At 66.2% G+C, this 53,650-nt stretch carries 65 protein-coding genes (1 of these 65 running past the window's edge); 36 read left to right on the top strand and 29 right to left on the bottom strand.

Annotated features, from left to right (window positions below):
- Positions 1 to 334: the 3' portion of an HD domain-containing protein gene (locus AB0I14_RS31280; protein WP_358030592.1), read on the top strand. Its footprint begins 320 nt before the window's first position; the window shows 334 of its 654 coding nt (coding positions 321-654); its start codon lies off the left edge, out of view; it ends in the stop codon at positions 332 to 334.
- A gap of 27 nt (positions 335 to 361) precedes the next feature.
- Here AB0I14_RS31280 and AB0I14_RS31275 read toward each other — a convergent pair whose 3' ends face one another.
- A complete protein-coding gene (locus tag AB0I14_RS31275; RefSeq protein WP_358030589.1) occupies positions 362 to 1,024 on the bottom strand; it encodes an MOSC domain-containing protein in 663 nt (220 codons plus the stop codon).
- Between the two features lie 18 nt (positions 1,025 to 1,042).
- A complete protein-coding gene (locus AB0I14_RS31270; RefSeq protein ID WP_358030586.1) occupies positions 1,043 to 1,297 on the bottom strand; it encodes a hypothetical protein in 255 nt (84 codons plus the stop codon).
- A gap of 102 nt (positions 1,298 to 1,399) precedes the next feature.
- Here AB0I14_RS31270 and AB0I14_RS31265 point away from each other — a divergent pair, with 102 nt between their 5' ends.
- A complete protein-coding gene (locus AB0I14_RS31265; protein WP_358030583.1) occupies positions 1,400 to 2,365 on the top strand; it encodes an o-succinylbenzoate synthase in 966 nt (321 codons plus the stop codon).
- Positions 2,366 to 2,525: 160 nt separating this feature from the next.
- The gene (locus tag AB0I14_RS31260; RefSeq protein WP_358030580.1) at positions 2,526 to 2,849 is read left to right on the top strand and encodes a hypothetical protein; all 324 of its coding nucleotides are present in this window, start codon (positions 2,526 to 2,528) and stop codon (positions 2,847 to 2,849) included.
- 4 nt (positions 2,850 to 2,853) lie between these two features.
- On the opposite strand, the gene AB0I14_RS31255 is transcribed toward AB0I14_RS31260, so the two are convergent.
- Positions 2,854 to 3,747, bottom strand: a complete 894-nt coding sequence (locus AB0I14_RS31255; RefSeq protein ID WP_358030622.1) for an aminoglycoside phosphotransferase family protein — start codon at positions 3,745 to 3,747, stop codon at positions 2,854 to 2,856.
- A 61-nt stretch (positions 3,748 to 3,808) separates the two neighbouring features.
- Here AB0I14_RS31255 and tpx point away from each other — a divergent pair, with 61 nt between their 5' ends.
- The gene (gene tpx / locus AB0I14_RS31250; protein WP_358030577.1) at positions 3,809 to 4,303 is read left to right on the top strand and encodes a thiol peroxidase; all 495 of its coding nucleotides are present in this window, start codon (positions 3,809 to 3,811) and stop codon (positions 4,301 to 4,303) included.
- A gap of 51 nt (positions 4,304 to 4,354) precedes the next feature.
- On the opposite strand, the gene tenA is transcribed toward tpx, so the two are convergent.
- Positions 4,355 to 5,038 carry a thiaminase II gene (gene tenA, locus AB0I14_RS31245; protein WP_358030574.1) on the bottom strand — a complete coding sequence of 228 codons (684 nt, stop codon included), beginning with the start codon at positions 5,036 to 5,038 and terminating at the stop codon, positions 4,355 to 4,357.
- Between the two features lie 346 nt (positions 5,039 to 5,384).
- On the opposite strand from tenA, the gene ripD reads away from it, so the two are divergent.
- From ripD to AB0I14_RS31230, 3 genes are all read left to right on the top strand, one after another.
- Positions 5,385 to 6,011: an NlpC/P60 family peptidoglycan-binding protein RipD gene (gene ripD, locus AB0I14_RS31240; RefSeq protein WP_358030571.1), complete on the top strand. Its 627-nt coding sequence runs from the start codon at positions 5,385 to 5,387 to the stop codon at positions 6,009 to 6,011.
- Positions 6,012 to 6,090: 79 nt separating this feature from the next.
- A complete protein-coding gene (locus tag AB0I14_RS31235) occupies positions 6,091 to 7,149 on the top strand; it encodes a M48 family metallopeptidase (protein ID WP_358030568.1) in 1,059 nt (352 codons plus the stop codon).
- A gap of 55 nt (positions 7,150 to 7,204) precedes the next feature.
- On the top strand, positions 7,205 to 7,987 hold the full coding sequence (locus AB0I14_RS31230; RefSeq protein WP_358030565.1) for a hypothetical protein: 783 nt from the start codon (positions 7,205 to 7,207) through the stop codon (positions 7,985 to 7,987).
- Positions 7,988 to 7,991: 4 nt separating this feature from the next.
- Here the strand turns inward: AB0I14_RS31230 and AB0I14_RS31225 are convergent, their stop codons facing one another.
- From AB0I14_RS31225 to AB0I14_RS31210, 4 genes are read right to left on the bottom strand one after another with little or no spacing between them, the layout of a single operon-like run.
- Positions 7,992 to 8,678, bottom strand: a complete 687-nt coding sequence (locus AB0I14_RS31225) for a type II CAAX endopeptidase family protein (RefSeq protein WP_358030561.1) — start codon at positions 8,676 to 8,678, stop codon at positions 7,992 to 7,994.
- The gene (gene upp / locus AB0I14_RS31220) at positions 8,675 to 9,304 is read right to left on the bottom strand and encodes a uracil phosphoribosyltransferase (RefSeq protein ID WP_358030558.1); all 630 of its coding nucleotides are present in this window, start codon (positions 9,302 to 9,304) and stop codon (positions 8,675 to 8,677) included. The genes AB0I14_RS31225 and upp overlap by 4 nt, the downstream gene beginning before the upstream one ends.
- Before the next feature lie 11 nt (positions 9,305 to 9,315).
- Positions 9,316 to 10,533, bottom strand: coding sequence for a URC4/urg3 family protein (locus tag AB0I14_RS31215; RefSeq protein ID WP_358030555.1), 1,218 nt, complete (start codon positions 10,531 to 10,533; stop codon positions 9,316 to 9,318).
- Positions 10,530 to 11,804, bottom strand: a complete 1,275-nt coding sequence (locus AB0I14_RS31210; protein ID WP_358030552.1) for a GTP cyclohydrolase II — start codon at positions 11,802 to 11,804, stop codon at positions 10,530 to 10,532. The genes AB0I14_RS31215 and AB0I14_RS31210 overlap by 4 nt, the downstream gene beginning before the upstream one ends.
- Before the next feature lie 97 nt (positions 11,805 to 11,901).
- Between AB0I14_RS31210 and AB0I14_RS31205 the strand changes: the two genes are divergently transcribed.
- Positions 11,902 to 12,276, top strand: coding sequence for an NYN domain-containing protein (locus AB0I14_RS31205; protein WP_358030549.1), 375 nt, complete (start codon positions 11,902 to 11,904; stop codon positions 12,274 to 12,276).
- Positions 12,277 to 12,310: 34 nt separating this feature from the next.
- Positions 12,311 to 13,525, top strand: coding sequence for a cytochrome P450 (locus AB0I14_RS31200; protein ID WP_358030542.1), 1,215 nt, complete (start codon positions 12,311 to 12,313; stop codon positions 13,523 to 13,525).
- On the opposite strand, the gene AB0I14_RS31195 is transcribed toward AB0I14_RS31200, so the two are convergent.
- Positions 13,526 to 15,097, bottom strand: coding sequence for a class I adenylate-forming enzyme family protein (locus AB0I14_RS31195; protein WP_358030539.1), 1,572 nt, complete (start codon positions 15,095 to 15,097; stop codon positions 13,526 to 13,528). It abuts the gene before it with no gap.
- 45 nt (positions 15,098 to 15,142) lie between these two features.
- Positions 15,143 to 15,913 carry a DUF899 domain-containing protein gene (locus tag AB0I14_RS31190; protein ID WP_358030536.1) on the bottom strand — a complete coding sequence of 257 codons (771 nt, stop codon included), beginning with the start codon at positions 15,911 to 15,913 and terminating at the stop codon, positions 15,143 to 15,145.
- Positions 15,914 to 16,017: 104 nt separating this feature from the next.
- On the opposite strand from AB0I14_RS31190, the gene AB0I14_RS31185 reads away from it, so the two are divergent.
- The 10 genes from AB0I14_RS31185 (at position 16,018) to AB0I14_RS31140 (ending at position 25,664) form a co-directional block, all read left to right on the top strand.
- Positions 16,018 to 16,350 carry a metalloregulator ArsR/SmtB family transcription factor gene (locus tag AB0I14_RS31185; protein ID WP_358030533.1) on the top strand — a complete coding sequence of 111 codons (333 nt, stop codon included), beginning with the start codon at positions 16,018 to 16,020 and terminating at the stop codon, positions 16,348 to 16,350.
- A complete protein-coding gene (locus AB0I14_RS31180; protein WP_358030530.1) occupies positions 16,347 to 16,796 on the top strand; it encodes an SRPBCC domain-containing protein in 450 nt (149 codons plus the stop codon). Before AB0I14_RS31185 ends, AB0I14_RS31180 begins: the two co-directional genes overlap by 4 nt.
- Before the next feature lie 4 nt (positions 16,797 to 16,800).
- Positions 16,801 to 18,657, top strand: a complete 1,857-nt coding sequence (locus AB0I14_RS31175; protein ID WP_358030527.1) for a fatty acyl-AMP ligase — start codon at positions 16,801 to 16,803, stop codon at positions 18,655 to 18,657.
- A gap of 15 nt (positions 18,658 to 18,672) precedes the next feature.
- The gene (cynS, locus tag AB0I14_RS31170; RefSeq protein ID WP_358030524.1) at positions 18,673 to 19,152 is read left to right on the top strand and encodes a cyanase; all 480 of its coding nucleotides are present in this window, start codon (positions 18,673 to 18,675) and stop codon (positions 19,150 to 19,152) included.
- An 11-nt stretch (positions 19,153 to 19,163) separates the two neighbouring features.
- Positions 19,164 to 19,820 (top strand): maleylpyruvate isomerase N-terminal domain-containing protein, encoded by a 657-nt coding sequence (locus tag AB0I14_RS31165; protein ID WP_358030521.1) that lies wholly within the window; start codon positions 19,164 to 19,166, stop codon positions 19,818 to 19,820.
- Positions 19,821 to 19,895: 75 nt separating this feature from the next.
- Positions 19,896 to 20,909: an alcohol dehydrogenase catalytic domain-containing protein gene (locus tag AB0I14_RS31160; RefSeq protein WP_358030518.1), complete on the top strand. Its 1,014-nt coding sequence runs from the start codon at positions 19,896 to 19,898 to the stop codon at positions 20,907 to 20,909.
- A gap of 203 nt (positions 20,910 to 21,112) precedes the next feature.
- Positions 21,113 to 22,030 carry a PHB depolymerase family esterase gene (locus tag AB0I14_RS31155; protein ID WP_358030515.1) on the top strand — a complete coding sequence of 306 codons (918 nt, stop codon included), beginning with the start codon at positions 21,113 to 21,115 and terminating at the stop codon, positions 22,028 to 22,030.
- A 120-nt stretch (positions 22,031 to 22,150) separates the two neighbouring features.
- Positions 22,151 to 23,182 (top strand): DUF2278 family protein, encoded by a 1,032-nt coding sequence (locus AB0I14_RS31150; protein WP_358030513.1) that lies wholly within the window; start codon positions 22,151 to 22,153, stop codon positions 23,180 to 23,182.
- Positions 23,183 to 23,370: 188 nt separating this feature from the next.
- Positions 23,371 to 24,039, top strand: coding sequence for a class I SAM-dependent methyltransferase family protein (locus tag AB0I14_RS31145; RefSeq protein WP_358030511.1), 669 nt, complete (start codon positions 23,371 to 23,373; stop codon positions 24,037 to 24,039).
- A 65-nt stretch (positions 24,040 to 24,104) separates the two neighbouring features.
- On the top strand, positions 24,105 to 25,664 hold the full coding sequence (locus AB0I14_RS31140) for a threonine/serine exporter family protein (protein WP_358030509.1): 1,560 nt from the start codon (positions 24,105 to 24,107) through the stop codon (positions 25,662 to 25,664).
- A 9-nt stretch (positions 25,665 to 25,673) separates the two neighbouring features.
- Here AB0I14_RS31140 and AB0I14_RS31135 read toward each other — a convergent pair whose 3' ends face one another.
- Complete coding sequence (locus AB0I14_RS31135; RefSeq protein ID WP_358030507.1) at positions 25,674 to 26,522, bottom strand: SMP-30/gluconolactonase/LRE family protein; 849 nt, start codon at positions 26,520 to 26,522, stop codon at positions 25,674 to 25,676.
- A 24-nt stretch (positions 26,523 to 26,546) separates the two neighbouring features.
- A complete protein-coding gene (locus tag AB0I14_RS31130; RefSeq protein ID WP_358030505.1) occupies positions 26,547 to 26,783 on the bottom strand; it encodes a hypothetical protein in 237 nt (78 codons plus the stop codon).
- 234 nt (positions 26,784 to 27,017) lie between these two features.
- Here AB0I14_RS31130 and AB0I14_RS31125 point away from each other — a divergent pair, with 234 nt between their 5' ends.
- The 4 genes from AB0I14_RS31125 to AB0I14_RS31110 all read left to right on the top strand — a co-directional run bounded on the left by AB0I14_RS31125 (position 27,018) and on the right by AB0I14_RS31110 (position 30,533).
- Positions 27,018 to 27,425 carry a YciI family protein gene (locus tag AB0I14_RS31125; protein WP_358030502.1) on the top strand — a complete coding sequence of 136 codons (408 nt, stop codon included), beginning with the start codon at positions 27,018 to 27,020 and terminating at the stop codon, positions 27,423 to 27,425.
- Positions 27,425 to 28,546 carry a DUF6596 domain-containing protein gene (locus tag AB0I14_RS31120; RefSeq protein ID WP_358030500.1) on the top strand — a complete coding sequence of 374 codons (1,122 nt, stop codon included), beginning with the start codon at positions 27,425 to 27,427 and terminating at the stop codon, positions 28,544 to 28,546. The genes AB0I14_RS31125 and AB0I14_RS31120 overlap by 1 nt, the downstream gene beginning before the upstream one ends.
- 25 nt (positions 28,547 to 28,571) lie before the next feature.
- On the top strand, positions 28,572 to 29,924 hold the full coding sequence (locus AB0I14_RS31115; protein ID WP_358030619.1) for an NAD(P)/FAD-dependent oxidoreductase: 1,353 nt from the start codon (positions 28,572 to 28,574) through the stop codon (positions 29,922 to 29,924).
- Between the two features lie 129 nt (positions 29,925 to 30,053).
- A complete protein-coding gene (locus tag AB0I14_RS31110) occupies positions 30,054 to 30,533 on the top strand; it encodes a peptidoglycan-binding domain-containing protein (RefSeq protein ID WP_358030497.1) in 480 nt (159 codons plus the stop codon).
- A 26-nt stretch (positions 30,534 to 30,559) separates the two neighbouring features.
- Here AB0I14_RS31110 and AB0I14_RS31105 read toward each other — a convergent pair whose 3' ends face one another.
- Positions 30,560 to 31,777: an NAD(P)/FAD-dependent oxidoreductase gene (locus AB0I14_RS31105; RefSeq protein WP_358030617.1), complete on the bottom strand. Its 1,218-nt coding sequence runs from the start codon at positions 31,775 to 31,777 to the stop codon at positions 30,560 to 30,562.
- Positions 31,778 to 31,977: 200 nt separating this feature from the next.
- Between AB0I14_RS31105 and AB0I14_RS31100 the strand changes: the two genes are divergently transcribed.
- Positions 31,978 to 32,538 (top strand): hypothetical protein, encoded by a 561-nt coding sequence (locus AB0I14_RS31100; protein ID WP_358030495.1) that lies wholly within the window; start codon positions 31,978 to 31,980, stop codon positions 32,536 to 32,538.
- On the opposite strand, the gene AB0I14_RS31095 is transcribed toward AB0I14_RS31100, so the two are convergent.
- Positions 32,528 to 33,889, bottom strand: a complete 1,362-nt coding sequence (locus AB0I14_RS31095) for a TIGR01777 family oxidoreductase (RefSeq protein WP_358030492.1) — start codon at positions 33,887 to 33,889, stop codon at positions 32,528 to 32,530. The genes AB0I14_RS31100 and AB0I14_RS31095 overlap by 11 nt on opposite strands.
- 40 nt (positions 33,890 to 33,929) lie before the next feature.
- On the bottom strand, positions 33,930 to 34,346 hold the full coding sequence (locus AB0I14_RS31090) for a hypothetical protein (protein WP_358030490.1): 417 nt from the start codon (positions 34,344 to 34,346) through the stop codon (positions 33,930 to 33,932).
- A 184-nt stretch (positions 34,347 to 34,530) separates the two neighbouring features.
- On the opposite strand from AB0I14_RS31090, the gene AB0I14_RS31085 reads away from it, so the two are divergent.
- A complete protein-coding gene (locus AB0I14_RS31085; protein ID WP_358030614.1) occupies positions 34,531 to 35,325 on the top strand; it encodes a thioesterase family protein in 795 nt (264 codons plus the stop codon).
- Here AB0I14_RS31085 and AB0I14_RS31080 read toward each other — a convergent pair.
- Together AB0I14_RS31080 and AB0I14_RS31075 are read right to left on the bottom strand one after the other, a co-directional pair.
- Complete coding sequence (locus tag AB0I14_RS31080; RefSeq protein WP_358030488.1) at positions 35,322 to 35,927, bottom strand: class I SAM-dependent methyltransferase; 606 nt, start codon at positions 35,925 to 35,927, stop codon at positions 35,322 to 35,324. The two genes, AB0I14_RS31085 and AB0I14_RS31080, sit on opposite strands and share 4 nt — an antisense overlap.
- A 47-nt stretch (positions 35,928 to 35,974) precedes the next feature.
- Positions 35,975 to 36,613, bottom strand: a complete 639-nt coding sequence (locus AB0I14_RS31075; RefSeq protein ID WP_358030485.1) for an FKBP-type peptidyl-prolyl cis-trans isomerase — start codon at positions 36,611 to 36,613, stop codon at positions 35,975 to 35,977.
- Positions 36,614 to 36,828: 215 nt separating this feature from the next.
- Here AB0I14_RS31075 and AB0I14_RS31070 point away from each other — a divergent pair, with 215 nt between their 5' ends.
- Genes AB0I14_RS31070 through AB0I14_RS31055 form a run of 4 tightly spaced genes read left to right on the top strand, consistent with a single transcriptional unit; the run spans position 36,829 to position 39,459 of the window.
- A complete protein-coding gene (locus tag AB0I14_RS31070) occupies positions 36,829 to 37,653 on the top strand; it encodes an SH3-like domain-containing protein (RefSeq protein WP_358030481.1) in 825 nt (274 codons plus the stop codon).
- 33 nt (positions 37,654 to 37,686) lie between these two features.
- The gene (gene scnC, locus AB0I14_RS31065; RefSeq protein ID WP_358030478.1) at positions 37,687 to 38,412 is read left to right on the top strand and encodes a thiocyanate hydrolase subunit gamma; all 726 of its coding nucleotides are present in this window, start codon (positions 37,687 to 37,689) and stop codon (positions 38,410 to 38,412) included.
- Positions 38,413 to 38,422: 10 nt separating this feature from the next.
- Positions 38,423 to 38,779, top strand: coding sequence for a thiocyanate hydrolase (locus tag AB0I14_RS31060; protein WP_358030476.1), 357 nt, complete (start codon positions 38,423 to 38,425; stop codon positions 38,777 to 38,779).
- 35 nt (positions 38,780 to 38,814) lie between these two features.
- Positions 38,815 to 39,459: a histidine phosphatase family protein gene (locus AB0I14_RS31055; protein WP_358030474.1), complete on the top strand. Its 645-nt coding sequence runs from the start codon at positions 38,815 to 38,817 to the stop codon at positions 39,457 to 39,459.
- An 18-nt stretch (positions 39,460 to 39,477) separates the two neighbouring features.
- On the opposite strand, the gene AB0I14_RS31050 is transcribed toward AB0I14_RS31055, so the two are convergent.
- The 4 genes from AB0I14_RS31050 to AB0I14_RS31035 all read right to left on the bottom strand — a co-directional run bounded on the left by AB0I14_RS31050 (position 39,478) and on the right by AB0I14_RS31035 (position 42,026).
- Positions 39,478 to 39,864 carry a hypothetical protein gene (locus AB0I14_RS31050; RefSeq protein WP_358030472.1) on the bottom strand — a complete coding sequence of 129 codons (387 nt, stop codon included), beginning with the start codon at positions 39,862 to 39,864 and terminating at the stop codon, positions 39,478 to 39,480.
- A 71-nt stretch (positions 39,865 to 39,935) separates the two neighbouring features.
- Entirely contained in the window at positions 39,936 to 40,514 is a 579-nt protein-coding gene (locus tag AB0I14_RS31045) for a zeta toxin family protein (RefSeq protein ID WP_358030470.1), read from the bottom strand.
- A gap of 37 nt (positions 40,515 to 40,551) precedes the next feature.
- A complete protein-coding gene (locus AB0I14_RS31040; protein ID WP_358030467.1) occupies positions 40,552 to 40,941 on the bottom strand; it encodes a hypothetical protein in 390 nt (129 codons plus the stop codon).
- Between the two features lie 68 nt (positions 40,942 to 41,009).
- On the bottom strand, positions 41,010 to 42,026 hold the full coding sequence (locus tag AB0I14_RS31035) for a TIGR03617 family F420-dependent LLM class oxidoreductase (RefSeq protein WP_358030464.1): 1,017 nt from the start codon (positions 42,024 to 42,026) through the stop codon (positions 41,010 to 41,012).
- Positions 42,027 to 42,189: 163 nt separating this feature from the next.
- Between AB0I14_RS31035 and AB0I14_RS31030 the strand changes: the two genes are divergently transcribed.
- The 5 genes from AB0I14_RS31030 (at position 42,190) to AB0I14_RS31010 (ending at position 46,937) form a co-directional block, all read left to right on the top strand.
- Positions 42,190 to 43,545, top strand: a complete 1,356-nt coding sequence (locus AB0I14_RS31030) for an alpha/beta hydrolase-fold protein (protein ID WP_358030461.1) — start codon at positions 42,190 to 42,192, stop codon at positions 43,543 to 43,545.
- Positions 43,546 to 43,941: 396 nt separating this feature from the next.
- A complete protein-coding gene (locus AB0I14_RS31025; protein ID WP_358030459.1) occupies positions 43,942 to 44,352 on the top strand; it encodes a transglycosylase family protein in 411 nt (136 codons plus the stop codon).
- Between the two features lie 253 nt (positions 44,353 to 44,605).
- Positions 44,606 to 44,818, top strand: coding sequence for a GNAT family N-acetyltransferase (locus tag AB0I14_RS31020; protein ID WP_358030457.1), 213 nt, complete (start codon positions 44,606 to 44,608; stop codon positions 44,816 to 44,818).
- 375 nt (positions 44,819 to 45,193) lie between these two features.
- Positions 45,194 to 46,408: a trypsin-like peptidase domain-containing protein gene (locus AB0I14_RS31015; protein ID WP_358030612.1), complete on the top strand. Its 1,215-nt coding sequence runs from the start codon at positions 45,194 to 45,196 to the stop codon at positions 46,406 to 46,408.
- Between the two features lie 133 nt (positions 46,409 to 46,541).
- Positions 46,542 to 46,937: a tautomerase family protein gene (locus tag AB0I14_RS31010; RefSeq protein WP_358030455.1), complete on the top strand. Its 396-nt coding sequence runs from the start codon at positions 46,542 to 46,544 to the stop codon at positions 46,935 to 46,937.
- A 20-nt stretch (positions 46,938 to 46,957) separates the two neighbouring features.
- On the opposite strand, the gene AB0I14_RS31005 is transcribed toward AB0I14_RS31010, so the two are convergent.
- The 4 genes from AB0I14_RS31005 to AB0I14_RS30990 are packed head-to-tail and all read right to left on the bottom strand — an operon-like array spanning position 46,958 to position 49,216.
- Entirely contained in the window at positions 46,958 to 47,596 is a 639-nt protein-coding gene (locus AB0I14_RS31005) for a class I SAM-dependent methyltransferase (RefSeq protein ID WP_358030452.1), read from the bottom strand.
- A gap of 13 nt (positions 47,597 to 47,609) precedes the next feature.
- Positions 47,610 to 48,227, bottom strand: coding sequence for an isoprenylcysteine carboxylmethyltransferase family protein (locus tag AB0I14_RS31000; protein WP_358030450.1), 618 nt, complete (start codon positions 48,225 to 48,227; stop codon positions 47,610 to 47,612).
- Between the two features lie 21 nt (positions 48,228 to 48,248).
- Positions 48,249 to 48,887, bottom strand: coding sequence for a cation transporter (locus AB0I14_RS30995; protein ID WP_358030448.1), 639 nt, complete (start codon positions 48,885 to 48,887; stop codon positions 48,249 to 48,251).
- Positions 48,887 to 49,216, bottom strand: coding sequence for a winged helix-turn-helix domain-containing protein (locus tag AB0I14_RS30990; protein WP_358030446.1), 330 nt, complete (start codon positions 49,214 to 49,216; stop codon positions 48,887 to 48,889). The genes AB0I14_RS30995 and AB0I14_RS30990 overlap by 1 nt, the downstream gene beginning before the upstream one ends.
- A 93-nt stretch (positions 49,217 to 49,309) precedes the next feature.
- On the opposite strand from AB0I14_RS30990, the gene AB0I14_RS30985 reads away from it, so the two are divergent.
- Positions 49,310 to 49,447, top strand: coding sequence for a hypothetical protein (locus tag AB0I14_RS30985; RefSeq protein ID WP_358030444.1), 138 nt, complete (start codon positions 49,310 to 49,312; stop codon positions 49,445 to 49,447).
- Between the two features lie 624 nt (positions 49,448 to 50,071).
- Here the strand turns inward: AB0I14_RS30985 and AB0I14_RS30980 are convergent.
- The gene (locus tag AB0I14_RS30980; RefSeq protein WP_358030441.1) at positions 50,072 to 50,983 is read right to left on the bottom strand and encodes an MBL fold metallo-hydrolase; all 912 of its coding nucleotides are present in this window, start codon (positions 50,981 to 50,983) and stop codon (positions 50,072 to 50,074) included.
- 122 nt (positions 50,984 to 51,105) lie between these two features.
- Here AB0I14_RS30980 and AB0I14_RS30975 point away from each other — a divergent pair, with 122 nt between their 5' ends.
- Entirely contained in the window at positions 51,106 to 51,540 is a 435-nt protein-coding gene (locus AB0I14_RS30975) for a VOC family protein (protein ID WP_358030439.1), read from the top strand.
- A gap of 28 nt (positions 51,541 to 51,568) precedes the next feature.
- Here the strand turns inward: AB0I14_RS30975 and AB0I14_RS30970 are convergent, their stop codons facing one another.
- The 3 genes from AB0I14_RS30970 to AB0I14_RS30960 form a co-directional block, all read right to left on the bottom strand.
- Positions 51,569 to 52,495, bottom strand: a complete 927-nt coding sequence (locus AB0I14_RS30970; protein ID WP_358030436.1) for a hypothetical protein — start codon at positions 52,493 to 52,495, stop codon at positions 51,569 to 51,571.
- Between the two features lie 154 nt (positions 52,496 to 52,649).
- On the bottom strand, positions 52,650 to 53,081 hold the full coding sequence (locus AB0I14_RS30965) for a DUF4440 domain-containing protein (protein WP_358030433.1): 432 nt from the start codon (positions 53,079 to 53,081) through the stop codon (positions 52,650 to 52,652).
- 33 nt (positions 53,082 to 53,114) lie between these two features.
- Entirely contained in the window at positions 53,115 to 53,621 is a 507-nt protein-coding gene (locus AB0I14_RS30960; RefSeq protein WP_358030431.1) for a DinB family protein, read from the bottom strand.
- Between the last annotated feature and the right edge of the window lie 29 nt (positions 53,622 to 53,650).

Genomic DNA, 53,650 nt, shown 5'->3' with positions numbered 1-53,650 from the left:
GCGCAGGGTGTGGCTGGGCATCGCATTGCACACCACCCCGGGGGTACCCGAGTTCCTGGACCCCGAGATCGCCTTGGTGACAGCGGGTGTCGAGACCGATGTGCTCGGGATCGGCCGCGATGACCTGGCGCCGGAGGTCCTGAGCGCTGTCACCGCGGCGCATCCGCGGCCAGACTTCAAGAACCGGATCCTGCACGCTTTCGCTGACGGAGTGCGGCAACGTCCCGAGTCGACCTTCGGCACCGTCAACGCCGATGTGCTCGCGCACTTCGATGATTCGTTCGTGCGTGAGGACTTCGTCGACGTCATCCGGAACAACAGCTGGCCGGAATAGGCTGTCCCGCAGGTGGACTTCGGTTGATCAGCCCTGGCTCGAGCGTCGTTCGGCGAGCTCGCGCAGAGGTTCCGGCAGGGCGTCGGCGCGCAGGATCTCGGGCAGAAGTTCCGGTTCCAGGGTCAGGGCCCGGAACACGAGCCCGATGGTGATGTCGTGGTCGGGCCGATCGGTCACCACGATCTCATCGCCCGCCGACACCGAACCGGGCGTGATCAGACGGAGGTAGGCACCCGGGATCGCGGTTCTGGTGAAGGTTTTCACCCACCCGTTGATCTGCAACCAGGTGGCGAACGTCCGGCACGGGATGCGCGGCCGGGACACCTCGAGTGCGAGCCCGTCGGAACCGACCCGCCACCGCTCACCGATGACGGCGTTGGTGACATCGATACCCGCCGTCGTCAGGTTCTCGCCGAACACACCGTTGGCGATCTCGCGGTCCAACTCGGTCTGCCAGTTGTCGAGGTCCTCACGGGCGTAGGCGTACACCGCCTGGTCGTCACCGCCGTGGAACTGCTGGTCGCCGATCGTGTCGCCGACCAGGCCGCTACCCAGCCCGCCGTGCATCGGGCCCGGCGCGCGTACCGCGACCGCCCCGCCGACGGGACGCTTGTCGATGCCGGTGACTGCGCGGCCCTCGGCGGTGTTGGGTCGTGGATGAGCCACGTTGACCGTCAGTACCTGCGCCATACCGCACAGCGTAGTGGCTTAGAAGAGCGGTGTCGCAACGCCATTCGGAGCCGCCGGCAGTGGTGGCACCGGCAGGCACAGCCCGGTCGCGGTGTCGAGCTGCCTGCCCGGTATGCAGAACGGCGAACAACCGTTGGTGACTCCGGTTTCCCCGGGCGGACACGCCGCCGAGCTCGGGGCCGGTGTCACGATCGTGGCCACTGCCATCGACCCGGCCGACAGCACCGCGGCCGACACCACCGTGAATACCCCGCGCCACACTGCGCTCGTCATTGGCCGTCTCCTCATGAGCTGCACCTCTTCGGACCCACGGGCGCAGTCTAAGCCGCGGGTTGCCTGCCGACGACCGGTTCGGTCCGCTAGCGTCACGTGGTTGTGCAGACCCTGATCGACTTTGACCGTGCGCCGGTGTTCGCCATCCCCACCATCGAGCCGGTAGGTGGGCTCACGGTTCGCGAGGGAATGCTCATCGAGGGGCCGCAGGGCTGGGGAGAGTTCAGCCCGCTGCCGCACGAGCGCGCGCTGGGCCGCTGGCTCACGGCGGCCACCGAGCCGGGAACCGTCGGCTGGCCCGATCCGGTGCGTGGGCGGGTACCCATCGCGGTCACCATTCCCGCTGTCGACGCCGCACGGGCACACCAGATCGCCGCTGCGTCGGGTTGTCGGACCGCGACCGTCGAGGTGGGTGTCGGGGGATTGGCCCAGGACGTAGAGCGGGTCCGGGCCGTGCGCGACGGGCTCGGCGCCGATGGAGTCCTCAGGTGTGACGCCAAGGGGCGGTGGGATCCGGATACCGCGGTGACCGCCATCGCTGCTCTCGATCGCGCGGTCGGCGGACTGGAGTTCATCGCGCAGCCGTGCCCCACGATCGATGAGCTGGCGCAGGTGAGGCGCCGGGTCGAGGTGCCCATCGCGGCCGGTGAGTCGATCCGCGAATCCGACGACCCGATCGGCTTGCGCCTCGGCGAGGCGGCGGACATCGCTGTGCTCGCGACCGGACCGTTGGGCGGGGCCCGGCGGGCGTTGCGGGTCGCCGAGTCGTGCGGGTTGCCCTGTGTGGTCACCTCGACGCTGGAGACGACCATCGGACTTGCGGCGGGGCTCGCGCTGGCGGGCGCGTTACCCCAGTTGGCGTTCGCGTGCGAGCTGGGAACCCGGGGATTTCTCGCCGGCGACGTCGTCGCGGATTCGCGTTCCCTGGTCGCGGTGGATGGCTACCTACCCGTCGCGCCGATGCCGCCGGCGCCGCAGCGCGACCGACTCGAGCAGTACGCCGTCACCGACCCGGCCCGGCTGGCCTGGTGGCGCGAGCGCCTGCAGAGTGCCATTTCTGGGTCGTGAACTGCCCCGATGCCGTATCGGGCGAGGTAAGACGGGACCGGGAGCAGCAACCCTCGCCGAACAGATTCAAGTAGCGCACTACGCATGTGTGCGACGTGGCGGCAACTCGAGAATCGACTTCGTCAGCTACCGCTGACGGGAAGATCCAACGGAGGATGCCATGTCGTTGTTCGCGAAGCTGTCGGAACTCCGGGCCGTGAGGACCCAGGACTCCGGTGGAGCCGACGAGCTCAGTATCAGCCGAGCTGATGGGTTTCAGTTCAAGGCTGTCTCGATGTGCCAGGGGGATGTGGTGGATCTGGACCGACTGCTGCCGTTCGACGGCCAGTTGGAGATCGTGTTGAGGGAGGTAGACGTGTGTACCGACGAGATGGAGGACGTCGGCTCGATATTCATCCGCTCCGACGAGTTGGGGCGGGGAGAGCTCACCCAGCAGTTCAGCGGCGCAGGCGCACTGTACGACCTGACGTACAAGGTCATCTGAGGCGTCAGTCCTGTACGGCCTTGGCGATCGCCACACATCGGGTGAGCCAGTCTGCGTCGGGCTCACGCGTTTCGGTCAGCTCCCACATCGCGTTGTGCACCATCCGTACGATGACCCAGGCTCGGGCCCGGTCGGGATCCAGGCCGGCGGCGTCGACCAGAGCAGCCAACCGGCGCCGGACCCCGTCGCGAACGTAACCCGCCAGCTCATCCCATCGGTTCCACAGCATCGGCGCGACCTCGTAGTGCGGGTCGCCGTTCATCGGTTTGGGGTCGATCACCAGCCATGGCTCGCGGTCGGCGGCGAGGACGTTCTCGTAGTGCAGGTCGCCGTGGATCAGAGTGCCGGTGACGCCGGTATCGGTCGCCAGGTCCCCGCCCAGGGTGATCGCCTGTTCCACGAGTCGACGCGGAACCGGGGCGTTGCGGGGGAGTCGCACCAGATCGGCCGTCCACCGTGAGGTGTACTCGGCCAGCGAACGCAGCTGGGGCAGCGGCGGCACGTGGATCCGGCCGTACAGATCGGCGACGATCTCACACGCCTCAATATCCCAGAGCTCGTTGAGATTTCGTTGGTGCAGCCGTTCCAGCAGCATGGTCCGCCGGTGCGGATCGGCCCGCAGCAACCGGACCGCTCCCGCTCCCGCCCAACGTCGCAACGCGAGGTGTTCGTGTTCGGACTCGTCATCGGGGAAGGCTGCCTTGAGCACCGCGGGCACACCCTCTCCGGTGCGTACCGGCAGCACGATCGAGCAATAGCCGTGATCAGCAGGTCCGTCGGCGCTCAGATCCCATTCGTCGAACTGGTCCCGGACCGTGCGTGGCAAGCCGTCGACCCACGACTGCCACTGCGGTCCACGCGTGCCCATCGCGCGCACCGCCTCGGGCAGATCGATCATCGCGCCCATCGTCGCACCCCGGCCCGCCCGCGCGGCACCCACTTTTGACAGACTGTGCCCCATGGCACAGATAACCTTCAAGGGAAACCCCATCAACACGGTCGGCGAGCTGCCGGCAGTCGGTAGCCCGGCCCCCGGCTTCTCGGTCACCGGCACCGATCTCGGCGCCGTCACCAGCGACCAGTTTCAGGGCAAGTCAGTGCTGCTGAACATCTTCCCGTCGGTCGACACCGGGATATGCGCCGCCAGCGTGCGTGCCTTCAACGAACGCGCTGCTGCCGGCGGCACCACGGTCCTGTGCGTGTCGAAGGACCTGCCGTTCGCGCTCAGCCGCTTCTGCGGAGCAGAGGGGATCGAGAACGTCGTGACCGCGTCGGCGTTCCGCGACAGCTTCGGTGAGGATTACGGAATCACCATGGCCGACGGTCCGATGGCCGGTCTGCTGGGCCGCGCCGTCGTCGTCATCGGTGCCGACGGCAACGTGGTCTACACCGAACTGGTGCCTGAAATCGTCCAGGAACCGAACTACGACGCCGCCCTGGCAGCGCTCCAGTAGTCGTCACTGTCCCTCACCGGCGCCACGCGCCGGTGAGGGACCGGCAGGCGGTCAGATCGGCCACTGCTCGCGGCGATGGGCCGCGTCGAAGAACATCCATTCGTATCTCGCCGTGACCTCGAAATGGGCTCGTGCGGCGGCCTCATCCGCCCCGCCCAGTGTCGGTCCCAGCCGATCCGTCAGGTCGAGTACCTCGGCAACGGTGGCCGCGTAGTCGTCACCGCCGTAGCTGTCGATCCAACGCTGATAGCGCCGATCGGGCGAACCGCGTTCCAGCAATGCCGCTCCGACCCGGGCGTAGATCCAGTAGCAGGGCAGGACCGCCGCCAAGCCTTCGGCGAACGTGCCGCTGTATGCGGCGGCGAGCAGATAGCTCGTGTACGCGCGTGTGGTCGGGGCGACCGGCGTCGCGTTCAGCGTCCCGATATCCAGCCCCAATTCTGGGAGCAGTTCGCTGTGCAGACCCAATTCGACATCGAAGACCTCGGCGGCATGCCGGGAGAACATCGCGGTGTCGGCCAGGGTGGGGGCCTTGGCGGCGACGATGGCCAGCGCGCGGGCGTAGTCGCGCAGGTAGTGGACGTCCTGTGCCACGTAATGGGCGAACGCCGCGTCGTCCAGGCTGCCGTCGGTCAGGCCGGTCAGGAACGGGTGCGCGAGGATCGCGGTGAACGTCGGCTCGATCGGCTCCCAGAGCCGGGCCGACCAGGATTGCGGATGCGCGTCGGAATGCATGTCACCATCGTGTCAGGTGGCCCGCAAACGCGGTGCACCCTCCCCGCGCGTCCTGCACCGCAACGATTTTCGCGGCGGCGTGGTCAAATCGGACCTGCCCCGGGCACTTTGCCGACACGGCCGGTATCCACCCCGGCGGAACGATGCCGGTGACGGTATGCCGGCGCCGTCGCAAATGCTGCAAACAGCGTGCGCGGTAACTGTTCGGTCACGGTCCTGCATCTGATCGAGCCTGCGCCCCAAACCAATTGGGCAAACGAACCGCCCGGGGGTACAAATGGTTGACCCGGCTGACAACGACCAGCGGCCGGTGTCGCCTTCCGGTGGTCGAGAGAGTTGATGTTCGATGAGACGTACCTTTGCCCTGTTGTTCGGTCTGGCATTTCTGGTAGCGGCTCCCGGACTGGCCGGCGCCGCACCGATCGAACGCCCCACCGGCAACCAGCGCTATGTCGATCTGGTGATCGCCCGCGCGATGTCACAGCGCGGTGTGCCCTTCAGCTATGGGGGCGGGGACATGAACGGGCCGACCCGTGGTGTGGCCCGCAGCCTGCCTGCTCCGGGCCTGGCTCCCGCGAGCCCGCCGCTCGCGGGCGGAGGTCTGACACCGGGACTGTCGACGCCCACGGTGACTGCTCCGGTTGCTCCGGTACTGACCCCGGGTTTCGGCGTTGCGCCGGATCCCTCGGCGAACGTGGTCGGATTCGATGCCTCCGGGCTGATCGTCTACGCGTTCGGCGGAGCCGGCGTGAAGATGCCGCGGTCGTCCGGTGAGCAGTACAAGGTGGGGCAGAAGGTGCTGCCCGCCCAGGCGCTGCCCGGTGACCTGATCTTCTACGGACCTGAGGGCACCCAGAGTGTGGCGCTCTACCTCGGCAACAACCAGATGATCCAGGGCACCGAGCCCGCGGTCGCGGTCACCCCGGTCCGCGCCGAGGGCATGACGCCCTACCTGGTCCGCATCATCGCCTGACACCGGATATTCGTGCGTCCGAGGCGGCTCAGTAGTCCGTAGGCTCTGAGCTGTCGACGACGAAGGGCGCACAGCACCGATGGAACAGACACCGGCAACCACGCGGACCGTATTTCCCGACATCAGTTCACGGGCTTGGGAACATCCGGCGGACCGCACCGCGCTGACCGCGTTGCGCCGGCTCAAGGGGTTCGATCAGATCCTCAAGGTGCTGTCGGGGATGTTGCGCGAACGCAAGCACCGGTTGCTGTATCTGGCCAGTTCGGCGCGGGTGGGTCCGCGGCAGTTCGCCGACCTCGACGCGCTGCTCGACGAATGCGTGCAGGTGCTCGACGCCCAGGTGCGCCCGGAGTTGTTCATCATCCAGTCGCCGGAAGCCAATGCGTACTGCATCGGCATGGAGGACCCGTTCATCGTCATCACGTCGGGCATGTATGAGCTGATGACGCATGACGAGATGCGCTTCGTCATCGGCCATGAGCTCGGCCACGCCCTCAGCGGTCATGCCGTCTACCGCACGATGCTCCATCACGTGCTGCGCCTGGCCTCGTCGTTCGGCTTCATCCCGATCGGTGGCTGGGCACTGCGCGCGATCGTCGCCGCCTTGCAGGAATGGCAACGCAAATCCGAACTTTCGGGCGACCGCGCGGGGCTGCTGTGCGGACAGGACTTCGACATGGCAATCCGGGTGGAGCTGAAGTTGGCGGCAGGTCGTCACCTCGACAAGCTCGACTCGCAGGCGTTCCTCGCCCAGGCGCGTGACTATGACGCGACCGGCGATATGCGCGATGGGGTGCTCAAACTGCTCAACCTGGAGTTGCAGACGCATCCCTTCTCGGTGCTTCGGGCGGCGGCGCTGACCAAGTGGGTCGATACCGGCGGCTATGGCGCGATCATGGCCGGCAACTACCCGCGGCGGGCCGACGATGCGACGGCGAGCTGGACCGATGACGTCAGCGCGGCGGCGCGTCATTACAAGGACGGGTTCGACCAGTCCAATGACCCGTTGATCCGGGGCATCCGGGATGGCTTGGGTGGTGTGGTCGACGGCGTGGGGCAGGCCGCGACGAATGCGGCCGACTCGATGGGCCGCAAGATCTCCGAGTGGCGCCGCAACACCGGACCGGGCGAGGAATAGCGCGCCGGTGGGTAGTTGCCGTCGGATCAACGGTAAGCCCCTAGACTAGGCGCTCGTGGGCATCCTCTTTGGCTTCGCGCCGTGGATCATCTATTGGGTACTCGTCGGCAACGTGCCGTTCCTGGTCGCCGTGCTGGTGGCACTCGCGGCGGCGATCGCGACGTTCACGATCAGCCGGATCTCCGGCGTACCGGGGCGCACTCTCGAGATCGGCGCGCTCGCGACCTTCGTCGTGCTCACGATCTTGACCCTGGTACTCAGCCAGGACGTCATGGAGCGCTGGATGCAGCCGCTGAGCAATGCGGGCATCTTCCTGGTCGCGTTGATCGGGTTGGTGCTCGGCAGGCCGTTCGTGCTGGAGTTCGCGGCGGCGGGCCAGCCCCCTGGAGTCGTGGAAAGCGATCTGTTCCAACGGATCGTGAAGATCCTCACCTGGATCTGGGTCGGAGCCTTCGCCGGGATGACGGTCTCCTCGGTGATCCCGCCGATCGTGCAGGGCGACGCCACGATTCTGGACACCAAGACACCGCTGTCGTTCATCTGCTACTGGGTCATCCCGTTCACGCTGCTCGGTCTGGCGGCGTTGGCGTCACGCATCCTGCCCGACCGGATGACGGCGGGCATGAACGACATCGTGCGGAAGACCACGTTTGTGGCGTTCTCCGAGGCTGAGATCGACCAGCTCTACTACCTGGCTCAAGAGCACGCCAACCGTGAGGTCGGCGCCGGACAGGAAGCCTATGACGTTCGGGTCGGTGGTTCGGCAACGCCGTTGGTGGGCGATGAATCTCGCATGTCGTGGCCCTCGACCTACAAGGTGCGCGACCGCAAGAGGTAGCACCTCAGCGGGCCGGCATCATCCCCAGCAGTCCGAACATCATGACGAGGCCCGGCAGCAGGTTGGTCACCTGGTGGGCGATGATGCCGCCCCACAAACTTCCGGAGTACAGCCGCGCCAATGCAATTGGGATGGCGACCACCAGCAGCAGCGGAGCCCGCTCGGGTTCCAGGTGTGCCAAGGCAAATACGAGGGTGGACACGATCACCGCGACGATGCGCCCCCACCGTTGCTCGAGCGCACCCCAGAGCAGTCCGCGGTACACCACCTCTTCGCAGATCGGTGCGATGAACGCGACGAGGAGCAGGACGGCCACCGCCAGCGGCCACTGCGTCTGAACACCTTCGTAGACCCCGCCGACGGCTGAGGTCGCGTCGGGTCCGACGATCGACTGGTACAGCAACGCGGCCGGCAGTGTGACGAACAGCCCGCCGATGCCGAATGCCAACCCGAGACCGACTGCACGCCAGGACCACTGCCATCGAAAGTCGATACGTGCACCGTTGCCGCGCCATTTCGCGATGGCGACGGCAAGAGTCGCGGCGACGAGGGTGGGCACCCCGATCGCCAGCGTGATCAACCCGACCGGCGGCGGGCCAGGGGGCGCGAACAGACCGAACGCGGCCGAGGTGAGCAGATAGACGGCCTCAACGATGACGAAGGCGCCGAGGCCCCAGCGGTGTGCGTTCACTTGGTTCCGAAGATGCGGTCACCCGCATCGCCGACGCCGGGGACTATGTACCCCTGCTCGTCGAGTTCCCGGTCCAGTGCCGCAGCGTAGATGGGTACGTCCGGATGCGCATGCTGCATCGCGGCGACACCTTCCGGACACGTCAGCAGGCAGACGAACTTGATGGATCGGGGCCCGTATTCCTTGATGCGGTCGATTGCCGCGACGGCCGAATTGCCCGTGGCCAGCATCGGATCGACGACCACCACGTCACGTTCTCGCAGATCGCCGGGCAGCTTGCAGTAGTACTCCACGGCGACACGGGTCTTCGGATCGCGGTAGAGGCCGATATGGCCGACGCGGGCGCTGGGCATCACGCTGAGCATGCCGTCCAGGATGCCGCTTCCGGCCCGCAGAATGGACACGAACACGAGTTTCTTGCCGTCGATCACGGCTCCCCTCATGGATTCCAGTGGCGTCTCGATGTCGATGTCGTGGACCGGGATGTCGCGCAGCACCTCGTAGCTCATCAACATCGAGATCTCGTTGAGCAACTGGCGAAATCCTTTCGTGGACACGTCCTTCTGCCGCATCAGGGTCAGCTTGTGCTGTACCAGCGGATGATCGATGACGTGCAGATTGCCCATGGCGCTGCTCCTCAGAAGACCGTGCCGTCACTGACGATGGACAGCGGGGGACGGCCGTCGCGCAGGCGTGCGGCCAGTACCCGCCCCGTCGCCCAGGTTCCGCCCTCCAGCACACAGGCCAGCGGCAACTGCGGGGCATCGAGACGAGCGCGGACCCGCGGCGCCAGTTCATCGAGCAGCGCAACGGTCAGTGCCCGCCACTCGACCACGATCTCGTCGCCCACTGCCCAATCCGGCTCGGCGAATGCGGGATCACGGAGCCGCAGGACACCGGTGTCGAGGAGCAGACCGCCGTTGCGGTACTCGGGTAGCCCGGTGAGGCTGTCGAGTTCGGTGACCACGACACCGGCCCGTTCGAACGGTTCCAGCAGCGAGTAGGTCAGCCACTGGGACAGCTTGTGAAACGGCATCCAGCCCCGTGAGAGACCTCGACCCGGGACCGCCTGATGCCGCCAGCAGTCACCGAGTGGTTGACCTCCGATGGTGTTGTCGGCCGGCCACACTTCCGACAGTGCGTCCAACAACGTCGAGAGCAGGTCGTGGGCCGAGACGGTCGGACCCGTGACCGTGTCGAACAATCCACCGGGGCGGCCATCCGGGCCGAACACGTCTGTGCGGGCAGTCAATTGCGCGCCGAGGCGACGCAGCAGCTGCACCCGACCGGGAAGCCCGACCAACGGATTCCGGGGGCCGGCCTGGAAGGCGCGGCCCAGGCTCTCGGCGTCGAGCCGGCTCAGTGCGGTGGCATCGGCTTGCAACGGATTGGCTGGATCGCTGGAGAACAATCCGCTGCAGAATGCGTGCCAACTGGCCACGCCCAACCCCTCGGAGCGGTTCAGGCGAAGGTCGGTACCGGATTCGGTGTAGTGCCAATCGGTTCCGGCGCCGGCATCGAGCAATACGCTCACCACGGCCAGGTCGAGCATCGATCGAGCCTGGACGGCCGTATCCAAATTGGCTGTGTGCGAATCCAACTCGGCTCGGCGATCCACGCCTCCGGCCTCGAAATGGCGCCACCTGCTGTGGTAGGGGATCGCGAGTGTGGGGTATCGGGCGCGGGTGACGTCAGCGACCTCGGCGGCCGCCGGATCCAGGGCGGCGTCGTCGACCAGGAACCAGGGCGAGCCGCCGTTCCGGGCGCGCTGCAGAAGATGTTGGGCCCGTTCGCGGATCGCGGAGGTGGTGCGCAGCGCCGCGACGGCGGCCGAGGTGTCGAGGGTTGTGGTCATGGGGTGAGCCCGCGCCCTTTGACGATCTTGAGTTCGTCGATGTCGGGTACTGGCCCGGGTGTGAAATACCCGGCGGCCATCTTGGCGTCGATCTCGACCCGGGCATCGGCCGGGATCAGGTCGTCGGGGATGTTGACCCGCTCACCGACCTCGATCCCCGAACCGGTGATCGCGTCGTATTTCAGGTTGCTCATCGACACCAGGCGGTGGATCTTGCGGACGCCCAGCCAGTGCAGGACATCGGGCATGAGCTCCTGGAATCGCATGTCCTGCACGCCCGCCACACATTCGGTGCGGGCGAAGTACTGGTCGGCGGTGTCGCCGCCGTCCTGGCGCTTGCGAGCGTTGTAGACGAGGAACTTGGTCACCTCGCCGAGTGCACGACCTTCTTTGCGTGAGTAGGCGACCAGGCCGACCCCGCCACGCTGGGCTCCGCCGATGCATTCTTCGATCGCATGCGTGAGATAGGGCCTGCACGTGCAGATGTCGGAGCCGAAGACGTCCGAGCCGTTGCACTCGTCGTGTACCCGAGCGGTCAGTTCCACGGTCGGATCGGCCAGATCGAGTGGTGCGCCGAAGATGTAGACGGTCTGCCCGCCGATCGGCGGCAGGAACACCTCGAGATCACTGCGGGTGACGAGTTCGGGGTACATACCCCCGGTCTCCTCGAACAGCACCCGACGCAACGCGGTCTCGGTGCAGCCGAATCGGGCGGCCACCCCGGGCAGGTACCACACGGGCTCGATCGCGGCCTTCGTCACCAGTGCCGCACCGCTTTCCAGCAGGATGTGGCCGTCCGGGTGCAGCCGGCCGGCGGCGATGGCGGTGGCGATCTCCGGCACCATCACATGGGCCTTGGTCACCGCGATGGTCGGCCGGATGTCGAAGCCGGCAGCCAGTTCGGCGGCGAACGAGTCGGCGACCAGTGCGCCCCACGGATCCAGGCTGACGATCGTCTCCGGTCGGCTCCACTGGGGGTATGGCCCGATCACATCGGTGGGGGCGGTGTTGGTCAGATCGGCGCGGTGGTCGGGCGAGAGTGCGCCCGCGGCGACGGCCAAGGCCCGGTACACGCTGTAGGACCCGCTGTGGGTGCCGATCACGTTGCGGTGCGCGCGCGTAGTGGTGGTACCGATCACCGGACCGCGCTCGGCGGCGGTCGCTGCGGCCCACTGGACCGTCGGCGTACCCGCGACAGCACTGTGGGACGTCAACCGGATATGCCGGGCCTTCGTCGGCTCCGCGGACCCACCACCTGAATCGGCCACCATGTCGGTGCTCCTTCCTCCGTGCCCGCGCCCGGCTGAGACATTCCAGTCAACCCCGATTCGGCAGGTTCTGCATGCGGTGTGCCCGTACCGTCGACTCGTGCGGTGGATCGTGGACGCGATGAACGTGATCGGATCGAAGCCGGACGGCTGGTGGAAAGACCGCCGCGGCGCGATGGCGGGCTTGGTGGAGCGGCTCGAGCGCTGGGCTTCGGCCGAGGGACACCGGGTGACGGTGGTGCTCGAAGGACCGACGACGCCGCCGATCGAGTCGGACGTCGTCGAGGTGGCTCATGCTCCACGGGCGTCCGCGAACTCCGCCGACGACGAGATCGTGCGGCTGGTTCACGCGGACTCGCGACCCGACGCGATCACGGTCGTGACTTCGGACGTCACACTGGCCGAGCGGGTTCGAGCGCTTGGCGCGCTCGTGCAACCGGCGGCAGGATTCCGCGACCTGATCGATCGATTCTGAGTTCCCGGGTGTCGCACTGGACTACCGTCACGGCATGCTCGACGATGCGGTCAGCATCAGCGGTGTTGACCTGACCGATCCGGCGGTCTACGAGGCGGGCATGCCGTTCGAGGCGTTTCGGGAACTGCGGCGGTGTGCTCCGGTCGCGTGGCACCCGTACTCCAAGGGGCCCGGCTTCTGGGCCCTCACCCGGTATGACGAGGTCCTCGCCGTATCTCGGGACAGTGCGACGTGGTCCTCCCAGCAGACCGGAGTCTTCTTCGACGTGCCACCGCAGTCGGAGGCATTCCAGCTCAGCTTGATGATGTTGACGATGGATCCACCGCGGCACACGGCGCTGCGAACGTTGGTGAGCAAGGGGTTCACGCCGCGTCACGTGGCACGGTTGAACACACGTATGGCAGACCTGGCAAGCGAGACCATCGAGGGCGTGTTGGACCGCGGTGAATGCGATTTCGTGTCCGACGTCGCCGGGGTGTTGCCGTCATATGTGATCGCCGAACTCCTCGGTATCTCGCACGAGGACGGCCGCCGCCTGTACGAGCTGACCGAGGCGATGAACTCCGAGAAAGTCGGCGCTCCCACCGAAACGGTCATGCAGGCGCAGCTCCAGATGTTCGAGTACGCGTCGGCGCTGGCCGAACGCAAACGCGCCGACCCGGGCGATGACATCGCGACTGCACTGCTGCACGCCGAGGTGGACGGCCAACGTCTCACCGACCTCGAGTTCAACCTGTTCTTCCTGTTGCTGATCAACGCAGGCGGAGACACCACCCGCAATCTGGTCGCAGCCGGGACGTTGGCACTGCTCGAGCATCCCGACGAGCGGGCCCGGCTGGTGTCGGACCCGGGCTTGTTGCCGACAGCGGTCGAGGAGATGCTGCGGTACGTCAGCCCCGTTACCGTATTCGCCCGCACCGCAACGAAAGACACCGAATTACACGGGGTTCGCATCGCCGAAGGGGAACGGGTGGCGATGTTCTTCCCGTCGGCCAATCGCGACGATACGCATTTTGTCGATCCCGACCGTTTCGACATCGGCCGCAATCCGAATCCACACCTGGCGTTCGGCGGCGGAGGCACCCACTTCTGCCTCGGAGCCAACCTCGCCCGGGTGGAGGCGGCGGCCATCTTCCCCGAAATCCTGCACAAGATGAAGGATCTGGAGGTCACCGGGCCGGTGAAGCGGGTGCGTTCGAATCTGATGAACGGCATCCATTCGATGCCGGTGCGGTTCAGCGCAGCGTGATCAGCCTGCGGGCCGGCGTGCCGGCTGCAGGCGTACCGTCTCGATCTCTTGCTCGATGATCAACTGCCGCAGGGTTTTCCGGTCGAATTTCCCGCTGGACAGGGTCGGTATCCGGTCACTGGTGGTCAGCGCCCAGCGGGTCGGAACCTTGTAGGCCGACAATTGGTCCCGAGAGTAGGCGGCCAGGGCCGCCAGGTCTAGATCCCCGGTGGGCACCACGACCGCGCAGACTTCCTCGCCGCGCTGCGGGTCGTCGATGCCGACGACCACACACTGGGCTACGTCGGCAGACTCGGCGATGACGGCCTCGACCTCCAGCGGCGAGACGTTGGCCCCGGCGGCTTTGATGAGGTCGGTGGTGCGCCCGACGTAGAACAGGCGGGGATCGCCGTCGCGGCGGTACACCTTGTCGCCGGTGTGGTACCACCCGTCGGCGTCGAAGGTCTCGGACCGTTCGCGCTTGTTGTAGCCGGCCATCACCCCGACCCCGCGGATCAGGAGTTCACCGGTGTCCCCGGTGGCCACCGGGGACCCGTGTTCGTCGACGATGGCCATGTCGGTGAAGGCGAAGCCTCCTGCTGTCTCAGACATGGTGCGGTGCACCGGAAATCCGTCGGGCACGTCGGTCATGGCGATGTCGAGCGGGCCGTCGCGCAACATCGGTGCGCTGCTCAGGTCACGATCGGCGAACGACGGATGCTCACGCAACCGCTGGGTGAACGCCGGCCAGCCCACGATCCCGGTGATCCGCTCGCGCTCAGCCAGGTCCAAAGCGGTGCCGGGATCCAGTTTCGGCATCACCACGAGCGTGACGGGTTCGTGCATGGCGCCGGTGACCGCGAGCAGTCCGCCGATCCAGAAGAACGGCATCGCGCACAGCACCCGGGACTGGCCCTCGCACCCGGTGATCGCCCGGATCGCGGCGGGCCAGGTCGAGGTCTGACGCACCAGCGTGCCGTGCGTGTGCAGCACGCCTTTGGGATCGGCCGTCGAGCCAGAGGTGTGCACCATGATGGCGAGGTCGGCGGGGGAGACCTCGGCTTCCGCGGCGGTGAGAACCTCGGCAGGCACCCGGTCGGTGACCTCGACGCGCGACGCCCAGGGGCGCCCGTCATCGCCGATCACCGCGATGCGACGCAGATAGGGCGCGGCGTGCAGGGCGAGCCGGCTGCCGGAGTGGCCGGCCAGTTCGGGCAGGGCCGCCTCCAACCGTTCGGCGACGTCGATGTTCAGCACCGTGCTGGGGGCGATGAGTAGCCCGATGTCGGCCAGTCGCAACACCTTTGCGATCTCGGCGGGCGCGTAGATCGTGCTCAGCGGCACCGCCACTGCCCCGATTCGCGACACCGCGAGCCACCAGGTCACCCACTCGGCACCGTTGGGGAAGAACAGCCCGACGCGGCTGCCCTTGCCCACCCCTTCGTGCAGCAGCCATCGCGCCAGATCGGCGGATCGGCGTTCGGCCTCGATGTAGGTGAGCCGATCGGTGGGAGTGACCAGGTACACGGACTCACCGAACTCGGCGACGCAGCGCTGCAGGAGCGCGGGAACGGTCAACGGAGGTTGCGTCACCCGCCCATCTTCTCCAATGGGTGATGCCGGTGCGCTCGCGGTGGGTCAGTGGCTCCCGCAGGCCGCGCAGTCGTCGCGTGGCGGGCGCGGGTCGCGGGGATTGTCGGGGTCGGGATCACCGAACCACCGTGACGGCTGATGCTCGGGGTAGGAGTCGTGCCAGGACCACCACTCGTAGGCCTTGGTCTGCGGGTATCCCGGTGGGGAGTCCTCCCAGCTCTCCTGACGGCCGAGCGCGGTCATGTCCAGGAAGTTCCAGGTGTTGACGAATGCCTCGTCGCCGCGGTTGTCGATGAAATAGGTGCGGAATATCCGATTCCCGTCGCGGATGAACGCGTTGGTGCCGTGCCATTCGTCGACACCGAAGTCCACGTCGAACTCAGCGCCGGTGCGGGGAACCATGGTGTACCAGGGATGGCTCCATCCCATGCGCGCCTTGATCCGGGCGATGTCGGCCTGCGACCCGCGTGAGGCGTACACAAGGGTGGTGTCGCGGGCGTTGAGATGGGCGAGGTTGCCGATGTGGTCGGCCATCAACGAGCAGCCGACACATCCATGATCTGGCCAGCCGTGCAGGCCCGGGTCGAGGAAGGCGCGGTACACGATCAGCTGCCGGCGCCCGGCGAACAGGTCGAGCAGGGTCGCGGCGCCTCCCGGGCCTTCGAACTCGTAGTCCTTTTCGACAGGGGTCCACGGCATGCGCCGGCGCAGCGCCGCGAGCCGGTCCCGCGTGCGGGTGAATTCCTTTTCTTTGACCAGCATTTCGTCGAGTGCGGCCTGCCAGTCTGCGGCCGGCACGATCGGTGGATTCTTCACGGCTGCTCCCGTCATCGGTACGTGCGGTGCCCATCCAACGTTCAACACATCAGTTGAATAACCCTTCCTTCAGGGAACCACGGCTCACGGCTATAGTCAACAAGGTGGTTGAAGATCAAGTTCTGGACCGCGCATATTCGGCCCTGGCCGATTCGACACGTCGGCGGCTGCTGGAGACCCTGCGTCAAGGTGACGCCCGGATCAGCGACCTGGCCGCCCCGCTGCCCATGACGTTCGCCGGAGTGTCACGGCATATCGGGGTGCTGGAAGCCGCCGGTCTGGTGCAACGCGAGGTCCGCGGGCGGGAGCACTGGGTGTCGCTCAAGCAGGACGGGTTGACGATGGCTCAGCAGTGGATGAACGAGCAGACGGACTTCTGGTCGAGTCGCGCCGATGCGCTGGCCGCGCGGTTGCGGCGGCGGGCGGACCCTCGATGACCGACGCACCGACCGTCCGGGTACAACGGCTGATGCCCGCGACACCCGATGTGGTGTTCGACCAATGGCTGGACCCCGAGTCGCTGCGGGAATGGATGTGTCCGCGTCCGGTGCACTGCGTCGAGGTGGTCGTCGAACCCCGCGTCGGCGGGCTGGTGCGCTTCGATGTCGACGATTCCGGTACCGGCGTACTGATCACGGGCCAGTTTCTGACCATCGATCGACCCCGCGTGCTGCGCTTCACCTGGAGCAACTCGAACTGGATCGATCCGACCGTGACCAGCATCGTCAACGTCGAATTCGAGCCGGTCGCCGATGGGCAGACGATGATGTCGATCGAGCATTCCCTTTTGCCGCCAGAGGAATTCGACGGTTTCCACAGCGGGTGGACTCTCACGTTCGAACAGTTGGGTGCCCATCTCATCCGGGAGCGCGACTTAGACTGAGGCCATGGATAGCGGCACTCAGGTTCAGTACGAGGCCCCGGCAGGCCTGCTGCGTATCGAGGACTGCCTGGACGGGGACGGCGGCATCGTGATGCCCCCGGGCACCACTCTGATCTCGCTCATCGACCGCAACATCGCCCACGTCGGCGACCTGGTGGCGTACCGCTACCTCGATCACAGCCACGCCGAGGAAGAGGTCTTCGAGCTGACCTGGACCCAGCTGGGCGTTCGGCTACGGGCCGTCGCTGCGCTGCTGCAGCAGGTCACCGCCCGGGGCGAGCGGGTCGCCATCCTCGCACCGCAGGGCCTCGACTATGTCGTCGGCTTCTTCGCGGCGATCAAGGCGGGGAACATCGCGGTGCCGCTGTTCGCGCCGGAACTGCAGGGCCACGCCGAACGACTCGAAACCGCGCTGCTCGATTGCCGTCCGACCACGGTGCTCACCACCGCGTCCGCCGCCGACGCCGTTGAGGCGTTCCTGGCGAAGCTGCCGGACACCGTGCGTCCTGAGGTGGTGGCCATCGATGAGGTGCCCGATTCGGCGGGGGACGGCTTCACCGCCATCCCGGTCGATCCCGACGACATCTCCCACCTGCAGTACACGTCGGGCTCGACACGCCCACCGGTCGGGGTCGAGATCACCCACCGTGCGGTCGGTACCAACCTGCTGCAGATGATCCTGTCCATCGATCTGCTGAACCGAAACACCCACGGACTCAGCTGGTTACCGCTGTATCACGACATGGGCCTGTCGATGATCGGGTTTCCCGCGGTGTATGGCGGGCACTCGACGCTGATGTCGCCGACCGCGTTCATCCGTCGCCCGCAGCGCTGGGTCCGGGCGATGTCGGAGGCATCGAAGAGCGGCCGGGTCATCACTGCGGCACCGAACTTCGCCTACGAGTGGACGGCTCAGCGCGGAGTGCCCGCCGCGGGGGAGGACATCGACCTGAGCAATGTGGTGCTCATCATCGGTTCGGAACCCGTGATCCCCGAGGTGATAACGGGATTCAACGACGTGTTTGCGCCCTACGGGCTACCGCCCACGGCGTTCAAACCGTCGTACGGCATTGCCGAGGCGACACTGCTGATCTCGACGATCGCTCCGGCCGAGCAGGCCTCGGTGGTCTACTTCGACCGAGAGCAACTCGCCGTCGGGCGTGCGGCCCGCGTCGACGCCCACGCCGAGGGCGCCGTCGCGCATGTGTCCTGTGGTCACCCGGCCCGCAGCCTGTGGGCGGTGATCGTCGATCCGGGGACTGCCGATGGGGGAGCGGAGGAAGTGCCCGACGGTCAGGTCGGGGAGATCTGGTTGCACGGCAACAACATCGGCCGCGGCTATTGGGGCCGACCCGAGGAGACGCGCAAGGCATTCGGGGTGTCGCTGCAGTCACGGCTTGCGGCAGGCAGTCACGCCGAGGGGTTGCCCGGGCACGCCACCTGGCTGCGCACCGGCGATCTGGGGGTCTATTTCGAGGGCCAGTTCTACGTGACCGGGCGAATGGCCGACCTGGTGCAGATCGACGGTCGTAGCCACTACCCGCAGGACATCGAGTCCACCGTGGCGGAGGCTTCACCATTGGTCCGGCGCGGCTACGTCACGGCGTTCACCGTGAATGCCGGCACCGACGGTGACGGCGCGGGGTTGGTGGTGATCGCTGAACGTGCGGCCCGCACCAACCGTGCCGACCCCCAGGAGGCGAGCGATGCCATCCGGGCGGCGGTGGCCGACCGGCACGGATTGGCGGTGGCGGATCTGCGATTCCTGCCGGCAGGTGCGATTCCGAGAACAACCAGCGGCAAGCTGGCCCGGGTGGCCTGTCGTGGTGAGTATCTGGAGGGCACATTGGGCGTGCGGTGACCGTTCACCGCGGGCATGCTGCTGGGTATGAGCAGAGACGAGATCACCGCCGCGATCGTAGAAGCCCGCCTGACCAAGGGCCTGACGTGGCAGCAGTTGGCCGACGCCATCGACAAACCCGTGGTGTGGACGGTGTCCGCCCTGCTCGGACAGCACCCGGTTCCGGTCGAATCCGGCAGGATCATCGTGGACCTACTCGGATTGGACGAGTCGGTGATTCCGGTGCTGGCCGCGGTGCCGATGCGCGGTGGACTGCCGACGGCCGTGCCCACCGATCCCACCATCTACCGGTTTTATGAGGCGCTCCAGGTCTACGGCGGTGCGCTCAAGGAAATCATCCACGAACAGTTCGGTGACGGCATCATGAGCGCCATCAACTTCAGCGTCGACGTGCAGCGTAAATCGCACCCTGCCGGAGATCGGGTGGTGGTGACGTTCGACGGCAAGTTCCTGCCCTACGACTGGACTGCAGCCGAGAAGATAGTCCGCTGCTAGCTTTTGCAGTCATGGGCCAGTTTTCAGATTCGTGGGCGGCTCTGCGTGCTGCGGTAGCCGGGCTCGAGCCGCGGGACTTCGATCAGCCTTCCGGCTGCGCCGGATGGCTGATTCGAGACCTGGTGTGCCACCTCGTCATTGATGCCCAGGACGTGTTGATCACGCTGGTCACCCCGACCGCTGCCGAACCGACCCGCGACGCACTGACCTACTGGAAGGTCTCCGACATTCCGCCCGACGGTGCGGATCCCTTGGATGCGCTGACCGTCCGGTTGGCCGCCGCATACCAAGATGCGGGCCTCCTCAAGTTTCACCTCGACGACGTGGGTTCGGCCGCGGGACGGGCGGCAGAGCTCGCCGACCCGCACCTGCGAGTCGGCACGCAGGGACAGGTCCTCACCGTCGGGGACTACCTCGATGCCTACGTTCTCGAATGGACGCTGCACCACCTCGATCTGGTCGCACATCTCCCGGGGATACCCGGGCCGCCCGCCGCGGGGCTGGTTCGATCCCGCGCGCTGTTCGCCGACATCACGGAAGTCCCCTTCGGCGCGAGTTTCTCCGACGCGGATGCATTGTTGGTGGGTACGGGCCGGCGGACTCCCACCGATTCGGAGCGGACTGATCTCGGCGCGGCGGCCGAGCGGCTGCCGTTCGTCCTGGGCTGACATCTGCCTCTGGTCAAGTGGGCCGTTGACGGTTCATGATTGCCAGATATCCCGACGGCGACGGTAAGGATTCTCATGGCAACTCATCGAGCTGTTCACGTCCAGTCATCCGGCGGTGCGCTGGAACTCGTTGACGCCCAGACCCTCTCGCCCGATCGGGGACAGGTACGGGTCACTGTGGCCGCGTGCGGGGTCTGCGGCACCGACCGGGCCATCCTCAACGGCGGATTCCCCGGCATCGAATGGCCGGTGACCCCCGGCCACGAGATCGCCGGCACCATCGCCGAAGTCGGCGCCGGGGTAACCGATTTCGCGGTAGGGGACCGGGTCGCGATCGGATGGTTCGGCGGACACTGCGGGGTCTGCATCCCGTGCCGCAAGGGACTGTTCATCCACTGCGAAAAGGGACAGATACCGAGCCTGCATTACCCGGGCGGCTATGCGGAATCGGTGACCGTGCCGGCCAACGCACTCGCCCGGATCCCGGACGAGCTGTCCTTCTCCGAGGCCGCCCCGATGGGGTGCGCCGGGGTGACGACCTACAACGCGCTCCGCCACACCCGCGCGGTTCCCGGTGACCTGGTTGCGGTGCTCGGAGTCGGCGGCCTGGGCCACCTCGGACTGCAGTTCGCCAGCGCGATGGGCTTCGAGACCGTCGCCATCGCGCGCGGCCCCGGCAAGGAGGCAGATGCCCGCGCACTGGGGGCCCGGCACTACATCGACTCGACCGCCGGCGACGTCAGTTCAGCGCTGCGGGACCTGGGTGGGGCGGCAGTGGTGCTGGCCACGGTGGGCAATTCGCAGGCGATGGCCGACACCATGGGCGGGCTCGCGCCGCGTGGGGAGCTGGTCGCGATCGGGGTGTCGGCCGATCCGTTGCCCATCAGCCCGGTGCAACTGATCCAGCCCGCGCTCAGTATCTCCGGGCACCCGTCCGGAACCGCACGTGACGTCGAGGAAACGATGCACTTCGCGGTGCTGTCGGGGGTTCGGGCCCGAATCGAGGAGCGCCCACTCGACGAGGCGGCGAGCGCCTACGCCGCGATGGAGCAGGGGCAGGCGCGCTACCGCATGGTCCTGACCATCTGATCGGTGATCGAATCCGGTTATCTCGCCCCACTGGTCACAGCGAACAGGTAGCGTCGGGACTTCGTTTGCTGGACGACGAATCGGTGGGGGCCGGGATGGCGTGGAAGCGGATGGCGACTCTTGCCGGCAGGATTTTCTCCGGTAGGTCACCCGGCGTTGCCCAACAGTTTGCTCGTGGTATCTATTCTGCCCCGGTGCTTTTCATGCCGGGACGTCTCCGCACAGTGCTGTCCGCCGCGCTCATTGCGCTGTCGTGGTGTGCGGCCGCGCCGACACCCGCGTGGGCCGCACCCGTTCCGTCGGCGCAGATCGACTTCGGGGGCACGATGCGCACGTATCGGCTGCACCTGCCGGCCGGCGGTGGCGCCCCTTCGGGGCTGGTCGTCAACCTGCACGCCGCCGGTGCGACGGGGGCCGACCAGGCCGCGCTCACCCATTACGACGCCGTGGCCGACGCCAACGGGTTCGCCGTGGTCTATCCCGACGGAATCGACTACAGCTGGGCTGACGGCCGCGGCGCCTCGGTGCCGGACCGCCAGGGCGTCGACGATGTCGGGTTCATCTCGACCCTGGTCGACCGCCTCGTCACGGAAAACGGGATCCCGCGGGGCCGGGTATTTGCCACCGGCCTGTCGGCGGGCGGCTTCATGGCCAACCGGCTGGCGTGTGACCGCGCCGATCTGTTCGCCGCGATCGCCCCGGTCGCCGGGACGCTCGGAACGAATGTGGGCTGCAGCCCGTCGAGGCCCGTGTCGGTTCTCGCCTCCTACGGCACTGCAGACCCCATCGTGCCGTTCAACGGCGGGCCGATGACGGGGCGCGGTGGGGGGAGCACGGTGCTGTCGGGACCGGCGTTGGTCGACCGGTGGCGCCAGATCAACGGTTGCCCGGCTCCGTCTGACGAGCTGCTGCCCGGCACCGGCGACGGCACCGAAACGCACCGCATCGCCGCTGAGGGGTGTGCGGCCGGAACCTCGGTGGTGTTCATGCGAATCGACGGGGGCGGGCACACCTGGCCGGGCGTCCCCGAGATTCTTCCGGTCCAGTCCGTCGGGGCCGCCAGCCGGGCCTTCGACGCCTCCGATGCTTCCGGTCAGTTCTTCGCTTCTCACGGCAGATAGCCGCGCTCCTACTTTTCGGGTAGTCGGCTACGCGTGTCCGCAACACGTCGAGCCGATAGTTTCTGCGAGTGCAGGCACATGAAAGTCCTTGTGTCCGCGTCGAAACGGAGGAGGGCGATCGTGACGATCACTTATGGCGTTCTACGCGCACGACCGGACCGGTTCGTTCGGGAGGACGGGCAGTCCACCCCGCACCTGCAGATCCGGGCGGTCGACGACTCCGGACAACCGTGGCGGGTCGCGGTCAATGTCGAATCCAACGACGGCAGCGAGGTCGTCTTCTGGGTGGTGGATCCGCTGGTCGGCCACCCTGTCGTCAACGGACTGGCTGCCGTGGCGTCCGGCTTCTCCGTCACACCCGGCACCTCGGCGTCGTCGCTGGACTATGTGAAGGCGCCGTTGTTCGACTTCACCCTGGGCCGGGCTCTTCCGCCCAGCGGCAGCGCGAATGCCGATGACCTGCAGGATCTTCTGGGTTTGTATCTGACCCAGTGCCAGGCCGCAGGCGGCGAGCTCTACGCGTTCGGCGCGAAGTTCGACCGCAACATGCACATGCCGATCGACGCCGATTTCGGCAACACCGATGGTCTGCACGGTGTTCACGACATTCACATGAACCAGGGCAATGTCGGTGCGCACGCGGGTGACAACGGTGCCTTCCACGACGGTGGACTTATGCTGGCCTTCCCAGACCGTGTCGTCGGCATCCTGCTGGCCTTCCAGACCCAGCGGGTGCCCACCGACGCGCAGGGCGATGCGGCACCGGGTGCGCAGCCCCTGTCCCGGTTGGTCGGACCGGCTGCGGGCAGTGGGCAGGTGACTCCGGGCCTGGCTTATCTGGAGCGGGCGCTGATCAATCCCACCGGTCCGGATCCCGGACACGAAGCGGTGGTGATCGGCAACTACGCCACCGGGGCAGTGTCATTGCATGGTTGGCGTCTGGTCGACCGCAATGGTCGGGAAAGCAAGCTGGACGCCGAGCTGGCCGGCGGTGCGTCGGCAGTCATCGTGCTCGACGGGTCGGGCGCACAACTCGGCAACTCGGGCGGAAACCTGCTGTTGGTCGATGATCACGGTACTCAGGTGGACAGCGTCACGTACTCCCAAAATGAGGCAGCCGTAGTGGACCGCTACGTGCGTTTCCAGCGGTAGGCGCCAATATTCATCTCGCCGCGATTAATTCATCCTGAGCTCCGATCGGCCCGTCCGCGGCGGGCGAATAGTGCTCAGTGCCAGGTGAATTCGCGATACATTCGCGGCAGGGCGCCGTCAACTGCGGCAGCGTCGGGCCGGCCGGCATCGGCGCGGCCACAGGCGCCGCGGTCATATCGTTTCCTCCCGTGGTGGATTGGCACAGCTGGCACGAAGACTATGACCGGCCCGATTCGGCGTTGGCGCACCGACTTCGCGCGGTGCAGACCTTGATCAGGCAGGCGCTGGACGAAGCGCCGGCAGGGCCGCTGCGGGTCGTCAGCCTGTGCGCCGGGCAGGGCCGCGACCTGCTCGAGGTCCTGGCCGGGCATCCGCGGCGCGACGACGTCCGGGCACGTCTGGTCGAGCTGGATGCCCGCAACGCCGCAGTCGCCGCCGAGGCTGTGAACAAGTACGGGTTGACCGCGGTCGAGGTGGTGACCGGCGATGCCTCGCTCATCGACCACTACCGGGACCTGGTACCTGCGGACATCGTGGTGGCCTGCGGCATCTTCGGCAACATCACCGACGAGGACATCGAGCGGGCCATCGGCTTCCTCCCGCAGCTGACCAAGACCGGGGGCACTGTGCTGTGGACCCGGGGTCGCACCGTGCCGGACCGGGTCCCGTTGATCCTCAACTGGTTTGACGAGCGCGGTTTCGAGCTGGTCTGGGTGTCTGCGCCGGATGTGAGCTACGGCGTCGGAGCCCACCGCTTCACCGGACAACCCGAACCACTGGCAGCCGGCGCCCAGCTCTTCGCCTTTGTCGGCTCCGATGTGATCCGGGCCGCCGACCGCGCGCAGAGCGCCGGCTGACGACTCCTGCCGGCGGGGCCTGTCTTCCACCAGCACCCGCGTATTCATCAGTACGCTTTTCAACGATGGCTGAGGAAGGTCTGAACGGCAGGGATCGTTTGCGTGGAGGGCTGCGCATGGCGCTGCGGGGACGCCGCGACCCGGCACCGGTGGCCGGCCGGCGCAGTCGCGCGTCGGCCGGGATGGGCGACGTACACACCCGCAAGGTCCTCGACCTGACCATCCGGCTCGCGGAGGTCATGCTGTCATCGGGCTCGGGTACTGCCGATGTCGTGGCCACCACCCAGGACGTCGCACAGGCCTACCGGCTCACCGACTGCGTCGTCGACATCACCGTCGCGACGATCATCGTGTCGGCACTGCCCACCGCGGACAGTCCGCCGGTCACGATCATGCGGGCGGTGCGGACCAGGTCCACGGACTACACGCGGCTCGCCGAGCTCGATCGGTTGGTGCGGCGCATCACCTCCGGCGGTATCACCGTCGATGAGGCGCACGAGGCCATGGATGAGCTGACGGAGAGTCCGCATCCGTTCCCCCGGTGGCTCGCGACCGCGGGGTGGGCGGGTTTCGCGCTCGGTATCGCGATGCTGCTGGGCGGCAACTGGTTGACCTGTCTGCTGGCCACCGTGACTGCCGCACTGATCGACCGGGTCGGCCGGCTGCTGAATCGAATAGGCACGCCGTTCTTTTTTCAGCATGCGGCCGGAGCGGCGATCGCGACTTTGATCGCGCTGGCTGCCTACCGGTACACCGGTCAGGGGCTCAGTGCGCTGGTTGCCACCGGGATCGTGTTGTTGCTGTCCGGCATGACCCTGGTCGGTGCCGTGCAGGACGCGCTGACCGGTTACATGGTCACGGCGGTCGCACGGCTCGGTGACGCCGTGTTTCTGACCGCGGGAATCGTCGTGGGCATCACCGGTGCGCTGCAGGCCGCCACGCTCCTGGGGATCCAGATCGAACTGCACGTCAACACGGCCGGCACCTTCATCACGCCGAGAGGACCGTTGGCGATCGTCCTGGCGGTCGTGGGTGCAGCGCTGGCCGGGATCTGCCTGACCATGGCCAGCTATGCACCACTGCGGTCACTGCCCACCGCCGGGCTCGCGGCCGCGCTGGCCGAGCTGACGTTGATCGGGCTCGGGACGGCCGGGTTCGGCCAGTGGGCGGCCACCGGGATCGCGGCGGTCGGTGTCGGTTTTCTGGCCACTCTGATTTCCATTCGCCGGCAGTCTCCCGCGCTGGTGACGGCGACCGCCGGCATCATGCCGATGCTGCCCGGCCTCTCAGTGTTCTGGGCGGTGTTCGCCTTCGCGGTGGACGAGAAGTTCGGTGAGGGGCTCGCGCACCTGCTGAGCGCGGCAGCCACGGCGCTGGCGCTGGGCAGCGGCGTGGTGATGGGTGAGCTGCTCGGCTCGCCACTGCGCTACCGCGCCGGACGCATCGGTGAGTTCTTCCGCAAGGAAGGGCCGCCGGGACTGCGCCGGGCCGTGGGCCAGGTGGTGCGCCTTCAGCCGGCCGACAACACCTCGGCCGTCAGCGCCCCACGCGCGGAAAGCGTTCCGTTGGAAGCAGCCCCGGCCGAGGAGTCGGACGACGACGAGAGTGCCGAACCCGATAGCTGAACGACGGAATCAGGGCGATCCGGCGGCGGGAATGTCGACGCGCGCCTGCAGGATCCGACCCGTCGACGAGCCGGCCAACAGATCTTCGTGGCTCGTGTCGTCGACCACGAGGTACAGAGTTCTCCCGTCGTGGCCGCCCAGCGCCGGCGCCACCGCCCAGCCACGGTCGATCTCGATGCGGTGGGTGATCTCGCCCCCGGCGACCACGCGCAGGAACTCCCCGGTGTCGTAGCAGCCGACCCACACTCCGCCGGCGGTGTCGATGCACAACCCGTCGGGATGCCGGTCCGGACCGAGGTCGGCGAATACGGTGGGTGCACTGAGGCTGCCGTCGGGCCCGGAGGTGAACGCCAGCAGCCGCGAGCCGTGCGTCTCGCTGACCACCAGGGTCGACTCATCGGGTAGGAATCCGAGGCCGTTGGGCATCGACAGTCCGGTGGCGACGATCCGCACGGTGCCGTCGGGGGCGACCAGTCCGATCCCGCCGGTCAGGCCGCCGCGTTCAGCGATATAGAGGTCGACGTACGTCCGGCCATCCGGCGCGACCAGCAGGTCGTTGGTGGACCACGCGATGTCGCTGACGTTGTAGCTGGCCGTCACGTTTCCGCGGGCGTCTGCGTGGTGGAGCTCCGCTGCGAAGAGTGTCGACACCACGAGGGTCCCGTCGGGAAGCCACCCGAGCCCGGAGGCACGCGCGAGCTCGACCTCAACTGTGAGGTCACCGGCTTCGCCGGCCGAGTACACCCGACCGGCCAGACCGTCGGTGAACCACAGCCGGTCACCGTGCCAACGTGGCCCCTCGCCGTAGACGATCCCGTCGACGAACGGGACCGCGGCGATGGCCTCGACGGATGTCATCGGGTGCTGCGGTCCGGTGCCCGATCAGGTGAACGGGAGGAAGTCGCCGTTGACCCAGACACCCCAGTGGCCGCCGGCAGGCAGGTTCCACCAGACCATCGGGTGGCCCTGCCACGTCTCAGCCGGCTTCTTCGGCGCGTTCGGCGGCGGCGGGAGGCTCGGATCCGGATCCGCGCTCGCGATGGCGGCGCCCAGGCCGAGGGCGGCCCCGATCAGGCCGGTGGCGGCGATGGTCGCCAGGGTTGCCTTGCTTCCGAACATGAATGCCCACCTCGGTGCTTGACTCTGAACTTGGATACCCGAAGCTTAGCCAAACGAAGTGATTGAGTGTGCACTTGAGGTCGACTACGGGCTCATACGTCATCCTGAACCCGCACGACGTGGCCTGACAATGAGATCAGAAATATTTCGGCCCTCGACGTCGAGAATGACGCGACGGCTCCGTCCCCGTTGTGAGCGACCAACCGCAGGTCGCGAATCCGAAGGGAGAATCCCATGGCCAAGTACCTGTTTCTCAAGCATTACCGAGGCGCCCCCGCGTCGGTCAACGACATTCCGATGGATCAGTGGACTCCGGGCGAGATCCAGGCACACATCCAATACATGAATGACTTCGCCGATCGGCTGAAAGGCAGCGGCGAGTACGTCGACAGCCAGGCACTCGCCCCGGAGGGCACGTGGGTCCAGTACGGCGGTGAGGGCAAGCCGCCTGCGACCGACGGCCCGTTCGCGGAGACCAAGGACCTGATCGCGGGCTGGATGGTCGTCGACGTCGACTCCTACGAGCGTGCCGTCGAGTTGGCCGGTGAACTGTCGGCGGCGCCGGGTGCGGGTGGGCGGCCCATCCACGAGTGGCTGGAGGTGCGTCCGTTCCTGACCGCCCAGCCGACCCTCACCGACTGATGGACCTCGATGCGGCGGGCGAGGAGCAGTTGCGGGACCTGATCCCCGGGGTCCTCGCCGCCCTGGTCCGTCGCGGGGCCGACTTCACGACGGCCGAGGACGCCGTGCAGGAAGCCTTGGTGCGCGCCTGGGAAACCTGGCCGGACCAGCGACCCGACGATCCCAAAGGGTGGCTGATCACCACGGCGTGGCGCCGATTCCTGGACCTCACCCGATCCGAGGTCGCACGGCGCAACCGCGAGGTCCGGGTTTCTGCGGAACCGACGGCCGGGCCGGCGAACGCGGTGGACGAGACCTTGCAGCTCTACTTCCTGTGTGCGCATCCGAGTCTGACCCCGTCGGCGGCCGTCGCCCTGACACTGCGCGCTGTCGGAGGCCTGACCACGCGTCAGATCGCGCAGGCCTATCTCGTACCGGAAGCGACCATGGCGCAACGGATCAGCCGCGCCAAGCGCACTGTGAACGCGGTCCGGCTGGATCGTCCCGGCGACCTGCACACGGTGCTGCGGGTGCTGTACCTGGTGTTCAACGAGGGCTACAGCGGCGACGTCGACCTGGCCGCCGAGGCGATCAGGCTGGCCCGTCAGCTGGCCCGGACCACCGATCATCCGGAAGCCGCGGGCCTGCTCGCGTTGTTCCTGCTGCACCACGCCAGACGGCCCGCACGAACGCGGGCCGACGGCAGCCTGGTTGCGCTGGCCGACCAGGACCGCACCCGGTGGCGACGTGATCTCATCGCCGAAGGGGTGTGCGTGCTGCAGGCCGCGCTGGCCACCGACCGGCTCGGCGAGTATCAGGCTCAGGCCGCGATCGCGGCGCTGCACGCCGATGCACCGTCCACTGCGGAGACGGACTGGGTGCAGATCGTCGAGTGGTACGACGAGCTCGTCGCACTCACCGACAGCCCGCGCGCGGGCCTGGCAGCGCTCGCCGAACTGGACCCGGCGCTGCCGCGCCACACCGCCGCGGCGGCCTACCTCCATGAGCGGACGGGGGACATCTCAACTGCCGCACGGCTCTACGTGCAGGCCGCGGCCGAGGCGCAATCGCTGGCCGAGCGCAACCACCTCACCTTGCGCGCATCCGCCCTGCACGGTCACATTTCCGGCGACGGCGGTTAACCTCCTAGTTGTGGGCAACAGTCGGATGAGAGTGTTGATCATCGGTGGGGGATTCGGCGGGCTGTTCTGTGCGCGTCGGTTGGGCGGAGTCGACGTCGACGTGACACTGCTCGATCGGGCAGCGGGACACCTGTTCCAGCCGCTGCTCTACCAATGCGCCACCGGGACCTTGGGCTTCGGCCAGATCAGCCGGCCGCTGCGCGAAGAGTTCGAGCGACACCGCAACGTCACCACGTTGCTCGGTGATGCGATCGACATCGACCCCGAGTTGCGCCGCGTCACGGCCCGCCGGCCGGATGAGACGACGTTCACCCTCGACTATGACGTCCTCGTCGTGGCCGCGGGCATGCAGCAGTCCTACTTCGGCAAAGAACATTTCGCGGAGTGGGCGCCCGGGATGAAGACGCTCGACGACGCACTCAACATCCGGCAGCGGGTTTTCACGGCGTTCGAGATCGCCGAGACGCTGCCACCGGGTCCGGAGCGTGACGGTTGGCTCACGTTCGCCGTCGCCGGGGGCGGTCCCACCGGGGTCGAGTTGGCCGGGCAGATCCGCGAGATGGCCACGCGCACCTTGGCTCACGAGTTCCACAGCATCGCGCCAGGGGAAGCCAGGGTGCTGTTGTTCGACGGTGGGGAGCGGGTGCTGAAGGCCTTCTGCCCCGAGTTGGGGGAGAAGGCGACGAAGTCGCTGCAGAAACTGGGCGTCGAGCTGCACATGGGAGTCCATGTGACCGACGTCAACCGGGACGGGGTGACCATCAGTCCGAAGGCCGGTGGTCCCGACGAGCAGTACGCGGCGCGAACCGTGTTGTGGACGGCCGGGGTTGAGGCCGTGCCGTTCGCCCGGCACCTCGCACAGGTACTGGGGGTTGAGGCCGATCGCAGTGGGAGAATCGCTGTGGGGCCGGATCTTTCGATCGAGGGCCGTCCCGAGATCTTCGTGATCGGAGATCTGGCCGGCCGGGAGAACCTGCCTGGTGTCGCCGAGAATGCGATGCAGGGTGGGCTCCACGTCGCCTCGTGCGTCCGCCGGGAACTCGCCGGTAAACCCCGGCGGCCGTTCCGCTACCGAGACCTCGGCTCAGCGGCGTATATCGCCCGCCGGCAGGCACTCCTGCAGGTAGGCCCGATCAAACTCGCGGGCTTCTTCGGCTGGCTGGCTTGGGGTTTCATCCATATCGCATTCCTCACCGGCGTACGCAACCGCGTCAGCACGGTGACCACCTGGCTGACCACCATCGCCCGCGAGAACCGCGCGCACCGCGCGTTCATGCTCGGAGCGACCGGCCTTCCCGAGCAGCGCTATACGTGGACCACGTGGGACGCGCTCACACCCCCGCCTCCCGAGGTGCCACCGACCCCGGGCGACCGCTAGCACTGCCGGCAGTCCGCCAGTCCACACCGTTTCGAGTAGTCGGCTACGCGTGCCCGAAGCCACGGGACGCAGTTACGTTCCGATCATCAGAAGTCGGCTCAATGCCACCGAGATGAGAGGAGCACTGTCATGCCTCCATATCCGACAGTCACATTGAAGAACGGCAGTGAGGGCCAGCAGGTTGCGACGCTGCAGGCGTTGCTGAATCTGGACTACCCGGCCTATTCGCACCTGCAGGTCGATGGCGAGTTCGGCGCGCAGACCGAAGCCGTCATCCGGGAATTCCAGAAGCGGGCCGGGCTGTTCGTCAACGGCGTCGCGGGGGCCGAGACCCTCGCGAAGCTCGACGAGCTGACCACTCAGGGCGCCGGGCCGGTCGGTCAGGAGATGAAACAATGCAGCGGCGACATTCTCGCCAGCCCCAGCACCTCGTGTCCGTTCGCCCAGAATGTCCGCCAGGAGTATTTCGCTGTCCCGGGAGATTCGGTGCAGATCAACGTCTTCAGCCCGGTGACGCATCAGACGTACACCATGGCGTGTGTCCGAGAGGGTGGCTGGGTGACCTGCCGAGGTGGCAATAACGCGGTCGTGCAATTCCCGTTCAGCTAAGGCCGTTCACCGACGTCTGAGGCGCGCTACCCGCCTCGCGTCGGCCTGTCCTGAAGGTCGGGTGCGGCGGCCGCAAGCAGGCCCGGCCGGCCGCCGTCGAGTGGCGGGTAGATCCGGTCGGTGTTGATGGTCTTCTTGGTGGCCTTGGCCACCGCGCCTGTTGCCACGACATCGCGATCCCAGCCCTCGGTGTAGACGGCACCGGCCGGGCCCAGATCGAGAACGGTGACATACCAGGGGATTCGCAGCGCGCGCATGGGCAGGCCGAGGAGGTCGCCGATCACGTTGTACCCGGCGTAGCGGCCCATCGGCCTGCCGTGTTGACACGACATCACCGACAGGTGGCCCTCGTCGACCCGCGCGGCGGCCACATCGCCGGCAGCGAATACCGCGGGCACCCCCTCGACGCGGAGGTAGTCGTCGACCGGAAGTCGGTCGAACCGGTCCAGCGGCACCGGTAGCTGTGCCGTCAGCGGGTTGGCCCGCATTCCCGCGCACCACACCACGGTTGCCGTCGGCACCGTGTCGCCGGATGACAGGGTCACGGCGCCGATATCGACGGCGGTCACGCTGACACCGGTCATGACCCGAACTCCGTTGGCGGACAGGGCAGATTCGATCACCGGGCGCGCAGAGGCGCCCATATCCGAGCCGACCTGCGGGTTGTGGTCGACGAGCACGACCTTCGGTGCGCCGGTGCCGTCGAAGATCGCGGCGAGCCTCGCGGGCAATTCGCACGCGGTCTCGATACCGGTGAGCCCCGCGCCGACTACGACCACCGTGCCGGCGCCCGACACTTGGGGATTGGCAGCCAACGTGTCCAGGTGACCGGCAAGGCGCGTGGCGCCGTCGAATGTATCGACGTCGAAACCGAATTCGGCAAGCCCGGGGATGTTCGGTCGCGCGACTCGACTGCCGGCGGCCAGCACCAGCCGGTCATAGCCGATGACGCGCGTTCGGCCATCTTGTTGCGTGGTGACGTTCCGGGCTTCGACGTCGATTGCCGTGACCTCGGCCACCAGGTGGTCGACACTGACGGGATCGAGCAGCTTCTCCAACGGGATGCGGCAGTCGGTGAGATCGGTTTCGTAATTGCGCACGCGGATGTCGTGGAAGGGACGCTCACTGACCACGGTGATCTTCACGCCGTCGGCTGCGGGTCCGAGTTCGTCGACGCGCCTGGCAGCGCCGAGCGCTGCCCACAACCCGGCGAAACCCGATCCGACGATCAGCACGTGACCCACCGATTCAGCCTGCCACGCGAGACAGGTCGGGGTCCGCTGCATCATCGGGTACTCGGACACGCTGCGCTCCGGAGCTTGTTCATCCGCCCGAGTCCAGCGCGTCATCGGTGCGGTATGCGACGATGCACGGACCGCCCACTACTCACCGTGTTTCCCGAGCAGGAGTTTCGGCGGGTGTAACAGAGAGGACGGCCGGATTGATGACCGAAGCGCACCGCGCCACGTTCCCCGTCAAGGGAGCGAAGCTCGCGATCGCAGGACTGACCGTCGTCGGCGCTGTGCTGGCTACCGCCGGCCAGGCAGCCGCAGACCCCGTACTGCCCGATCCCGCGCCTGCGCCGGCGGATCCCGCGCTGGCAGCGCCACCGCCGCCCGCACCGGTCGGTCCGCCACAGGTCCCGGAGATCGCGAACCCCGTGTACGGCTCCGGCCAGTACGGATCGGGCCCGGTCGGCACGCTCCGCGATCTGTGGCACCAGGCTCGTGATCCGGGCGGATTCCAGGGCGCCGGGGGAGCACCCGAGGGCACGGTCGCACCGCCACCGGGTGCCGGCGCGCCACCGCCTCTGCCACCCGGGTACGTGTCGATCAACGCTCCAGGTTCCGAGACACCGGTCACCGCGCCGGCACCTGGCAGCGGGCCGGCCGGCCCGGCGCTGCCGCCTGGCTACTACTCGCTCAACGGTCCACCGCCGCCCGGGTACGAGTTCAACTCGCCGGGTCATCAACCGCCTGCGCCGCCGGCAGCTCCTACGCCGTAATCGGGCGCCCCAACACGTGGCGCAGCGCCTGATCCAGATTCGGATGGCGGAAATGGTGATCGGCGGCGGTCAGCACCGCGGGAACTGCCCGCTGGCTGGCGCAGGCCAGTTCGCGGGCACCTTGGTCGCCCAGCAGTAACCGTGGCCCCAGCGTCGGCACCGGCAGAATTGTCGGGCGGTGCAGAACGTGGCCGAGTGTGTCGGTGTATTCAGCGTTGCGCACCGGCTCCGGTGCCACGGCGTTGACCGGGCCGGACAGTTGCGTGTCCCACAGCGCGCGGTAATAGATGTCAACGAGGTCGTCGATACCGATCCAGGGCAACCACTGCTGCCCGTCGCCGATGCGGCCGCCGAGCCCGGCTGCGAACAATGGCCGCAGCAGTCGCAGGGTGCCGCCACTCGGGGACTGCACGATCCCGGTGCGGACACGCACTACGCGGACATCGGACCGTTCGGCCGGGGCCAGCGCGTTCTCCCAATCGGCCACGACGTCGGCCAGGAACCCGTCGCCGCGTTCGCTGGTCTCGGTGAGGACCTCGTCGGCGCGGTCGTATCCGTAGAGGCCGACCGCTGACGCGCTGACGACGACCTGTGGGCCGCCATCGGTCTCGGCGATGAGTTCGGCGAGCCGGCGGGTCGGCTCGATTCGGCTGTCTCGAATCGAGCGGCGGTGTCCTTCGGTGAACCGGCCGGCGATCGATGCGCCGGCCAGATGGATGACGGCGTCGACCCCGACGAGAAGTTCTGGGTGGGGATCGTACGGATTCCATTGCCGCTCATCGGGTTTGGCCGTTGCGTGGCGCACCAGCCGGATTACCCGGTGGCCGCCGGTGCTCAAGAACGCCGTCAACGCCGAACCGACCAGCCCGGAGGCTCCGGTGACAGCCACGATCAGCGGTTTCACCCCGTGCGCCCGGGCACGCTGATGGGACGCGAGATCGTCAGCCAGCTGGCGATGGCGGTAGGCGAACATTGAGCGCAGGAACTGACCGGGAATCGGGGTTTCCACCCGATCGATCATGCGGGTGTGGGTGGCATCGATGGCTTCGAAATCATGAATGTGCTTCCAGCGCACCGCCAGTGCGGCCGGTAGTGAGGCCGGCCCGCCACTGACGATCTTGTCGACGAAGCGCCGTGGTGGGTCGTAGGCGTCGGCCTGGTGCTGGGCCACCCACCGCAACCCGCCTGGCAACGCGAGTTCGGCACGGCCGTCGCGCAGCGAGGCCGCCTCGGATTTGAGCGTCATGGCCTGCCACGGTGGTGACAGCCTGGCGAACGCCCCGGGGCGGCTGTGCCAGGCGAAGACTTCTTCCTGCGGGGCCTCGATGATGCTGGAGTACACCAATCCCATCGCCCGACGTTACCCGGAGAATCCGCGCCGCCGCCCGCAGCTACGCCGTGGCCCGCCTCGCCCGCATGCCGGCATAGGCGAACAACAGTCCGGTACCGATCTCGGAAAGCGCTGTCACCCAGGAGAACCATGTGACGTTGATGCGGGGGCCGCTGAGATAACTGTCCTGGAAATCCGGCCAGAAATTCGGCAACAGATGCGCATAGGTGAACAGCGCCGCACTGCCGACGCCGGTAAAGATCGCGATGTCGGGCGCTTTGGGATGGCCCCGCAGGGCCATGGTGATCGCGATGATGACGACAATGCCCTGAATCATCCCGCCGGCCATGACGAACATCGGTGACGCCGACATTCCCCGGAGCAGATGGTCGACCACGTGCAATCCCCAGCCGGCTAGGAATGTCAATGCCGCCAGACGTAGAAAGCGTTGTGTCTGAACGTTTGTCGGTGTCGCCATGTGGCCCCCCAATGGTCTACTACAACCGATAGTAGATCCGTGGGGCGGCCGTGGCAAGAGATGCGCGTCAGATTTCCGACCGCACACCCGAATATATCGTTGTCCCAACTGTAGTTATATCTGTAATAGAGTCCGTACTTGCCTGAAGTGCCGGACGAGAGGTGTAGGTGTGGAACGCACTGCGATGACGCCGTTCTTTGTGAGTAGTGACGACGGGTTCGTGCCGAACAGGATCGCCCACGGCGGATGGGGGCCAACCCTGGGCGGTCAGGTGGTCGGCGGTCTACTGGCCCGTGCCGTGGAAGAACTCGTCACGGACACGGATCTCCAGCCGGCGCGATTCACCGTGGAGATACTGCGTCGGGTCGCCGGCGCTCCGGTTCGCGTCACTGCATCGGTGGTGCGATCCGGCTCTCGGATGCAGGCGGTCGATGCGGTGATGACTCAGGACGGTGTGTTGGTCGCCCGGGCTTCGGCGCTCTATCTGAAGCGCGGTGCCCAACCCGAGGGCGAGTTCTGGACGACGTCGATCGATCTGCCGCCGCTGCCCGAGGAACCTGCACAGTTCGACGACACCATGCCCATGTTCATCCGGGCGTATGGGCCGGACCCGGAATGGGCCGGTGAGGGATTCGCCTGGCAGCAGTGCGGGCCTCGGTACGCATGGCTGCGCGAAGTTCGTGAGCTGGTTGCCGGTGAAGAGCTCACGCCGTTCGTGCGCGCGGCACTGGCGGTCGACGTCACGAGTTCGATGAGTAATTTCAGTTCGGCCGGGTTGGCCTTCATCAATGCCGACTACACGCTGGCGCTCAGCCGGTTGCCGGTCGGCCCCTTCATCGGCATGGCGGCGGTGACCCATACCAGCGCTGAGGGGGTAGCCACCGGCAGTGCGTGCCTATACGACACATCGGGCCCGATCGGCACCGGATTGTCCACCGCGATAGCCAATTTCAACTTCAGTCCGAACGGCTCCGGCTAAGCGCGGCGCAGGATCGCCACCAGGAAGCCCGAGTCTTCGGTGAAGGGGCGGAGATCCCAGGTGGACAGCAACAGATCGGTGGTGAACCCGGCCGCCGCCGTGTCGTCGAAGAACTGACCGAACTCATATTCGCGGCCGGCTCCGAATCCGATCACCGCGCGGCCATCGTCGGCGAGATGCGCGCACAGCCGCGTCAGGACCTGAACCCTGGTGCTCGGGGCGAGGAATGTCATCACGTTGCCGGCCGACACGATGATGTCGAACGGGTCGGCGACACCGCGTGCCGGCAGGTCGAGCTCGGCGAGGTCGCCGACGAGCCAGCGTGGGCCGGGATGGTCGTTCTGGGCCGCCTCGATCAGTACCGGGTCGACGTCGACGCCGACCACCCGATGTCCGGCCTCGGCCAGGTATCCACCCACCCGGCCGGGACCGCAGCCCGCATCGAGGATGCGGGCATTACGCGATGCCATCGCGTCGACCAGGCGTGCCTCGCCGGCCAGGTCCTGCCCGGCGCGCTCCATGGCACGAAAGCGTTCGACGTACCAATCCGAATGCCCGGGATCGGCCGCCACCTTCTGCATCCAGATGCTCCGCTCGACCATAGGAGCATTGTGGCAAGTGGGTCCCGGGCCCGGGCGGGCGGTGTGACTCAGCCCCGGGCGTCGAGGATCTTGATCGCGAAGACCAACGAGTCGCCGGGCTGGATGCCCGCGGCGGGCTGGCCCTGGGGGTAGCCGTCGGCAGAGGTCATCGCGACGGCCACCGTTGAGCCGACCTTCTGTCCGGAGATGGCCTTCTGGAACCCGGGCACAACACCATTGAGGGGGAAGTCGACCGGTTCGCCGCGCTCGTAGCTGCTGTCGAACACCGACCCGTCACGTCCGTTGACACCCATGTAGCAGACCGAAACGTTCGCCGACGGCGCGACGACCGGCCCGTCGCCTGCCTTCAGGGTGTGCACCTGCGTCTCGGCCACGGTGAACGGCCCGTTCACCTTCACCACAGGCGCAGCCGTGTCGGTGGACCCGGTGACCGCGACACTGCCACTGGCCCCCGACAGCGTCCATTCGGGGGTGCCGGCGCTCTGCGGCGCGGCCGTCGGGCAGGTGCTGGCCTCGGTTGCGGTCTGGGCGATGGAGGGCGTGAGTACCTCAGCGACCGATGGGGTGCTCGCCGAGGACGAACCCGCGGAGGTGTCCGTGTCGGAGCCGCATGCGGCAAGCGTCAGGGTCAACGACGCGGCGCAGGCCACGAGCGCGACGGTGGAAGGCACGCGAATGGAGTTCATGCGCGCCACGCTACAGCGGTGAGGGGTCGCCTCTGCCGATAGCCGGGTGATGGCGCCGGGTGAACAAATTCCCGCCGCTGAATCCTGTCGGCATCGTGAAAATTCAACGGCCCGGCACCGAGAAGCGGGAAGATTCATCGATAAGCGTCGAGCCACGTTTGCCCGTGATAGCGTCGCCGCAGGCAGACCGTTTATCCATCTGAGGACACGGAATAATGGCCAACAATTCCATGGGTGATTTTGTCAGCCAGTTGCGCCCGGCATTACATCGGCTGCAGGACTGGCCCTACCCGGATCAGATCGACCACACGCTCTTCGGCGCGTTCATGAAGAACCCGCACGACGTCGGCGGCGATCCCGACGCACCCGCGATCTTCGAGGAGAAAGAAGAAGAGGCGTGGGAGCTCAACACCTTTGTCACGTGTGAGGTTCTCGGCTGGCGCGGCATTTGGACGTCCGAAGAACGGCGGCGGCTCGGAAACGTTGATGTGGGCCGGACGGTTTACCACGGCTTCCCCTATTACGGCCGGTGGGTGTGGGCGGTGGCCCGGTGCCTCGTCGAGAAAGACCACATCACGCTTCGCGAGTTGCTCGAGCGGGTCGACGAGGTGCGCGCACGGGTCGCCACCGGTACTGCCGACGCCCTCTCGGCAGCACCGCGCAGCGTCGGTGATCCGACGGCGGTCCCGAGGAACCGGCACCACATCGAAGCGGTCGGCAAGGGGGACCCCCAACGATTCGCCGGCCAGGCGGGGGCTCCTCGATTCGCCGTCGGCGATCGGGTGCGCGTGCGCGATCTCCCGACGATCTTCTACACCCGTACCCAGGAATATCTGCGCGGGAAGCCCGGGACCATCGCCGAGGTGTCCTACGAAAGCCTGGTGCCCGAGGATGAGGCGTTCGACCGTGAGGAGCAGAAGCCTCAGTGGTTCTACATCGTGCGCTTCAACATGACTGACGTGTGGGACCCGTATGCGGGAGCCGAAGGCGACACCCTTCAGGCCGAGATCTCCGAGTTGTGGTTGCGGCCGCTCGGTTAGACAGCTCATCGACGGAACGAACAGGAATCCGACATGACGCACGACGAAGCGGCGCACACGCATGACGAAGCACCGGAGCGGCACGGGGCACCGATGGTCGAGGAAGTGACCGATTTCGAGGTCCTGGAGATCGCGCTCCGCGAATTGGCGATCGAGAAGGGCCTGTTCACTGCCGAGGACCACCGGCACTACACCGAGTTCGTCGAGCAGATCGGCCCGGCACCGGGCTCGCGACTCGTCGCGAAGGCGTGGGTCGATCCGGATTTCAAGCAGCTGGTGCTCCGGGATCCCATCGCCGCCAGTCGGGAAGTGGGAATCGATTGGCTGCACCCGACCGGCTTCGGGACACCCAGTGATTTCACGGCTTTGGAGGTACTGGAGAACACACCGAGTTTGCACCATGTGATTGTCTGCACTTTGTGTTCGTGTTATCCGCGGCCGTTGCTCGGAAATTCTCCCGAGTGGTATCGGACGCCCAACTATCGGCGTCGTATTGTGCGCTGGCCGCGCCAGGTTCTCGGTGAGTTCGGGCTATTCCTGCCCGACGATGTCGAAATCCGTGTCGAGGACTCCAATTCCAAACGCCGGTTCCTGGTCCTGCCGGTGCGGCCCGCCGGAACCGAGGACTGGACTGAGGAGCAACTCGCCGAGATCGTTACCCGCGACTGCATGATCGGTGTCGCCTTGCCGAAGCCTGGGGTGACCGCCAATGCGCCACGACCGGTGCATGCCGCGGTCCGCCCGGCCGAGGGGTTGTGAGGGGCAACCGATGACCGACGAAGATGACGTCACCGTAGTCAGGGTCCGGACGCTGGAACAGATCGTCGGGCGAGGGCAGTCGTGGCCCCGCATGGCGCAGAAGTATGGCGTCTCCAATTCGGTACCGCCGTGGAAATCGAGTCTCGACGGGATGTGCGACGCACTTGACCACGAGGGGGCGACACTGCCGCTGCTCACCCGTCGACGCGATGAGGACCGCCTGGTCCAAGAGGTCTATGTGACGCTGCCCTATCCGGAGAATCAGCTTGTCGCGCTGACGCATTCGCTGGTGGCCAGAGATGTCATCGATGAAGAGACACTGGCCCAGCGGATGCGAGAAGTCCGGGACCGCCTAGAGGGGGCCTGACCCTCGCCGGTAGGTCGTTTGGATACGGTCGGTAGATGGGCCGGAAGCTGTATGTGGTCACCCATCCGGAAGCCACCCATCATGTCGATGGGTTGGTCGGGGGGTGGTACGACTCGGACTTGACCGCCAAGGGATCGCGAGACGCCCACAACATCGCCGAGGCTTTGCGGGCGCGAATTCCCGGAGCCGCCGCGGTGGAAGTGGTCTCGTCGGACTTGCTGCGGGCGCTGCGAACTGCCGCCCTGATTGCCGAAACCCTCGACACGGTCGAGGTATTGGACCCGCGCCTCCGAGAGAAGTCGTACGGCGAAGCCGAAGGGCGCCCGCAAAGCTGGCTCGATGAAAGGTTCGTGGTCCCGTCGGCCCACGGCGACCGACTCGCGCACGACGAAGGTGTCCGAGGTGCGGAAACCAAGGAGGTCTTCGCGCGCCGGGTCTACGCGGCCATGGAGGCGATAACCGCCAGTAGCGTGAGCCATCAGGTGATCGTCACGCACGGCTTCGCGTTGACGTTCGTCATCGCGGCGTGGATCAAGATGCCCATCCCGTCACTGGGCTACGTCAACTTCGCGGCGAAGGCCGGCGGCATCACCACGTTGTACGAGGATGACCGCTTTCACAACCGCCAGGTGTTGGGCCTGTCCGACACCCGCCATCTCGGAGCCGCGGGCACCGTCTGAGTCAGCAGGACGATCGGGTCAGCTGGGCGGGTACCCCGGCGGTGGGGTCTGACCCGGATACTGGTTGGGCCAGACTGCCCCCGGCGGGGCCTGAGGTGGCCATGGTGCACCGGGTTGCGGCTGCGGTGGATATGGCGAGGTCCCGATGGGACCGGGGTAGGGCTGCTGTGGCGGCCATTGGCCGCCCGGGGGCGGCTGCTGCCAGTGCCCGTAGGGCTGGGGGTATTGCGGGTACTGGGGATACTGGGGGTATTGCGGCGGCCGCGGCTTGCGGGACTTCCGGATGGCCCACACGATCAACGCGATGATGCCGCCGAGGACGAGCAGTCGCCCCACCACAAAGCCCACCGCCCGGCCTGGATGGGAATTGGCAGCCAGCTCGAGTGCGAGCAGAGTCGTCGACAACGTACTTCCCCCTGTTGGTGTCCGGCTGATCGAACAAGTTCAGGAGAAGCATATGGCGCGGGATCCGGTTGCTATCGATTCCACCGGGAATTGAGCGTCGCCGGCGTCCATCTGGGCCAGGCGGGCGATCCGACGACGAACCCGCCGGCGATCTGAGCGACGATCTGCGGGCCCTTGACGGTGCTGTTGTCGTAGAAGGTTGCCGAGTCCACCCGTATCGCGGCGATCGCGACGAGATCCCAAAGTCGTTGGTAGCGTTCACGAATCTTCGTCTCGGGAACGTGGTGGCCGCCCGCCTGCACGCGGTGTCGCACACGCTGCACGGCCAGCTCCTCGGGAATCAGGACGCAATGCAGGATCACGGTGTACCCGGCGGTCTGTGCGTCGTCGATGAGCTCGAGTTTGGAGGGATGGGAGAACACCGTCTCGGCGATGAAGGACTCGCCGAGTTCGATGAGTTTGGCCCGGGTTTCGGCCGCGACGAGCGCGGCCTCGTACGAGTGCGGGGCCGGATCTTCCGGCCAGCGACGCTTGGCGATTTCGTCGGCGTTGACGAAGGGGCTACCCGGAAGCAGCCGGGAGAGGGTGAGTTCGACGAAGGTGGACTTGCCGGCGCCGTTGCATCCGACGACGAGATCGAGACGCTTCACGGCGCGACGGGACGACCCTTGTCAGCGCGAGCCGGGATCACTGCTGCGGCGTCAGCACCGTGGTGGTGCCGTCCGGCTGGTACTGCACGATCTCGCCGTCCTCGTCGAGCGCGACCGTGGTAATGCCGCGGGCGGCCAGCGTCGCACCGTAGTCGGCGCGCGCCAGGCTCTCCTCGATGGAGGCCGCAATCTCGGCGTCGAACACCGCGCCTTCCTCGGCGGTCAACTCGCGAAGCGGAATGTCGCCTGCCAGGGCGGCCTCCACCTTGCGGCGTGCTGCACTGTGACGGCTCGACACCGCACGGCCCACACGCGCCCAGTGGTCGAGTTGCTGTTTGGCCGAGCGGCTCTGACGTGCACCTTCTGCGGCCGCACTGTCGACGAGGTCTGCGGCGAACCGGGTCACCCGATCTGCGGTCTCGGTCATGAGAACCTCCTGGTAGCACTCTGAAACAAGCGTAGCAGAATGCTACGGAGCAGGCAGGGTCTCTCGACTCATACCGCCGACAATCGCTTCGCGATCTCGCCGTACCGTTCGAAACGTTCGGGTCCGCCGAGTGCGTTGTAGAGCACCACGCGGGTGGCGATTCCGGCGTACTTGGCGGCCAGCGCATCTGCCAGCCCGTCCCAGGTCGATTCGGTGGCGAAGGCATCGATGTGGTCGTCGGTGATCTGCGCCGCCATGCCTGCGATGTCACCGGCTTTCTGCTTCTCCCGCAGACGTGCGGTGGTGCCGTCAAAGCCGGCCTCGTCCCAGATGAAGGCATAGTTCGGCGTGCTCCCGTAGAAGCTCATGCTCGCCCGCACGAACTCGCGCTCGTTGGCGCGTTCCTCGTCGCTGTCGCCGACGATCGTCATCACGGGGATGATCTTGGCGATGTCGTCAGGGGAGCGGCCGGCCTTGGCCGCACCCGCGGCGACGTTGGGCAGCACGTGGCGGGCGATGTAACCCGGCTCGCCGATCGGGTGGATGTGGACACCATCGGCGACTTCGCCGGCCATCCGCAGCATCCACGGATTCACGGCCGCGATGTCCACTTTGGGATCGGGTGCATCGATCGGTCCGGGGCTCCACTGGGGAGTGATGAAGTCGAGATCGTAGAAATCCCCGTGATGGTCGAGGTTGCCGGTCCGGAAGGCGGCGAAGCACGCCTTCACCGCCAGCACATAGTCGCGCAGGCGCGGGCCCGGGCGCTCGAAGGGCATCCCGTAGCGCCGGACCACGTGTGTGCGGACCTGGGTGCCGATGCCGAGCCGGAACCTGCCGCCGGTGGCTTCCTGAAGCTCCCATGCCGACGCCGCCGTGATGAACGGGCTGCGCGGAAAGGCAACGGCGACACCGGTCGAGAGCTCGAGTCCGGGAGCAGACTGAGAGGCGACCGCCGCGTTGAGATACGCGGTGCGGCCCGTCTCGGTGAGCAGGAGCCCGGAGAATCCGGCGGACTGGGTGCGGCGGGCAAGGTCACCGATTTTTGCCAGCGGCTGCGGAACGGTCATCACGTCGACGTACACGTGGGGAGCGTACGTGAGTGTGCGTGCCGGGAACTCGTAATGCCTTAGAAGTCAACCATTTCACGCTGTCGGCCTCAGGCCTAGACTTGTTGACATCAGGGCAACCGGCGTCGTTACTACAAGCGCTAGGACCAGAGCTAGTTGCAACTGAAGGAGGGGACCCATGGTCAGGATCCATACGGTCGTGCCGGGGGAAACACTGTCGGCGTTGGCATTGCGGTTCTACGGGGATGCCGATCGGTACCGACTGATCGCCGCGGCCAGCGGGGTACCCGACCCCAATGTGATCAATGTGGGGCAGCGGTTGCTCTTTCCCGACTACACGCGATACACCGTGGCCCCGGGGGACACGATCGCGGCCGTGGCATCACGCTTCTACGGGCAGGCCGACCTGTCGCGGCTGATCGCCGCCGCCAGCGGGATCGCCCCGGATGCCGGCATCAATCCCGGTCAGCAGCTGATCATCCCGGAACTGAGGCTGTACCCGGTCGCCCCGGGAGATACGTTGTCGGCGTTGGCATCACGCTTCTACGGTGACGCATCGTTCTATCCACCGATCGCTGTCGTCAACGGCATCCCCGACCCCGGCGCGATAAGCCCGGGACAGGCGCTGGTCATATTCACCGGGCGCGGCGACGGATTCGGCCTTCGGATCGTGGACCGCAACGAGAACGATCCTCGCCTGTGGTACTACCGCTTCCAGACCGCGGCCATCGGCTGGAATCCCGGAGTCAACGTCTTGCTTCCCGACGACTACCACACCAGCGGGCGTACGTATCCGGTCCTATACATGTTCCACGGCGGCAACGACGATTTCCGTTCGTTCGACTTCATGGGCATCCGCGACTGGACCGCCGGGAAGCCGATCATCGTGGTGATGCCCGACGGTGGGCACGCCGGCTGGTATTCCAACCCGGTCACCTCATTCGTCGGGCCGCGGAACTGGGAGACGTTCCACATCGCCCAGCTGCTGCCCTGGATCGAAGCGAACTTCCGGACTTACGCCGAGTACGACGGCCGAGCGGTCGGCGGATTCTCGATGGGCGGCTTCGGCGCGCTGAAGTACGCGGCGAAGTACTACGGCCACTTCGCTTCGGTCAGTGCGCATTCGGGCCCGGCAAGCCTGCGCCGCGATTTCGGCCTCGTCGTGCACTGGGCGAACATCACGTCCGCGGTGCTGGATCTGGCCGGCGGAACGGTCTATGGCGCCCCGCTCTGGGATCAAGCCAGGGTCAGTGCCGACAACCCGGTCGAGCGGATCGAGAGCTACCGCAACAAGCGGGTCTTCCTAGTCGCCGGCACGAGTCCGGACCCGATCAACTGGTTCGACAGCGCCAACGAGACCGAGGTGCTCGCCGGCCAGCGTGAGTTCCGCGGACTTCTCGACCACGCCGGAATCCCGTATGAAGCGCACGAGGTGCCCGGAGGGCACGTCTTCCGTCCCGACATGTTCTCCGTCGACCTCGACGGGATCATCGCCCGGCTGCGGCCCGCGGCCGTAACGAGTAATGCGATGTAACACTAACCACATCCATCACACCAGCCACATACGCAACAGAATTCAATTCTTTCACTGCCAGCGCATTGGAAACTGAATTCACTTTAGGCTGCAATTTTCACAGCGCAGACCCCAAACTCTGTGAGAGGCGACGCGCGCGCCCACGGACCGCCTATCTGGCGCGGGCATCGATCTGAACTGCAGTTTTGAGGTTCATGACCGGGATTGCACTGCCCCCATTGGCCACAAGAGACCCATAACTATTAAATAAACTCAAAGAAGATAATTAGACTCTCTAGCACGGGTATTTTACTTCCGCCTCATCGGTAAACTCTGTAACACGATGGGCTGAAAATGGTCTGTCGCCCCGCCATTACCGGTGTGCACCGCGGTGCACACCGCCATGAAGGGATCGACATGCGCGTGCGCAAGGTCGTCACCGTATTCGGGTTCGTCGGTGCGATCGCCCTGGCTCAGACTCTCCTGACAGTCCCGAACGCCGGCGCCGAACCGAACTGGGACGCGATGGCTCAATGCGAATCGGGCGGAAACTGGGCGGCTGACACCGGCAACGGCTTCTACGGTGGGCTGCAGTTCACCCCAGCCACGTGGACCTCCCACGGCGGAATGGGATCGCCGGCCGCGGCGAGTCGCGAGGAACAGATCCGCGTGGCGCGCAACGTGATGCAGACCCAGGGCCTCGGCGCCTGGCCGGTTTGCGGCGGACCGGTCGGCCAGGCCACCGGAACCTGCCGCCAGGTGATGGTCTGGATCCCCCTGAGGAACCTGCCGCGGCTGTGCACCCTGGTGCTCAATCCGCTGGGCTGATCGCGCATCCGGTCCGGGACTGTTCGAGCGCGAATGGACGATCACCCGCAGATGCTCACTGTCATCCGCATCGAGGCCGACAGGGTGCGGCTCAGGAAGGCCGCCGACGGCTGCTACGTCGTGGCCGACAGGGAATCCGATGCGATGCTCGGCTTGGTGACGCTCGGCCGCCGCGGTCCTGAACTGCCCGGTCACGTGCTGGAGGGCGGCGGTGAGCTCGAGCTCAGCTACGTCTTTCGCAGATGCCTGGGGCATGGGTTTTGCGACCGAAGCTACTCGTGCGTTACTACACTGCGCCGCACAGCGACTCGCCGACCAACCGATCGTCATCATCACCCAGGCAGCAAACCTCGCGGCACTCCGCCTCGCTGACCGGCTCGGGTTCACGCGCGTGGAAACCTTCGAGCAATTCAGTGCCGAGCAGGTGCAGGCTAAGGCTCAGCTGAGGACATTCCTGCGGCAGTAGCGCTTTCGAGCGTCGAAAAAGTCTTGGCCAGCACCGAGCTCACTCTCAGCAAACCCTCAGTACGGCACTGCAACATCTAGGTAGGCGCCGGCCCGGCGCATATGTGTCGGTGTCGCAAGGGAAGAAGCAATCGGAATGAATTACTGGTCGGGTAGATCGCCGCAGAGTAGCAATCGCGAGTGGAGTTCGAAACAGGCGGTGGATCAACGGAATTCAAGCCCATGGAGCCGGAGCGGCTATCAGCAGCCGTTTCCTCCGTATGGCCTGCATCCCGAGATGACCCAGAAATTCGACGCCCCTCCGGTACAGGACGGTTCGCAGCCGAAGAAGAAGTCCCGCGTCGGCGTGCTGGTTGCCGGCACTGCCGCGGTGGCCATGGCTACCGGCGCAGTCGCAGCGGTCGCAGTGGTCGACCAGTCCGGAAAGCCCGCGACTGTCGCACAGTCGCCGGCTGTTGGCCACGCCGGCATACCGTCGCCGGCCACCGGATCCGCCCCGATTCAGCCGAAGGGTTCCGCACCCGCCGGATCGGTCGAGCAGGTATCGGCCAAGGTGCTGCCCAGTGTGGTCAAGCTGCAGATCAAGACCGGGCAGGGAAGTGAGGAGGGATCCGGAATCGTCCTCAGCGAGGACGGTCTGATCCTCACCAACAACCATGTCGTGGCGACTGCCGCCCGCGGCGCGGGCAGTCAGGGACCGCTGGCGGCCGAGGACTCACCTGGTGGCCAGTTCCCCGGAATGCCACGTGGCCTGTTCCCCGGTGACGATCAGTATTCGCCTGACGGACCGTCGGCCAGGACTTCCGGCCGCACGAACGGCGCAATGCAGGCGAGCGTGACCATGTCCGATGGTCGCACGGTGCCGTTCACCGTTGTCGGCACCGACCCCGACGACGACATCGCGGTGGTGAAAGCGCAGAACGTGTCCGGGTTGACCCCGATCACGATCGGTTCCTCGAAGGACCTGAAGGTGGGGCAGAACGTCGTCGCGGTGGGCTCGCCGCTGGGCCTGCAGGGGACGGTGACCACCGGCATCATCAGCGCGCTGGATCGCCCGGTCGCCACCGGCGATGGGCAGAGTGGCCAGAATTCGGTGATGAGCGCCATTCAGACCGACGCTGCGATCAATCCGGGTAACTCCGGCGGTGCGCTGGTCGACATGAACGGCGACCTCATCGGGGTGAACTCGGCGATCGCATCGTTGGGCGGTGGCCAGGGTTCGCAGGGCGGTGGGCAGGCCGGGTCGATCGGTCTGGGCTTCGCGATTCCGGTGGATCAGGCCAAACGGATTGCCGACGAACTGGTTTCGACGGGAACCGTCCAGCACGCCTCGCTGGGTGTCCAGCTCTCCGGGAACGATTCGAACGGCGCAGCGGTCGCCGGTGTGGTCGCCGGGGGCCCGGCAGCCGCGGCCGGTCTGCCCGACGGCGCGGTGATCACCAAGGTCGACAATCAGGTGATCGACGGTCCCGATGCCCTGGTCGCTGCGGTGCGGTCCAAGGCGCCGGGGGACACCGTGACGCTGACCTATGAGGATCCGTCGGGAGCTTCACGCACCGTGGACGTCACCCTCGGGCAGGTCCAGGCGTAACGATAGAACCAGTGAGTGGGCCCCAGCCGGGTGTTTCCGGGCTGGGGCCCACTGCTGTGTCCGTCGGTGTCAATGGACATGAGCACAGAAAATTCGAGTGACCTCGGCGCACAATGTGTGTGACGATTCTCGGATGCCGAGCACACTCATCGAGGTACGGCGGTCTTACCTCCAGTCCGAAGAGGTAGCGATCATTGATGCGGTGCACGATGCACTTGTAGTCGCGTTCCAGATCCCGGTCGGCGACAAGCATGTCCGGCTGGTATCCCATGAGCCTCATCGGTTCTCGCATTCGCCGGGCCTGGCACAACCCGACCTGTACACACTCGTGACGATCGACTGCTTTGCCGGCCGGTCGGTGCAGGCCAAGCGGAACCTCTACCTGGAGATTGTCAATCGCCTGGAGGCACTGGGTATCCCGCCGAACCACGTCACCATCGTGCTGCGTGACAACCCGATTCAGAACTGGGGAATTCGTGGAGGGCAGGCTGCCTGCGATGTCGATCTGGGCTTCGACGTCAACGTGTGACCGGCACCCTGCCCTTTTCGTCAGCTGGTCGGGGGCTTGTGGGCGACGACACGCTCGACGAGACCCAGTTTGAAGCGCTCGACGTGATCGATGTCGAGAACGTTGCCGGCGCGGAGGTGGTCCAGCGGGCGCCGTAGGAAATGTTCTCCGCCAAGCCGGATCGTGAACACCTCCAGTGCCCGTTGGAACACCCGCACCGGCGCCGCGCTGCTTCGGATGTGGTCGACCAGGATGAGTTTTCCGCCGGGGCGCAGTACGCGGGTCATCTCAGTGAGGGCCTGGGTGTGGTCGGGAATGGCGCAGAGCCCGAAGGTACAGACAACGGTGTCGAAGCTGGCGTCGTCGAACGGCAGATGGTGGGCGTCCGCCTGCTGAAGGGTGGGTGCTCGGCCGAGTTCGGCGGCGCGTTGCTCGGCCAGATCAAGCATCGGCTTGCTCCAGTCGATCCCCGTCAGCCGGACGTCGTCGGGGTAGAAGCCGAGGTTGAGTCCCGTGCCTACCGCGACTTCGAGAACGGCACCGGTGGCCTGACTGCACACCCACTGGCGCGAGTCCCCGAACAGGTGGCGGTCGAAGAACCCCATCTCTCGGTCGTAGCTGCTGGATTTCTTGTCCCAGTACCGGTTCCACCGAGCTCGCTGATCATCGGTCGGCGCCATGGCATTCACCTCGTTATCGCTGGGTAACCTCGTCGCGTCCCACGCCGGGTAGGAATCGTCCGACGGAGACGCAATAGCCACGATAAGCCTGACCGTGGGTCCGCAGCAGGTAGGGCTCTTCCACGACACGGACCTGCAGTTCGATCGTGGCGGACAACATGACGAAGGCCAAGAGTGCGACCGGATTCGGGGTCATGAGCGTGATACCGCCGGCGAAGACGAGCATGGCGGTGAAGATGGGGTTGCGTACGAGTCCGAAGACTCCGCTGCGCACCAATGTTGTTGTCTCGCTGGGATCGACTCCGATACGCCAGGATTCGCCCATGTCCAGCTGGGCGTAGACGGTGGCGGCAATTCCGGTAGCGGCCAGCACGGTACCCAGCGACTGGATCCATGGATCGTGCAGGAAGGTGATCGGTGCGGTGAATCCGAGAAGTTGGAGCATGGGCGCGGCCACACCGACAATGATCGACACGATGAATCCGATGCCGGCCAACCATTCCAGCGAGCCGGGCCTCCCGCTGATGCCACGAAATCCAGTCGACCCCGTTTGTCGGTACTGGACCCAACTACGCCAACCGAACCCCAGTACCGCGAAGATCAGGTAGAGAATCAGTGCGGTTACGGCCATGAGCTTCATCTCCTCGGGTTATCAGTCTCCACAACAGGTTTCGCCGCGCCAGGCTTCGCGTCCTTCGTTGACGGCGACGCCGGCGAGAATGAGTGCGGCGATCGGATCGGCCCAACTCCAGCCGAACAGACTGTTGAGGACCAGCCCCGCGAGCACCACCGCGGACAGATAGGTGCACAGCAGCGTCTGCTTGGAGTCCGCCACGGCTGAGCGGGAACCGAGTTCACGGCCGGCGCGGCGCTGGGCAAAGGACAGCACCGGCATGATGGCCAGGCTGGCCGCGGTCAACGCGATGCCGATCACCGAATGCCGGGCCTCCTCGGCTCCGGTGAGCGCTCGGATCGATTCGATGGTGACATAGGCCGCCAACGCGAAGAACGACACCGCAATGATCCGCAGCGCGGTCTTCTCGCGAGCCTCCGGGTCCGGGCCAGAGAATTGCCAGGCGACCGCGGCAGCCGAGGAAACCTCGATCACGGAGTCGAGTCCGAAGCCGATCAATGCGGTCGACGACACCCGGGCGCCCTCGCCGATAGCGATGACCGCCTCGATGACGTTGTAGGTGATGGTAGCGGCGACGAACCATCGGATCCGCCGGAGCAGCGACGCCCGTCGCGCTGGGGCCAGGGGACTGGCGGGCTCCTGAAAGCCTGACGTCATCAGCAGCACCCCTCGGATGCGGCGTTGGGGCATTGCTCGGAATCGGCGGCCAGCACGACATGCAGCAGATCGTTCAGCGCGTGGGCGAGTTTGGGATCGGCGAGTTCGTAGCGGGTTCGCCGCCCTTCGGGAACGGCCACGACCAGGCCGCAACCACGAAGGCACGCAAGGTGATTGGACATGCTCTGCCGGGACACACCCGCCGCGTCGGCCAGGTCGGCCGGGTATCCCGGGGCGCCTTTGAGGGCGAGCAGGATCTTGGACCGGGTCTGATCCGAGAGCGCATGACCGAACCGTGCCAGTACCGCGACCTGCGTCAGCGTCTCCATGCCCTGACAGTACATCAGAAGGTGAATTCAGGGAATGTTGAACTGTCAAGGTGGGGTAGCCGGATACTCGTTGCGACGGCTGGAGCGCGACGCATGCTCGTGCTGGATTACACTCCCCGCGAAGAGGGCCGATCCCTCCTGGCGGGAGTGCCACTGCCGCAACGGGTTTTGGTCAAACTGCTGGGCGCGCGGTCGCTGGCGCCATACCGCAAGAAGTTGTATGCCGGGTAGATCTGGCCTGCGTCGGCCGGGGTCGAAGCGTTGTGACTAGATGGCGCCGGGTGTGCCGGGAGGGCTCATCGACCCGTCGACATTTGGCACCATTGCGGGGGCCGGTATCCCACCGTCCGCCGCGTTGTCTCCGGGTATCCCGTCATCTGGCGACTGGTCGTACATGCCTCCCCGGCAGGCTGGATTCCACCCCTCCGTGGCGCACGCAGGATCATCCGGGCTGGTGGGGGAATCGAGAGCCGCGGGTATGCGGGGTGCCGCTGAAGCGATGGACGCCGTAGTCGCCGGAACAACCGCGCCCAGTACGGCAATCCCGGAGATTGTCGCCACCGCCGATCTTGTGAGCACGCGTCGCACCTCAAGGGCCATCATCGAACGCATCTTCCGCTCCTTCATCCGGGCCAAACAAGTCAGCTCGACGTTTGCCAACGTCGCACCCTTGTCGCTCATGCTCGCAGTTCCACACCTACCGCGGGGGGAAACCGCGACTTCGCTGGCAGAAACTCCAACGCGGCCTTGAAGTTTGACGCGCATGTCAAAAACGAAGGTGGGCGACCCCACCGTCGAGAACGCGTGATTGGCCGGCGCTCTCCGTAGAGAACGCCGGCCAATCACGACAGTCGATCAGTAATCCCAGCCGGCCGGTACACACCGGAAGGCATCGCCGGCGGTCGCGACGTGGCAGACCGACGGGAACGGCAGGTGGGTGGCCACCAGCGATTCTCCCGTCGCCGCCAGCTCGCGCAGAAGCTCGATGCGGACGCGGGCGGCTTCCTCGGGGTCGTGTTCGAATCCGTTCTGCCACTCGGGGTTGTCAAACCCGGGGGCGAACACGGCATCGCCGGCGAACGTCAGCTTCTCGCCGCCGGACGCCAAGCGGACCACACTGTGCCCGGGGGTGTGACCGCCGGTGCGAGTGACGAGCACGCCCGGCGCCACCTCGTACTCCGTCTCGAACGTGCGCAGCTGGCCTCGGTAGTCGTCCAAGAACTGCGAGGCGACCCGGCGAAGCACATCCGGTATCGGCTGCGGCATGACGGTGCGCGAGAAATCGGGTGACTCCCAGAACTCCGCTTCGGCAGCCGCCGCGTGGACCCGCAGGTCCGGCCGCAGTCGTTCCTTCACCCCTTCGGTGATCAGTCCGCCCACGTGGTCCATGTGCATGTGGGTGAGCACCACGTCGGTCACTGAACCGAGATCGACACCGGCGGCCTCCAGTCGCTGGACCGTCTGGCCGGCTCGGGGGAAGTCCGGGAATTCCAGCCCCAGCCCGGCGTCGACGAGGATGGTCTTATCGCCGCTGCGGACCACCACGATGTTCAGCGGCCAGTCGACCACCTCGGGAGGCAGGAAGTTGTCGTCCAGCCAGCCCGCCAGGTTGGACGGGTCGACGTTGGTGGCCAACGTTGAGGCGGTAATCGGCAGCACGCCGTCGCTGATCACCAGAACCTCGATGTCGCCAACTTGCACCGCATAACGCGACGGAACCAACTCGTCGACCGGACTTCCGAGTCGTGAGATGTTGTCCAAACTCATACCGTGTTCCTCCTGAGGGCTGCACCGACGACATGTCGAATGACCTGTCTTTCTCGTGGGAACGTCCACGGGCCGCCGGAACTATCCAGGGATCGGGCCCGACGGGTGGCTAGGGTCGGCTGATGGCCTCCGTCAAGCAATTCCAAGTCACTTTCGATTGCGCGGATCCGGAGCGCGTAGCTCGCTTCTGGTGCGAAGTGCTGGGATACGTGGTGCCGCCGGCGCCGCCGGGTTTCGACACCTGGGCGGATTTCGATCGATCCCTGAGCCCGGAGCGCCAGGGGTCGGCGTTCGCCTGTGTCGACCCCTCGGGTGTCGGCCCGCGACTGTTCTTTCAGCGCGTACCTGAAGGCAAGGCCGTCAAGAACCGTGTGCATCTCGACGTCCGGGTGGGCACCGGACTCGTAGGTCCAGAGCGCCTGGCGACGCTCGAAGCCGAGTGCACGCGCTTGGTCGCACTGGGGGCGGTGCGCGTGCGATTATTGCCGGCCGATGACACCAACGAGTCCTGCATCGTGATGCAGGACGTCGAGGGCAACGAGTTCTGCCTCGACTGAGGTGCCGCGGGCCTGACGTGCCGCGAGCTCACTCGTGAAGCGGCCGGAAGCGGTTGCGCTGCACGAGTATGCCCGGACAGGTGACCGCGAAGGCGCCGGTCTCGAAGTCGACGTCGGCGGTGCCGTCGTCGATCCCGTGGCTGAACTCGAACGACATCTTGAACACCGCGGTGCTGTGCGCCGGAACGATGAACGCGTTCCAGCTGACGCTGGTGGTGCCGAAAACATCTGTGGCGAGGAGAGAATCGCGCGAGTACCAGTGGGCGGTGGCCACCAATTGCTTGATGAGGTTGCTCTGACTCGCCGGTGCGGGAGTGGGCTGCGTTTGGGGCTGAGCCCACCATTGCAGCGGTTGAAGCATGGTTTGCAGGGTGGCGGAGGTGGTGATGAGGTCCAGGTTGCCACCGTTGGCGCGCACGGCCATCGACCCGTTGACCAATAGTTCGCCAGAAATATCAATTGCTGCGGATTCGGTATCGTCGTTGGTCCACATGAACCAGAAGCTCACCCAGTCGGTCCCGTTCTGAAAGCGGTGATATTTGAATTTGGCGAAACTATTACCCGGCTGTGCCACCGATTCGATCCGATAATCGGGATCGCCCCAGATGAAGAAGGGGGTCTGGAGAAACTCCGACTGGCCGATCGCCAGGCCCCCGATATCCCGCCTGCGAGCGTCTGCCGCCGCCACAAGGGCGGCCTGACGCTCCGCCGCCACATTCACGGCCTCGTTGTGGACCCGCTGGGCCTGGGCCTCAAGAGTCGCAAGGTGGGCTTGACGATCCTTCTTCAATTGCGTGAAGGTTTCCGGATCGATCGCAGCGAAAATCGCCTGCTCCGCACCGGGCCAGGTGGTTGCCGGCACGGCGACCCTGTGTGGCAGCTCGCGCTGCCCGAATTTTCCCGCCTTGATCGCCGCAATAATTTCGTCTGCGGCACTATTCGATTTCGCAGCCATGACCGGTAATCATTCTCGCAATAATCGGACAGCACAATAGTGCATCGCGGGGTCGAAATTATTGGAACCACTCCCAGGAACCCCACAGCAATATCCCGGTTATTTCGCAGAGTTCATTTGCTGCGTCAAATGATCCCCCGTCGCGTTCAGAGGGTCAGCGTGGGGCCGACATCGTCGGGAGGGTATCGACGACTGGCGTGTTCTGCGCCGCTGAGACCCACCATGTGTCGTTGTGCCGAACCAAGACGTACATCGCCATCTCACTGAAACCGCCGTCAAGTGCGCTGCGACGGATCTGTGCAACGACCACTTCCGGTGCGGGACAGATGACCTGTGCGAGTTCAAAGCGCGACGCGGGCGTGATTGGGGGGCCGCTCATCATCCGACGGTGGATCGGATTGAGATTCGAATAACCCTTGAGCACCATGCCTTTTGGCGTTCCCCAAAGGATGTCGGCCGCGAACATGCCGTCATAGACGTCGGCGTTTCCGGCATCGCCGCCACGCTGAAGATGATCGATGAGATCACGCACTGCCTCAGAACCATCGACGGTTGCAGTATCCAAGCTCGGACGTTGCTTCATCATCGATCAACCGTAAGATCCCAAGTGCACTTGAGGTCAAGGATTTTCACTGTCACGACTACCGGGCTGATCGATCTGTTCGCGGAGGATGTCGCCATGACCAGCGTGCCTGGCGAATTCTTCGATCATGGCGAGCAGGGTCCATCGCATGCTGACCGTTCCTTCGCGAGGATTGTCCTTCGTGGCGTCGAGATCGAAACGGGAGGCGATAGTCCGTGATCGTTGACTGGCGCGTTCGAACTCGGCGATCACGTCGTCCAGTGACTCGTCGGCGGCGACGGCGAAGGTGCCTTCGTCTCGGTTCGAGTAGCCGTCGCATTCGGATTCATCGAGCCCTGCCCAGAACCGTTGGAACCAAATCCGTTCCGCGGCAGCCGCGTGCTTGATCAACGAGATCGGTGTTGTCAGCGACGTCACGAGTTGCCGGCGGGCGTCCGCCTCGGACAGCCCACGCACGGTCGCAATGAGCGCGGCACGATTGCGATCGAGCACGTTCTCGATGAGTTCCCGTTCCGAACCGGAGGTAATTCGGTTGGTACCCACAGGGGTTCACTCCATTCTGCTGGGTGGTT

This window comes from Mycobacterium sp. NPDC050441 (assembly GCF_040655355.1).
Taxonomy (GTDB): Bacteria; Actinomycetota; Actinomycetes; order Mycobacteriales; family Mycobacteriaceae; genus Mycobacterium.
This window is presented reverse-complemented; position numbering and strand designations above follow the sequence as displayed.

Excerpts from the sequence above, each read along its gene's own strand:
- AB0I14_RS31275 (WP_358030589.1), bottom strand. The coding sequence starts at position 1,024 with ATGGCGCAGGTACTGACGGTCAACGTGGCTCATCCACGACCCAACACC.
- AB0I14_RS31270 (WP_358030586.1), bottom strand. The coding sequence starts at position 1,297 with ATGACGAGCGCAGTGTGGCGCGGGGTATTCACGGTGGTGTCGGCCGCG.
- AB0I14_RS31260 (WP_358030580.1), top strand. The coding sequence starts at position 2,526 with ATGTCGTTGTTCGCGAAGCTGTCGGAACTCCGGGCCGTGAGGACCCAG.
- AB0I14_RS31255 (WP_358030622.1), bottom strand. The coding sequence starts at position 3,747 with ATGATCGATCTGCCCGAGGCGGTGCGCGCGATGGGCACGCGTGGACCG.
- tpx (WP_358030577.1), top strand. The coding sequence starts at position 3,809 with ATGGCACAGATAACCTTCAAGGGAAACCCCATCAACACGGTCGGCGAG.
- tenA (WP_358030574.1), bottom strand. The coding sequence starts at position 5,038 with ATGCATTCCGACGCGCATCCGCAATCCTGGTCGGCCCGGCTCTGGGAG.
- ripD (WP_358030571.1), top strand. The coding sequence starts at position 5,385 with ATGAGACGTACCTTTGCCCTGTTGTTCGGTCTGGCATTTCTGGTAGCG.
- AB0I14_RS31235 (WP_358030568.1), top strand. The coding sequence starts at position 6,091 with ATGGAACAGACACCGGCAACCACGCGGACCGTATTTCCCGACATCAGT.
- upp (WP_358030558.1), bottom strand. The coding sequence starts at position 9,304 with ATGGGCAATCTGCACGTCATCGATCATCCGCTGGTACAGCACAAGCTG.
- AB0I14_RS31215 (WP_358030555.1), bottom strand. The coding sequence starts at position 10,533 with ATGACCACAACCCTCGACACCTCGGCCGCCGTCGCGGCGCTGCGCACC.
- AB0I14_RS31210 (WP_358030552.1), bottom strand. The coding sequence starts at position 11,804 with ATGGTGGCCGATTCAGGTGGTGGGTCCGCGGAGCCGACGAAGGCCCGG.
- AB0I14_RS31200 (WP_358030542.1), top strand. The coding sequence starts at position 12,311 with ATGCTCGACGATGCGGTCAGCATCAGCGGTGTTGACCTGACCGATCCG.
- AB0I14_RS31180 (WP_358030530.1), top strand. The coding sequence starts at position 16,347 with ATGACCGACGCACCGACCGTCCGGGTACAACGGCTGATGCCCGCGACA.
- AB0I14_RS31175 (WP_358030527.1), top strand. The coding sequence starts at position 16,801 with ATGGATAGCGGCACTCAGGTTCAGTACGAGGCCCCGGCAGGCCTGCTG.
- cynS (WP_358030524.1), top strand. The coding sequence starts at position 18,673 with ATGCTGCTGGGTATGAGCAGAGACGAGATCACCGCCGCGATCGTAGAA.
- AB0I14_RS31165 (WP_358030521.1), top strand. The coding sequence starts at position 19,164 with ATGGGCCAGTTTTCAGATTCGTGGGCGGCTCTGCGTGCTGCGGTAGCC.
- AB0I14_RS31160 (WP_358030518.1), top strand. The coding sequence starts at position 19,896 with ATGGCAACTCATCGAGCTGTTCACGTCCAGTCATCCGGCGGTGCGCTG.
- AB0I14_RS31155 (WP_358030515.1), top strand. The coding sequence starts at position 21,113 with ATGCCGGGACGTCTCCGCACAGTGCTGTCCGCCGCGCTCATTGCGCTG.
- AB0I14_RS31140 (WP_358030509.1), top strand. The coding sequence starts at position 24,105 with ATGGCTGAGGAAGGTCTGAACGGCAGGGATCGTTTGCGTGGAGGGCTG.
- AB0I14_RS31135 (WP_358030507.1), bottom strand. The coding sequence starts at position 26,522 with ATGACATCCGTCGAGGCCATCGCCGCGGTCCCGTTCGTCGACGGGATC.
- AB0I14_RS31130 (WP_358030505.1), bottom strand. The coding sequence starts at position 26,783 with ATGTTCGGAAGCAAGGCAACCCTGGCGACCATCGCCGCCACCGGCCTG.
- AB0I14_RS31125 (WP_358030502.1), top strand. The coding sequence starts at position 27,018 with ATGGCCAAGTACCTGTTTCTCAAGCATTACCGAGGCGCCCCCGCGTCG.
- AB0I14_RS31120 (WP_358030500.1), top strand. The coding sequence starts at position 27,425 with ATGGACCTCGATGCGGCGGGCGAGGAGCAGTTGCGGGACCTGATCCCC.
- AB0I14_RS31115 (WP_358030619.1), top strand. The coding sequence starts at position 28,572 with ATGAGAGTGTTGATCATCGGTGGGGGATTCGGCGGGCTGTTCTGTGCG.
- AB0I14_RS31110 (WP_358030497.1), top strand. The coding sequence starts at position 30,054 with ATGCCTCCATATCCGACAGTCACATTGAAGAACGGCAGTGAGGGCCAG.
- AB0I14_RS31100 (WP_358030495.1), top strand. The coding sequence starts at position 31,978 with ATGACCGAAGCGCACCGCGCCACGTTCCCCGTCAAGGGAGCGAAGCTC.
- AB0I14_RS31095 (WP_358030492.1), bottom strand. The coding sequence starts at position 33,889 with ATGGGATTGGTGTACTCCAGCATCATCGAGGCCCCGCAGGAAGAAGTC.
- AB0I14_RS31090 (WP_358030490.1), bottom strand. The coding sequence starts at position 34,346 with ATGGCGACACCGACAAACGTTCAGACACAACGCTTTCTACGTCTGGCG.
- AB0I14_RS31085 (WP_358030614.1), top strand. The coding sequence starts at position 34,531 with ATGACGCCGTTCTTTGTGAGTAGTGACGACGGGTTCGTGCCGAACAGG.
- AB0I14_RS31080 (WP_358030488.1), bottom strand. The coding sequence starts at position 35,927 with ATGGTCGAGCGGAGCATCTGGATGCAGAAGGTGGCGGCCGATCCCGGG.
- AB0I14_RS31075 (WP_358030485.1), bottom strand. The coding sequence starts at position 36,613 with ATGAACTCCATTCGCGTGCCTTCCACCGTCGCGCTCGTGGCCTGCGCC.
- AB0I14_RS31070 (WP_358030481.1), top strand. The coding sequence starts at position 36,829 with ATGGCCAACAATTCCATGGGTGATTTTGTCAGCCAGTTGCGCCCGGCA.
- scnC (WP_358030478.1), top strand. The coding sequence starts at position 37,687 with ATGACGCACGACGAAGCGGCGCACACGCATGACGAAGCACCGGAGCGG.
- AB0I14_RS31060 (WP_358030476.1), top strand. The coding sequence starts at position 38,423 with ATGACCGACGAAGATGACGTCACCGTAGTCAGGGTCCGGACGCTGGAA.
- AB0I14_RS31055 (WP_358030474.1), top strand. The coding sequence starts at position 38,815 with ATGGGCCGGAAGCTGTATGTGGTCACCCATCCGGAAGCCACCCATCAT.
- AB0I14_RS31040 (WP_358030467.1), bottom strand. The coding sequence starts at position 40,941 with ATGACCGAGACCGCAGATCGGGTGACCCGGTTCGCCGCAGACCTCGTC.
- AB0I14_RS31030 (WP_358030461.1), top strand. The coding sequence starts at position 42,190 with ATGGTCAGGATCCATACGGTCGTGCCGGGGGAAACACTGTCGGCGTTG.
- AB0I14_RS31025 (WP_358030459.1), top strand. The coding sequence starts at position 43,942 with ATGCGCGTGCGCAAGGTCGTCACCGTATTCGGGTTCGTCGGTGCGATC.
- AB0I14_RS31020 (WP_358030457.1), top strand. The coding sequence starts at position 44,606 with ATGGGTTTTGCGACCGAAGCTACTCGTGCGTTACTACACTGCGCCGCA.
- AB0I14_RS31015 (WP_358030612.1), top strand. The coding sequence starts at position 45,194 with ATGGCTACCGGCGCAGTCGCAGCGGTCGCAGTGGTCGACCAGTCCGGA.
- AB0I14_RS31010 (WP_358030455.1), top strand. The coding sequence starts at position 46,542 with ATGCCGAGCACACTCATCGAGGTACGGCGGTCTTACCTCCAGTCCGAA.
- AB0I14_RS31005 (WP_358030452.1), bottom strand. The coding sequence starts at position 47,596 with ATGGCGCCGACCGATGATCAGCGAGCTCGGTGGAACCGGTACTGGGAC.
- AB0I14_RS31000 (WP_358030450.1), bottom strand. The coding sequence starts at position 48,227 with ATGGCCGTAACCGCACTGATTCTCTACCTGATCTTCGCGGTACTGGGG.
- AB0I14_RS30995 (WP_358030448.1), bottom strand. The coding sequence starts at position 48,887 with ATGACGTCAGGCTTTCAGGAGCCCGCCAGTCCCCTGGCCCCAGCGCGA.
- AB0I14_RS30990 (WP_358030446.1), bottom strand. The coding sequence starts at position 49,216 with ATGGAGACGCTGACGCAGGTCGCGGTACTGGCACGGTTCGGTCATGCG.
- AB0I14_RS30985 (WP_358030444.1), top strand. The coding sequence starts at position 49,310 with ATGCTCGTGCTGGATTACACTCCCCGCGAAGAGGGCCGATCCCTCCTG.
- AB0I14_RS30980 (WP_358030441.1), bottom strand. The coding sequence starts at position 50,983 with ATGAGTTTGGACAACATCTCACGACTCGGAAGTCCGGTCGACGAGTTG.
- AB0I14_RS30975 (WP_358030439.1), top strand. The coding sequence starts at position 51,106 with ATGGCCTCCGTCAAGCAATTCCAAGTCACTTTCGATTGCGCGGATCCG.
- AB0I14_RS30970 (WP_358030436.1), bottom strand. The coding sequence starts at position 52,495 with ATGGCTGCGAAATCGAATAGTGCCGCAGACGAAATTATTGCGGCGATC.
- AB0I14_RS30965 (WP_358030433.1), bottom strand. The coding sequence starts at position 53,081 with ATGATGAAGCAACGTCCGAGCTTGGATACTGCAACCGTCGATGGTTCT.